General features: G+C 69.4%; 45 protein-coding genes and 2 pseudogenes (2 of these 47 cut by a window edge). 23 read left to right on the top strand and 24 right to left on the bottom strand.

The features are described 5' to 3' along the window. Positions 1-181 carry the 3' end of a siderophore-interacting protein gene (locus AC5592_RS19085; protein WP_063065002.1) on the top strand. It extends 590 nt beyond the left edge of the window, so 181 of the gene's 771 nt are visible here — the last part of the coding sequence; its start codon lies off the left edge, out of view; it ends in the stop codon at positions 179-181. A gap of 54 nt (positions 182-235) precedes the next feature. Here the strand turns inward: AC5592_RS19085 and AC5592_RS19080 are convergent. Beyond that, positions 236-712: pseudogene (locus tag AC5592_RS19080) on the bottom strand (M23 family metallopeptidase); the annotation flags it as partial. A 459-nt stretch (positions 713-1171) separates the two neighbouring features. Here AC5592_RS19080 and AC5592_RS19075 point away from each other — a divergent pair. The 4 genes and pseudogenes from AC5592_RS19075 to tsf form a co-directional block, all read left to right on the top strand. Next, positions 1172-1510: pseudogene (locus AC5592_RS19075) on the top strand (YidH family protein); the annotation flags it as partial. Continuing rightward, a complete protein-coding gene (locus tag AC5592_RS19070; RefSeq protein WP_036503642.1) occupies positions 1507-1872 on the top strand; it encodes a DUF202 domain-containing protein in 366 nt (121 codons plus the stop codon). The pseudogene AC5592_RS19075 and the gene AC5592_RS19070, both read left to right, overlap by 4 nt. Positions 1873-2139: 267 nt before the next feature. Then, positions 2140-3018, top strand: a complete 879-nt coding sequence (gene rpsB / locus AC5592_RS19065; protein ID WP_036503641.1) for a 30S ribosomal protein S2 — start codon at positions 2140-2142, stop codon at positions 3016-3018. 123 nt (positions 3019-3141) lie between these two features. Next, complete coding sequence (gene tsf, locus AC5592_RS19060; RefSeq protein WP_036503639.1) at positions 3142-3966, top strand: translation elongation factor Ts; 825 nt, start codon at positions 3142-3144, stop codon at positions 3964-3966. A gap of 61 nt (positions 3967-4027) precedes the next feature. Here tsf and AC5592_RS19055 read toward each other — a convergent pair whose 3' ends face one another. Beyond that, complete coding sequence (locus AC5592_RS19055) at positions 4028-4345, bottom strand: hypothetical protein (protein ID WP_063065001.1); 318 nt, start codon at positions 4343-4345, stop codon at positions 4028-4030. Between the two features lie 197 nt (positions 4346-4542). Between AC5592_RS19055 and pyrH the strand changes: the two genes are divergently transcribed. From pyrH to AC5592_RS19040, 3 genes are all read left to right on the top strand, one after another. Beyond that, positions 4543-5277: a UMP kinase gene (pyrH, locus tag AC5592_RS19050; RefSeq protein ID WP_036503626.1), complete on the top strand. Its 735-nt coding sequence runs from the start codon at positions 4543-4545 to the stop codon at positions 5275-5277. Between the two features lie 63 nt (positions 5278-5340). Then, entirely contained in the window at positions 5341-5898 is a 558-nt protein-coding gene (gene frr, locus AC5592_RS19045; protein WP_036503637.1) for a ribosome recycling factor, read from the top strand. A gap of 103 nt (positions 5899-6001) precedes the next feature. Then, on the top strand, positions 6002-6889 hold the full coding sequence (locus AC5592_RS19040; RefSeq protein ID WP_051024795.1) for a phosphatidate cytidylyltransferase: 888 nt from the start codon (positions 6002-6004) through the stop codon (positions 6887-6889). A 3-nt stretch (positions 6890-6892) separates the two neighbouring features. Here AC5592_RS19040 and AC5592_RS19035 read toward each other — a convergent pair whose 3' ends face one another. After that, positions 6893-7105: a LapA family protein gene (locus tag AC5592_RS19035; RefSeq protein ID WP_232329433.1), complete on the bottom strand. Its 213-nt coding sequence runs from the start codon at positions 7103-7105 to the stop codon at positions 6893-6895. A gap of 270 nt (positions 7106-7375) precedes the next feature. Here AC5592_RS19035 and rlmN point away from each other — a divergent pair, with 270 nt between their 5' ends. Next, positions 7376-8485, top strand: a complete 1110-nt coding sequence (rlmN, locus tag AC5592_RS19030) for a dual-specificity RNA methyltransferase RlmN (protein WP_063065000.1) — start codon at positions 7376-7378, stop codon at positions 8483-8485. Positions 8486-8549: 64 nt separating this feature from the next. Here rlmN and AC5592_RS19025 read toward each other — a convergent pair whose 3' ends face one another. The 5 genes from AC5592_RS19025 to aroF form a co-directional block, all read right to left on the bottom strand. Then, positions 8550-9248, bottom strand: coding sequence for a DUF8020 domain-containing protein (locus tag AC5592_RS19025; protein ID WP_036503618.1), 699 nt, complete (start codon positions 9246-9248; stop codon positions 8550-8552). Between the two features lie 80 nt (positions 9249-9328). After that, a complete protein-coding gene (gene asnB / locus AC5592_RS19020; RefSeq protein WP_063064999.1) occupies positions 9329-11152 on the bottom strand; it encodes an asparagine synthase (glutamine-hydrolyzing) in 1824 nt (607 codons plus the stop codon). A gap of 14 nt (positions 11153-11166) precedes the next feature. After that, a complete protein-coding gene (locus AC5592_RS19015; RefSeq protein WP_036503614.1) occupies positions 11167-12606 on the bottom strand; it encodes a phenylacetate--CoA ligase family protein in 1440 nt (479 codons plus the stop codon). A gap of 11 nt (positions 12607-12617) precedes the next feature. Further along, positions 12618-14246 (bottom strand): HAL/PAL/TAL family ammonia-lyase, encoded by a 1629-nt coding sequence (locus tag AC5592_RS19010; RefSeq protein WP_063064998.1) that lies wholly within the window; start codon positions 14244-14246, stop codon positions 12618-12620. Further along, positions 14243-15298, bottom strand: coding sequence for a 3-deoxy-7-phosphoheptulonate synthase (gene aroF / locus AC5592_RS19005; RefSeq protein ID WP_051024793.1), 1056 nt, complete (start codon positions 15296-15298; stop codon positions 14243-14245). Before aroF ends, AC5592_RS19010 begins: the two co-directional genes overlap by 4 nt. 438 nt (positions 15299-15736) lie before the next feature. Here aroF and AC5592_RS19000 point away from each other — a divergent pair, with 438 nt between their 5' ends. From AC5592_RS19000 to AC5592_RS18965, 8 genes are all read left to right on the top strand, one after another. Next, entirely contained in the window at positions 15737-17344 is a 1608-nt protein-coding gene (locus tag AC5592_RS19000; protein ID WP_063064997.1) for an ABC transporter substrate-binding protein, read from the top strand. Then, complete coding sequence (locus AC5592_RS18995) at positions 17341-18369, top strand: ABC transporter permease (RefSeq protein WP_063920345.1); 1029 nt, start codon at positions 17341-17343, stop codon at positions 18367-18369. The genes AC5592_RS19000 and AC5592_RS18995 overlap by 4 nt, the downstream gene beginning before the upstream one ends. Further along, complete coding sequence (locus AC5592_RS18990; RefSeq protein ID WP_036503610.1) at positions 18366-19223, top strand: ABC transporter permease; 858 nt, start codon at positions 18366-18368, stop codon at positions 19221-19223. Before AC5592_RS18995 ends, AC5592_RS18990 begins: the two co-directional genes overlap by 4 nt. Beyond that, entirely contained in the window at positions 19220-20800 is a 1581-nt protein-coding gene (locus tag AC5592_RS18985) for an ATP-binding cassette domain-containing protein (RefSeq protein ID WP_063064996.1), read from the top strand. Before AC5592_RS18990 ends, AC5592_RS18985 begins: the two co-directional genes overlap by 4 nt. Positions 20801-20933: 133 nt before the next feature. After that, entirely contained in the window at positions 20934-21806 is an 873-nt protein-coding gene (locus AC5592_RS18980; RefSeq protein ID WP_051024791.1) for a cyclase family protein, read from the top strand. Between the two features lie 54 nt (positions 21807-21860). Continuing rightward, the gene (locus AC5592_RS18975; protein ID WP_051024790.1) at positions 21861-22871 is read left to right on the top strand and encodes an SGNH/GDSL hydrolase family protein; all 1011 of its coding nucleotides are present in this window, start codon (positions 21861-21863) and stop codon (positions 22869-22871) included. A 115-nt stretch (positions 22872-22986) separates the two neighbouring features. Further along, positions 22987-24360 carry an acyltransferase family protein gene (locus AC5592_RS18970; protein WP_063920344.1) on the top strand — a complete coding sequence of 458 codons (1374 nt, stop codon included), beginning with the start codon at positions 22987-22989 and terminating at the stop codon, positions 24358-24360. After that, positions 24357-24875 carry a hypothetical protein gene (locus AC5592_RS18965; RefSeq protein ID WP_036508301.1) on the top strand — a complete coding sequence of 173 codons (519 nt, stop codon included), beginning with the start codon at positions 24357-24359 and terminating at the stop codon, positions 24873-24875. Before AC5592_RS18970 ends, AC5592_RS18965 begins: the two co-directional genes overlap by 4 nt. Here the strand turns inward: AC5592_RS18965 and AC5592_RS18960 are convergent. The 4 genes from AC5592_RS18960 to AC5592_RS18945 all read right to left on the bottom strand — a co-directional run bounded on the left by AC5592_RS18960 (position 24862) and on the right by AC5592_RS18945 (position 27608). Further along, complete coding sequence (locus AC5592_RS18960; RefSeq protein ID WP_036508304.1) at positions 24862-25182, bottom strand: ArsR/SmtB family transcription factor; 321 nt, start codon at positions 25180-25182, stop codon at positions 24862-24864. The two genes, AC5592_RS18965 and AC5592_RS18960, sit on opposite strands and share 14 nt — an antisense overlap. Before the next feature lie 39 nt (positions 25183-25221). Beyond that, complete coding sequence (locus tag AC5592_RS18955; RefSeq protein WP_036508307.1) at positions 25222-25872, bottom strand: nitroreductase family protein; 651 nt, start codon at positions 25870-25872, stop codon at positions 25222-25224. Next, positions 25872-27104 (bottom strand): MFS transporter, encoded by a 1233-nt coding sequence (locus AC5592_RS18950; protein ID WP_063064995.1) that lies wholly within the window; start codon positions 27102-27104, stop codon positions 25872-25874. Before AC5592_RS18950 ends, AC5592_RS18955 begins: the two co-directional genes overlap by 1 nt. Before the next feature lie 180 nt (positions 27105-27284). Next, complete coding sequence (locus AC5592_RS18945; RefSeq protein WP_232329432.1) at positions 27285-27608, bottom strand: ArsR/SmtB family transcription factor; 324 nt, start codon at positions 27606-27608, stop codon at positions 27285-27287. A gap of 298 nt (positions 27609-27906) precedes the next feature. Here AC5592_RS18945 and AC5592_RS18940 point away from each other — a divergent pair, with 298 nt between their 5' ends. Continuing rightward, complete coding sequence (locus AC5592_RS18940; protein ID WP_063064994.1) at positions 27907-36093, top strand: SDR family NAD(P)-dependent oxidoreductase; 8187 nt, start codon at positions 27907-27909, stop codon at positions 36091-36093. Positions 36094-36143: 50 nt separating this feature from the next. Here AC5592_RS18940 and AC5592_RS18935 read toward each other — a convergent pair whose 3' ends face one another. After that, positions 36144-37382, bottom strand: coding sequence for a serine hydrolase domain-containing protein (locus AC5592_RS18935; protein WP_036508313.1), 1239 nt, complete (start codon positions 37380-37382; stop codon positions 36144-36146). 194 nt (positions 37383-37576) lie between these two features. Here AC5592_RS18935 and AC5592_RS18930 point away from each other — a divergent pair, with 194 nt between their 5' ends. The 4 genes from AC5592_RS18930 (at position 37577) to AC5592_RS18915 (ending at position 42229) form a co-directional block, all read left to right on the top strand. Next, positions 37577-38563 carry an LLM class F420-dependent oxidoreductase gene (locus AC5592_RS18930; RefSeq protein WP_036508316.1) on the top strand — a complete coding sequence of 329 codons (987 nt, stop codon included), beginning with the start codon at positions 37577-37579 and terminating at the stop codon, positions 38561-38563. Positions 38564-38865: 302 nt separating this feature from the next. Beyond that, positions 38866-39603, top strand: a complete 738-nt coding sequence (locus tag AC5592_RS18925) for a response regulator transcription factor (RefSeq protein WP_063000206.1) — start codon at positions 38866-38868, stop codon at positions 39601-39603. A 158-nt stretch (positions 39604-39761) separates the two neighbouring features. Further along, positions 39762-40982, top strand: coding sequence for a cytochrome P450 (locus AC5592_RS18920; protein WP_036508319.1), 1221 nt, complete (start codon positions 39762-39764; stop codon positions 40980-40982). Between the two features lie 2 nt (positions 40983-40984). Further along, the gene (locus AC5592_RS18915) at positions 40985-42229 is read left to right on the top strand and encodes an MFS transporter (RefSeq protein WP_198163880.1); all 1245 of its coding nucleotides are present in this window, start codon (positions 40985-40987) and stop codon (positions 42227-42229) included. Positions 42230-42278: 49 nt separating this feature from the next. On the opposite strand, the gene efeB is transcribed toward AC5592_RS18915, so the two are convergent. The 11 genes from efeB to hpnC form a co-directional block, all read right to left on the bottom strand. Then, the gene (gene efeB / locus AC5592_RS18910) at positions 42279-43514 is read right to left on the bottom strand and encodes an iron uptake transporter deferrochelatase/peroxidase subunit (RefSeq protein ID WP_036507618.1); all 1236 of its coding nucleotides are present in this window, start codon (positions 43512-43514) and stop codon (positions 42279-42281) included. A gap of 37 nt (positions 43515-43551) precedes the next feature. After that, positions 43552-45678 (bottom strand): iron uptake transporter permease EfeU, encoded by a 2127-nt coding sequence (gene efeU, locus AC5592_RS18905; protein WP_084506864.1) that lies wholly within the window; start codon positions 45676-45678, stop codon positions 43552-43554. A gap of 100 nt (positions 45679-45778) precedes the next feature. Further along, entirely contained in the window at positions 45779-46906 is a 1128-nt protein-coding gene (gene ispG, locus AC5592_RS18900; protein ID WP_063064991.1) for a flavodoxin-dependent (E)-4-hydroxy-3-methylbut-2-enyl-diphosphate synthase, read from the bottom strand. Next, on the bottom strand, positions 46903-48696 hold the full coding sequence (locus tag AC5592_RS18895; RefSeq protein WP_051024785.1) for a 1-deoxy-D-xylulose-5-phosphate synthase: 1794 nt from the start codon (positions 48694-48696) through the stop codon (positions 46903-46905). Before AC5592_RS18895 ends, ispG begins: the two co-directional genes overlap by 4 nt. 48 nt (positions 48697-48744) lie before the next feature. Beyond that, entirely contained in the window at positions 48745-49746 is a 1002-nt protein-coding gene (hpnH, locus tag AC5592_RS18890) for an adenosyl-hopene transferase HpnH (protein WP_036503553.1), read from the bottom strand. Beyond that, complete coding sequence (gene ispH / locus AC5592_RS18885; protein WP_063064990.1) at positions 49747-51222, bottom strand: 4-hydroxy-3-methylbut-2-enyl diphosphate reductase; 1476 nt, start codon at positions 51220-51222, stop codon at positions 49747-49749. 4 nt (positions 51223-51226) lie between these two features. Beyond that, entirely contained in the window at positions 51227-53245 is a 2019-nt protein-coding gene (shc, locus tag AC5592_RS18880) for a squalene--hopene cyclase (RefSeq protein ID WP_084506862.1), read from the bottom strand. A gap of 2 nt (positions 53246-53247) precedes the next feature. Further along, positions 53248-54264, bottom strand: coding sequence for a polyprenyl synthetase family protein (locus tag AC5592_RS18875; RefSeq protein WP_063064989.1), 1017 nt, complete (start codon positions 54262-54264; stop codon positions 53248-53250). Further along, the gene (hpnE, locus tag AC5592_RS18870; protein ID WP_063065033.1) at positions 54261-55730 is read right to left on the bottom strand and encodes a hydroxysqualene dehydroxylase HpnE; all 1470 of its coding nucleotides are present in this window, start codon (positions 55728-55730) and stop codon (positions 54261-54263) included. The genes AC5592_RS18875 and hpnE overlap by 4 nt, the downstream gene beginning before the upstream one ends. After that, entirely contained in the window at positions 55727-56626 is a 900-nt protein-coding gene (gene hpnD / locus AC5592_RS18865; protein ID WP_063065032.1) for a presqualene diphosphate synthase HpnD, read from the bottom strand. The genes hpnE and hpnD overlap by 4 nt, the downstream gene beginning before the upstream one ends. 5 nt (positions 56627-56631) lie before the next feature. Beyond that, positions 56632-57486, bottom strand: a complete 855-nt coding sequence (hpnC, locus tag AC5592_RS18860; RefSeq protein WP_063064988.1) for a squalene synthase HpnC — start codon at positions 57484-57486, stop codon at positions 56632-56634. 104 nt (positions 57487-57590) lie between these two features. Here hpnC and AC5592_RS18855 point away from each other — a divergent pair, with 104 nt between their 5' ends. Beyond that, positions 57591-57671 carry the 5' portion of a helix-turn-helix domain-containing protein gene (locus AC5592_RS18855; RefSeq protein WP_063920343.1) on the top strand. 1137 nt of this gene lie beyond the right edge of the window, so the window shows 81 of its 1218 coding nt (coding positions 1-81); the start codon lies at positions 57591-57593; its stop codon lies off the right edge, out of view.

Below are 57671 nucleotides of genomic sequence, written 5' to 3'. Positions count from 1 at the left end.
TGGTGAGGCCGACAAGATCATGCACGATCTGCGGCGCTATATCCGCACCGAACGCGGGGTGCCCGCCGATTGGGCCTCGATCTCCGGCTACTGGCGGCGCGGGCGCACCGAGGAGGGCTTCCGGCAGTGGAAGCGCGAACTGTCCGACCAGGAATCCGGTGCCGCCGAGGCCGTTCGCTAGACCGGCGCGGGCCGCCGCCGGGCTCCGGCGAGCGTCCGAGGGCCCCGCAGGTCGCACCGGCAGCAGGCGCACCGGGGCGTGTCGCACGAGGACCAGCGGGTCGAGATAGTCGCGGCCGCGCCGCAGACCCCAATGCAGGCAGACGCCGGGGCAGCCCGCATGTCCGGGTTGCAGCGTCCCCAGCACCGACCCGCGCTCGACTCGGCGGCCGACCGGCACATCCGCTCGCACCGGCTCGTAGGTCGTGCGCAGTCCGCCCGGATGGTCGACCGAGACAACCGGTTTGCCGCCCACTTCACCAGCGAACACCACGATTCCGGCGCCGGCGGCGAGTACCGACTGTCCGGCGGCGCCCGCGAGATCGACTCCGCGATGGCCCGGGAGCCAATTCTGCGGCGGTTTGTCGAAACCGCGCACGACGGCGGGGCGCGGCTGCAGCGGCCAGCCGAATCCGGTCGCGGGCGTGGCGTTCGCCGTGGTGGCGCCGCAGGTCACGGCCACCGCCGCCGCCCCCAGGAGAAGTATCGACATCCAGCGCATGCGTCCACCCTCGCCGGAACCGAGGGACATGGAAAGATCGGTTTCGGCGTGTGTGGACAACTCGGAAGCATGTGAACAGGGCGCGTTCCCGGCGAGACGTTGTGCTGGTCCCCACGGTCCGCTGGGTCCGTCCCGAGGAAGGGGCAGGTCGATGGTCGAGTGTCGTGATGTCGCCGACCCGATCACGGCCGCATCGGTCGCCGCGACGATGCGCCCGGTGGAAAGGCAAGTGGCCGTTCGCGATTCGTCCGGCTCCCCGCGCCGGGCGCGCAGGGGGTCCGGTTCATGAGTGCCGAAACGCCCGAGCCCGCCGAGTCCGCGTCACCGGACTCGAGCGGCGGCGGAGCCGGCTCGTCCGTCGGCCGCGATGTCGAGTCCTCGCCGGGCCGCGCGACCCAGTCGTCGCCCACACCCGCGTCCTCGCCCGCTCCCGCGGCCGCGTCGTCGCCCACTCCCGGCGAGGGTCCCGAGCTCGACTACCGATTCACCCTCGCCGGTGAACGCACCTTCCTCGCCTGGATCCGCACCGCCCTCGGCCTGCTCGCGGGCGGGGTCGCGGTGCACGAGTTGGTGCAGCCGTTCGGGCATCACGACATCCGATCGGTGCTGGCGATCAGTTGCATCGTGCTGTCGGCCGTCATCGCGCTCGGCGCGTTCGGCCGCTGGCGGCTGGTGGGCGCGGCGATGCGGGCGGGCCGCCCGCTCCCGACCACGGTGATGGTGCCGATTCTGGCGATCGGGATCGCCGTCATCGCCATGCTGGCCGGAATCGGATTGCTGCTGTCATGACCGCGATCCCGCCGAATCGTCCGCCCGCCGCCCCGGCCGACCGCGGTTTGCAGGCCGAGCGGACGGCGTTGTCCTGGTGGCGGACCGCCGTGGGTGCCATGGCCAATGCGCTGCTGTTCCTGCACGTCGCCTTGACCAGCGGTGACCGCGCAGCCACCGTGCTCGCGCTCGTGGCGATCGGCGCGCTGGCGGTGATCACCATCGTCTGTGTGGTGCGCAGCCGGACCCTGCACACCCATGCGTGGGGGAGTTGGAGCGACGGGCGGGTCGCGATGGCGGCGACCAGTGCGGCGATCTGCGTCGTGGCGTCGGTGGCGCTCGTGGTGGCGTTGCTGGAGTCGACGCCCGGCTGGCATCTCTGAGCTGATCTGCGCATCGGCAGGTTGCCCGGCGTCCGCTGGGCGGGGGTGGGAATCCGGGCGCTGACCACCCCGTTTATGTTCTCACCTGCGCTGGTCGTAGACTGGCAACGCGGTTCGCTGTACGCGGATCGACTTCGCGCGTCCGATCACGGTGCCGTCGGCTGGTCCTCCCGAATTTTTCCGGAAGGTCCGGCGGCCACGGACGCCAGGGCAGAGATCGACCCTCGATTTCTGCGTCAACCGGCTCAGAAAGGCGGGTACGCAGCTATGGCTGTCGTAACCATGAAGCAGCTGCTCGACAGCGGCGCACACTTCGGTCACCAGACCCGGCGGTGGAACCCGAAGATGAAGCGGTTCATCTTCACCGACCGCAACGGCATCTACATCATCGACCTGCAGCAGACGCTGACCTACATCGACAAGGCCTACGAGTTCGTCAAGGAGACCGTCGCCCACGGTGGCACCGTTCTCTTCGTCGGCACCAAGAAGCAGGCTCAGGAGTCGATCGCGGCCGAGGCGACTCGCGTCGGGATGCCCTACGTCAACCAGCGCTGGCTGGGTGGCATGCTCACCAACTTCTCCACCGTGCACAAGCGGCTGCAGCGCCTGAAGGAACTCGAGGCGATGGAGCAGACCGGTGGTTTCGAGGGCCGCACCAAGAAGGAAATCTTGATGCTGACCCGCGAGAAGAACAAGCTGGAGCGCACCCTCGGCGGTATCCGCGATATGGCCAAGGTCCCCTCGGCCATCTGGGTCGTCGACACCAACAAGGAGCACATCGCCGTCGGTGAGGCTCGCAAGCTGAACATCCCGGTCATCGCGATCCTGGACACCAACTGCGACCCCGACCTGGTCGACTACCCGATCCCGGGTAACGACGACGCGATCCGCTCGGCCGCGCTGCTCACCAAGGTTGTCGCTTCCGCGGTCGCCGAGGGCGTGCAGGCCCGCGCCTCCCGCGCGTCGGGCGATGTGAAGCCCGAAGCCGGCGCCGGCGAGCCGCTTGCCGAGTGGGAGCAGGAGCTGCTGGCGCAGGCGACCCCGGCCGCCGAGGGCGGCGAGGCTGCCGCCGAAGCTCCGGCCGAGACCGCCGCCGAGGCGGAGCTGAAGGAAGAGCCGGCCACCAAGACCCCGGCCGACTTCTGATCCGGCGCGGTTCCCACCGCGATTGTCTGTTCACCCTGCCGGCCCTTCCTGTTCGGAAGCGGTCGGCATGGTGGTGCTAAGAGACCTGACAACTTTCGTAAATCTTCGAGGAGGCTCGCCACGATGGCGAACTACACCGCCCAGGATGTGAAGCGGCTCCGCGAGCTCACCGGCTCCGGAATGATGGACTGCAAGAAGGCCCTGGAGGAGACCGACGGCGACTTCGACAAGGCCGTCGAGGTACTCCGCATCAAGGGCGCCAAGGATGTCGGCAAGCGCGCCGAGCGCGCCACCGCCGAGGGCCTGGTCGCCGCGCAGAACGGCGTGATGATCGAGCTCAACTCCGAGACCGACTTCGTCGCCAAGAACGACGAGTTCCAGAACACCGCCGGCGACATCGTCGATGCCGCCGCCAAGGTGCGCCCGGCCGACCTGGAGGCGCTCAAGGCCGTCGACGTCAACGGCAAGACCGCCGACCAGGTGGTGCAGGAGCTGGCCGCCAAGATCGGCGAGAAGCTGGAGCTGCGTCGTGTCGTGTCCTTCGACGGCCCGGTCGCGACCTACCTGCACAAGCGTTCCTCGGACCTGCCGCCGGCCGTCGGCGTGCTGGTCGAGTACCAGGGCGAGGGCGACGCCGCGGCCGAGGTCGCGCGCGCTGCCGCGATGCAGATCGCCGCTCTGAAGGCCAAGTACCTGACCCGCGAGGATGTCCCGGCCGAGGTCGTCGCCAAGGAGCGCGAGATCGCCGAGGCGACCGCGAAGGAAGAGGGCAAGCCGGAGGCCGCGCTGCCGAAGATCGTCGAGGGTCGCGTGAACGGCTTCTACAAGGACGTCGTCCTGCTGGAGCAGTCCTCGGTCACCGACAGCAAGAAGACCGTCAAGCAGCTGCTGGACGATGCCGGTGTCACCATCACCCGCTTCGCCCGCTTCGAGGTCGGTCAGGCCTGATCTGCCGGAAAAGGCCCCCGGTGCGACGAATTCCGTTGCGCCGGGGGCCTTTCGGTATCGATCAGCCGCCGCAGCCGCCGGGATTGATGCATCCGCTGCTGCCCGTGATGGCCCAGTTCGCCAGATACGGGATCGCCGGCAGCAGGCTGATGATCGGCGTGCCGCTGTCGACGCTGCCGAACGCGGCATCGGTACTGCCGGTGGGGATCGGGCCGGTGAAACCGGCCGGCGCCGCGGAACCGGCATGGGCCGGTGCCGCGCCGGCCTGCGGTGTCAGGGGAACGACCGCCGCCGTGGCGGGAGAGGCGACGGCGAGGGGTGCGGCGCAGAGCAGTGCCGCGGCGCAGAGAATGTGAGCCGTCCGTCGAGTGTTCTTCATGCGCCCGCACCTTATTTGAAACGACAACGTTTCGCAGTGGGATAGGGAATTGTCGCGTATTCGAGGGTCGGCTCACCGCCGCGACCGCTGGTGGTGCAGGATGGACGCAGCGTGTTACCGTCCCGCGCGAACAATCGCGCCCGGGAGGGTAATTTCCCGTGCGTGCGCTCGCTCGACTGCCGAGGACTAGGAGACCGATGACGGACCCGGATACGGCGCCCGACCGCAAGGGCTATCGCCGAGTACTCCTCAAATTGGGTGGGGAGATGTTCGGCGGCGGCGAGGTCGGGCTCGACCCGGATGTGGTCCAGACCGTAGCCGAACAGATCGCCGAGGTCGTCTCGACCGGCGTGCAGGTGGCGGTGGTCATCGGTGGCGGCAACTTCTTCCGCGGCGCCGAACTCGAGGAGCGCGGCATGGAACGGGCCCGCTCCGATTACATGGGTATGCTCGGCACCGTGATGAACAGCCTTGCGCTGCAAGACTTTCTGCAGAAGCAGGGGGTCGACACCCGTGTGCAGACGGCCATCACCATGGGACAGGTCGCGGAGCCGTATCTGCCCCTGCGCGCGAAGCGGCATCTGGAGAAGGGCCGCGTGGTGATCTTCGGCGCCGGTATGGGCATGCCGTACTTCTCCACCGACACCACCGCCGCACAGCGCGCGCTCGAGATCGGCGCCGAGGTCGTGCTGATGGCCAAGGCCGTCGACGGCGTCTTCACCGCCGACCCCAAGGTCGAGGCGGAGGCGAGCATGTTCTCCGAGATCACTCACAAGGAAGTCCTCGAGCGCGGACTCAAGGTGGCCGATGCCACCGCGTTCAGTTTGTGTATGGACAACCAGATGCCGATGCTGGTGTTCAATTTGTTGATCAAGGGCAATATCGCCCGCGCGGTGGCCGGTGAGAAAATCGGCACACTGGTTCGGTCCTGAACCCTGCGGGGATCGGTCCTCGCGAATTCCGGGCCCCGAAACGATGCTGTGGAGGAAACGGTCGTGATTGATGAAGCGCTCTTCGACGCCGAGGAGAAGATGGAAAAGGCTGTCTCGGTGGCGAAGGACGACCTCGGAAGTATTCGGACCGGTCGCGCCAACCCGGGCATGTTCAACCGGGTCGTGGTCGAGTACTACGGCTCGCCGACGCCGATCACCCAGATGGCCAGCATCACCGTGCCCGAACCGCGCATGGTCGTCATCAAGCCCTACGAGCAGGGGCAGTTGCAGACGATCGAGACCGCGATCCGCAATTCGGATCTGGGCGTGAATCCGACCAACGACGGCACCATCATCCGCGTGGTGATCCCGCAGCTGACCGAGGAACGCCGCCGAGAACTGGTGAAGCAGGCGAAATCCAAGGGGGAGGACGCCAAGATCGCCATTCGTAATGTGCGGCGCAAGTCGATGGACGAGCTGAACCGCATCCAGAAGGACGGCGAGGCCGGCGAGGACGAGGTCGGTCGCGCCGAGAAGGAACTGGACAAGACCACCCAGAAGTACGTTGCCCAGATCGACGAGCTGGTCAAGCACAAGGAATCGGAACTGCTCGAGGTGTGAGACTCGGCCCGGCGCGACGATGCGGCACGGGCCCGGGGACGGAGTGGACGAATAAGTGAGCGACGGGACAATCGTGGCCGAAGAAGCCGCAGCCGGCGAGACGATGCCGGCGAGCGACCCGGCCGGTGCAACACCGGCTCCCGACACCCCCTCGGCGCAGCCGAGCGGTAAGCCCTCCCGCGCCGGTCGCAACTTACCGGCCGCGCTGGCGGTCGGTGTCGGCCTCGGCGCATCGCTGATCGCGATCCTGCTGTTCGTTCCGAAGGTTCTGATCGGAGTCATCGCGGTCGCGATGGCGATCGCCACCTGGGAGGTCGCCAAGCGGCTGCGCGAGGCCGATGTCCTGGTGCCGCGGGTGCCGCTCATCGTCGGCGGACAGGCGATGATCTGGCTGGCCTGGCCCTACGGCACCGAGGGCGTGGCGGGTGCCTTCGCGGCGACGGCGCTGGTGTGCATGGTGTGGCGGCTGTTCGACCACGGCTTGGCGGCCACGCCGCGAAACTTCCTGCGCGACACCGCGATCACGGTGTTCGTGGTGTCCTGGATCCCGCTGCTGGCCTCCTTCGCGGTGCTGATGTTGCAGCAGGACGACGGCAATCTCCGCGTGCTGACCTTCATGATCCTGGTGGTCTGCTCCGATGTCGGCGGTTACGTCGCCGGCGTGCTGTTCGGCCGTCATCCGATGGTGCCGGCCATCAGCCCGAAGAAATCGTGGGAGGGATTCGCCGGATCGCTGGTGTTCTGCATCATCGGCGGACTGCTCACGGTGACGCTGCTGCTGCAGGCCAACTCGATGATCGGCGTGCTGCTGGGCGTCGCGGTCGTGCTGGTGGCGACCTGCGGGGATCTGATCGAATCCCAGATCAAGCGCGAGCTGGGCATCAAGGACATGGGCACGTTGCTGCCCGGGCACGGCGGCATCATGGACCGCCTCGACTCGATGCTGCCCTCGGCGTTCGTCTCCTGGCTGGTGCTGACCGCCCTGCTCTGAGGCTCAGCGCCGCTTCGCCGCGCGCCGCAACTGCATGATCCGCCAGCCGCCGGCCAGCGCCATCACCAGTGCTCCGGCGATCACCGACAGCAGCAGCGTGACGCCGAGCGGCAGGTTGAACTGCCAGAAGAACAGGTGGATCCGGACCTGATCGAGGTTCTGCAGGATGAAGATCAACAGCAGCACCCCGATGACCGCCGCCGCGACCAGCGCCACCCAGGTGTAGCCCGCGCGGGTCTTGAGCGCTCGGTTTCGGCGGACGGGTGCGGTCGAGGGCGGGGCGTCGACGCGCGGGGGATCGGTGTGCGGGACCGGATCCGGTCCGTGGCTCGGTACTGCGTCGCTGGTAATATTTCGATCATTCCCGATCGCTATGGCGGATATGCGTATCTCCGGAATACCCGTTCCCTCGCGTCGTAACTGTGATCGGGTTATCCCTGCCCGCTGGCGGCGGGCGTGTACCGGCAATGCGACACTGGAAGGGTTATGACTACCTCCCTGCCGCTCGTTTTCGATGCTCCGCGCCGTGGAATGCCGCCGCGGCATCTCGCCGACCTCGATTCGGCCCAGCGGCGGCAGGCGGTGGAGGAACTGGGACTGCCGAAGTTCCGGGCCGATCAGATCGCCCGGCAGTACTACGGGCGGCTGCAGGCCGATCCGCGGCAGATGACCGATCTGCCCGAGCCGATGCGGGAGAAGATCGCCGACGCGTTGTTCCCGCCGCTGCTCAGCGAGGTGCGGCAGGTGGTGTGTGATGCGGGCACCACGCGCAAGACCCTGTGGCGCGCCGGTGACGGCACCCTGCTCGAGAGCGTGCTGATGCGCTACCCTGACCGCAACACGCTGTGCATATCCAGTCAGGCCGGCTGCGGTATGGCCTGCCCGTTCTGCGCGACCGGGCAGGGCGGACTGAACCGCAACCTCTCCACCGCCGAGATCGTCGACCAGGTGCGCGCGGCGGCCGCGGCGCTGCGCGACGGCGAGGTGGCCGGCGGTGCCGGTCGGCTGTCGAACATCGTGTTCATGGGTATGGGGGAGCCGCTCGCCAACTACAAGCGCGTGGTGGCCGCGGTCCGGCGAATCACCTCACCCGCGCCGGACGGTCTGGGTATCTCGCAGCGCAATGTGGTCGTGTCGACGGTCGGTCTGGCCCCCGCGATCCGCAAACTGGCCGACGAGGGCCTGTCGGTGACGCTGGCCGTGTCCCTGCACACGCCGGACGACGAATTGCGGGATACGTTGGTGCCGGTCAACAATCGCTGGTCGGTCGCCGAAGTCCTCGACGCCGCACGGTATTACGCCGACAAGACCGGTCGCCGGGTCTCGGTCGAATATGCCCTGATCCGCGACATCAACGACCAGCCGTGGCGTGCCGACATGCTGGGCCAGAAGCTGCACAAAGCGCTGGGCGCCCGTGTGCACGTGAACCTGATCCCGTTGAATCCGACCCCGGGTAGTAAGTGGGACGCCTCACCGAAACCTGTTGAGCGGGAATTCGTTCGGCGGGTGGAGGCACAGGGTGTGCCGTGCACGGTACGCGATACCCGCGGGCAGGAAATCGCCGCGGCCTGCGGCCAGTTGGCCGCGGAGGGTTAGACACCGCTCGGCGAAATGGCCGTCGGGGCAGACCTCCGGCGATCCGGAAGCCCGCCCGCACCGCCTATCCCGCCGGTTTGGTGAACGGCTGGTTGATGGTCGTGAAGTATTGCGCCGCGGCCAGAATCGCCACCGGCGCCGTCACCAGCAGCTGACCGATCAGGGTGCCGAGGGCGCCGATCGCCACGATGCCGCCCACGCAGCCCACCACCGCCGCCGGAACGAACGGGCCGAACAGGCCGACGATCGTCGCGGAGGCGACGGTGGCTCCGGCGATGCCGCCGAGCAGGCAGCCGATCGCGCCGCCGCTGAGCCCGCCGATCAGGGTTCCGATCGTGGCGCCCGCACCGATCGTGCTGGTCAGGCGGGACCAGGCGGCCTGTTCGCGGTCATAGGGGGTCTTCCACGGCGCCTGATCCTCGTACGGCAGCGCGACGGGGCGGTAGGTCGCGTGCGCGAGGTCCAGTCGCGGTGTCAGGGTCGCGGTGTGGCCGGAGATGTCCGCGGCGATCGGGAAGACGAAATCGTCCACCCGGAAGGACAATTCGGTGCCCGCGAGCACGGTGCCGTCGGCCGCCTCGATCCTGAAGACGCCGGCCTCGTCGGTCAGCGAACCGCTGTCGGTGCGGATGATCGTCGACGTCGGGGTCGTGGTGGCGGTGTAGTTCACCGCCCCGGCCTCGGCCGGATCGGCGTGGGCGAGCGCGGGCGCCACACTCAGTGTGGTGGCCAGCAGTGCGCTCGCCGCGATCATTTTCCTCATCTTTTCCTTTCCTCTCCCGAAACCCGGTCCGCACCATCGGTTGTCGACGGGGGCCGGTGGTGGGTACGTGCCGGATGCGGCTACAGCCGCACCTCGACGCGGTAGTCGCGCAGCCAGGTGTTGAGCTGCAGGGCGCGGGGCAGCCAGGGCGGCGGAGTGAAGGTGCCGCTGTGCCAGCGATCGCCCTCGGCGAGTTCGGCGAGCGCGCCGGTGTTCAGCAGCGCCAGCGCGGGGGCGCTCGGGTCGGCCAGCATGGCTCGGGTGGCCTCGCGCACCGCGGCGAGATATTGCGGGCTCTGGCCGAACGGGAAACCGCTCTTGGGCCGCTTGGCGACCTGCGCCGGGAGCCAGGGCTCGGCCGCCGCGCGCAGGATCCCCTTCTCCTGGCCGCCGTGGCGCTTGAGCTCCCACGGCACATTCCAGAGGTATTCGACGAGCCGGTGATCGCAGAACGGCAGCCGGACCAGCAGGCCGGTGCGCATGCTCATCCGATCCTTGCGGTCGAGCAGGAACGGCAGGAAGCGGGTGAGTTCGAGATGAAAGACCTCCCGGATGCGCCGGTCCGGGCCTTCTTCACCATCGAGCGGGGCCAGTTCGGCGATGGCCTCGCGATGGCGATCCACCACCGCCGCGTCCAGGTCGAGATGGGCGCGCAGTTCGGGCGACAGCATCGCGTTGCGATCGGTGTTGCCCGCGGCCCACGGGAAACTGCCGCTGGACGCGGCGGCCTCGGCGGCGAACCACGGATATCCGCCGAAGATGTCGTCGGCGCCTTCTCCGGACAGCACCACGTCCGCGTAGCGGCGCACCTCCCGGAACAGCAGGTAGAGCGAGACATCCAGATCACCGACGCCGGGAATGTCGCGCGCCCGCAGCGTTTCACCCATCTCGTCCAGCAGGGCGGGCGCGTCGAGGAGGACCTCGGTGTGGTCGGTGCCGACATGGTCCACCACCGCCCGTACGTACGGCGCGTCCCGGCTGACGTGCAGGGCATCGGGCGTGAAATCGGTGTCGCTGCCGGCGAAGTCGACCGAATAGGTGGCCAGTTTCGCGTCGCCGCGCGCCCGCGCCGCCAAGGCGGTGATGACGCTGGAATCCAGACCGCCGGAGAGCAGTCCTGCGGCCGTGCCGGTGCGGGTCTGCCGCTCGACGATACCGGTGAGCAGCTCGCGCAGCGTGGCGATCGTGGTGTCGACATCGTCGGTGTGCGGTGCGCTGACCGGCTGCCAGTACCGGTGGTGGTGCAGGCCGTTGTGATCGACGCGCAGGATCCAGCCCGGCCGCACCTCGCGCAGTCCGCGATAGACCGCGTCACCGGGACGCCGCATCGCCACCGTGAAGATGTCGATCAGTCCCTCGACATCCACCTGCGGCCGGAACAACTCGTTGGCCAGCAACGCTTTCGGCTCCGAGCCGAATAGCAGCCCGCCGGGGTGCTCGGCGTAGTAGAGCGGTTCGATGCCCAGCCGATCGCGGGCCAGCAGCAGTTCACCGCGACGCACGTCCCACACGGCGAAGGCGAACATGCCGTCGAGGCGGCGCACCGCGTCGGCGCCCCACTCCAGGTAGGCGTGCAGCACCACCTCGGCGTCCGGATCGGTCGCACCGGTGAAAGCGTGGCCCCGGGCGGTCAGTTCGTGGCGGAGTTCGGCGGTGTTGTAGATCTCGCCGGACAGCGTGAGTACCGCGATCGGCCGTCCGGCCTCGCCGGTGACCGCGGGCTGCCCGTTGTCGAGCAGATCGGCCACCGCGAGTACATTGCGGCCCAGCGCGATTCGCTGTTCCAGCCAGATGCCGCCGCCGTCCGGGCCGCGGTGGGCGAGTGCGTCGGACATGGCCCGGACCGTCGTGGTGTGCTCGCGCAGATCGCGGTCTCGGTCGAGCCAGCCGGTGATTGCGGACATGAGTCGTCGCCTCCTCAGGCACCGGGTGCGAGTTCGGCGATCGTCTGCCGCACCACGGCGTCGATCGGGGCGGGCAGCCGGTCCCAGTTCTTCTCGTCGTCGAGGTCGAGGACCCGCGAGAGCTTCCAGCCGAGGTACTGGCCGAGAGAGGCCAGCGGCGGCAGGACCGGCACCGGGCGAACGGTCACCTCCTCGCGGCCGAACAGCGCCCGCAACCGGCCGGCCAGCACGTCGGTCCACGGACCGGCGGGGTCGCCGTCGTAGGTGACCAGGAAGACGACCTGGCGGCCGCGTACGACGACCATGTAGTTGAAGACCGTCGCCGCGGGCAGCGGCTGTTCCCACACCGCCGCCTCAAGGTCGTTCTGCCGAATTCCGTTGCGGTCCAGGACCAGAAGATCCTGGGAACGTCCCTGGGTGAGCAGGACCGGGGTGCGGACCCCGCACGGGCACGGGGTCGCGTCGATCTCGACGAGATCGCCGGTGCGGTAGCGCAACAGCGGCCGGGCGGGCAGATCGAGCGTGGTCAGCACCAGTTCACCGCGATCGGAGCTGTTGCCGATGCGGCGAATCCCGTTGTCGTCGGCCAACTCCAGCAGGAAGCTCTGCGGTTGCAGGTGGAGCTGTCCCTGCTCACAGGTCACCGCGGGTGTTCCGGTCTCGGAGGAGCCGTAGGAGGACACGTACGATTGCGCGCCGGTCAGCCGTTCGAGGTGACGGCGGAAACTGGGGCCGGTCTGCTCGGCCATCAGCAGCAGCCGATCGAAGCGCGGGGCGGGCAGATCGTTGCGGTGGGCGAACTGCACCATTTCCAGCAGTCGCGACGGGGGGCCGACGAAGACGTTCGCGCCTAGCTGGTCGACCAGCCGCAGCACCCGGGTGTAGTCGCCGGTGATGTTGTCCACCCAGGGCCGCAGCGACATGACCTCGAGGTATTCCAGCGCCTTCTCGAACTGGTAGGCGGCCGGGGCGAACGGGGCGTTGATCAGAATCAGCGCGATATCCTTCGGCTGCAGCAGCCGGGCCCACATCTCGCCGATGTTGACGGTGTTTACCAGCAGATCGTCCAGCGCCTTCGGCGCGGCGGCGGGATCGCCGGTGGTGCCGGAGGATTCGTAGTAGTGCAGGAATTCGTTCAGCGGCCGGGTGAACGCCTCGGCCCCGAACCGGCCCAGTTCGCGCTTGCCGAGCAGCGGCAGCGACGGCAGGATCTCGGTGAGCACCCGCTCGTCGGAAATTGTTGTGCCCGCCTCGATCTCGGCGAGCAGATCGGCCGGCAGCCGGCCCTCGTACATGGGGGAGCCGGCGGCGGCCCGGACGGTTCGCAGCAGTTTCTCGGCGTGGACCCGGTCGAGGTCGGCGGTGCCGTCGAGAACCGAGCGAACCAGGCGGGTGTGGTCGTCGAGCAGGGCCTCGTTCTTCGCGCGCGTGCGCGCATCGCGTAACAGCAACATCGGTACGGCTCCTAACCGTGGGGAGTGAAAAGGGGATCGGCGACGCCGGCGGCGGCACGCACCGATCCGTCGGCGATCAGCCGGGCGACCCGCTCGATATCGCGGTCCATGCGGCGGTCGCGGTCGGTGAAAGGGACGTGCGCGCGGATCAGCTCGTGGACCCGGCGCACCGCGGGCGCGGCCTGCGCGGCGCCGCGGATATCGATCGCCTGCGCGAGCGCGATGAGGTGGATGGCGGTGACCTGCCGCGTCAACTCGATGATGGTCCGCGCGTCGCGGGCGGCGATCGTGCCCATGCTGACCTTGTCCTGGTTGTGCGATTCGGTCGAGCGCGACAGCACGGTCGCCGGACCGCTGAGGCCGAGCGCCTCGGCGGTGACCGCGGACGCGGCGATCTGCATGCCTTTGAACCCGTGGTGCAGACCGGACTGCCGGTCGGACTCGGGCAGCGGCGCGACGAGATTGGCGGTCAGGCCCGCGTTGAACTTCTCGTCCACCACCAGGGCGAGCTGGCGGTCCAGCAGATCGGCGAGACTGGCCACGGCGACCTTCAGGCTGTCCATCGCCTGCCCGACGTGGCCGGCGTAGAAGTTGCCGCCGTGATGCAATTCGCCTGTCTCCCAAGCGAAGAGCGGATTGTCGGTGGAGGAGTTGATCTCGATCTCCACCCACCTGCGGGTCCACTCGAGACTGTCGCGCAGCACGCCGTTGACGTGCGGTGCGCAGCGCACCGAGTACTTGTCCTGGATGCGGTGGTCCAGCAGCAGGAACCCGCGACCGTCCAGGGTGTCGCGGCGGACCAGGATCTCCTCGTAGCTGGTGGTGAGCTTGGAACCGTCGAGCAGTTCCCGGATCAGCGTGGCGCTGGCGCCCTGACCCGGATGGGGCTTGTTGGCGTGCACGAACGGATGGAAATGAGAAGCGTTGCCCAGCAGCGCTTCACAGGTCATCGCGGTGGCGACGTCGGCGGCGTAGGCCAATTCGGCCGCGTCGGTGAGCGCCAGCGCCGCGAAAGCCGCGGTGAACGAGGTGCCGTTGATCAGGGCCAGGCCCTCCTTCGGACCCAGCGCGACCGGTGCGATGCCCGCCTCGCGCAACGCGTCGAGCGCCGGACGGGTCTCGCCGCGGTAGCGCACCTCGCCCTCACCGATCAGTGCCGCCGCGACGTAGCACAGCGGTACCAGATCGCCACTGGCGCCGAGTGATCCGCGTTCGGGGATCAGCGGCAGGATGTCCTCGTCGAGGTGCCGCAGCAACGTCGCCACCACTTCGGGGCGGATCGCGGACGGCCCGCGGGTGAGGCAGTTCGCCCGGATCAGCATGGTGGCACGGGCGACCTCCGGGGTCGCGATCGGACCGACGCCGTTGAGGTGGTACAGGATCAGGTTGCGCTGCAGCGCAGCCGCTTTCGACGGTGCGATCTGCCGGTTGACGCTGTCGCCGAATCCGGTGGTGACGCCGTAGATCGGTATACCGGTTTCCAGCAGTTCGTTCTTCAGCAGCACCGACTCCGACATCCCGGCCTGGGCCACCGGTGCGATGCTGACCGAGATCGGCGCGTCGCGGCGCGCCACCGCCGCCACGTCGGTGAGCTGTAAGCCGTTGCCGTCCAGGACCAGTTCGGTACTCGTGGTGGTCATGACAGTTCGGCCAGCAGCTCGGGGGTGGAGACGAATTCACGGCCGAGGGCGCTCACGAGCCCGCGCAGATCCGCGCTGAACCGGTCGAACTGCGCCAGATCGAGCGACTGGGCCCCGTCGGAGAGCGCCTCGTGCGGCCGCGGATGCACCTCGACGATCAGTCCGTCGGCGCCGGCGGCGAGGGCGGCGGCCGACATCGGCGGCACATATCGCGTCGCGCCGGTGCCGTGGCTCGGGTCGACCAGAATCGGCAGGTGGGACAGTTCCTTGACCACCGGAACGGCGTTGAGGTCCAACGTGAACCGGGTCGAGCGCTCGAACGTGCGGATTCCGCGCTCACAGAGGATGACGTTGTCGTTGCCGTGCGCCAGCAGATATTCCGCCGCGTTGAGCCACTCGTGCACGCTCGCCGACATGCCGCGCTTGAGCAGTACCGGCCGCCCCGTCAGCGCCAATTCGGTGAGCAGGCTGAAGTTCTGCATATTGCGCGCGCCGACCTGCAGGACGTCGGCGGCATCGCCGACCAGCTCGATATCGCGGGCGTCGAGGATTTCGGTGACGATCGGAAGTCCGGTCTGCGCCCGCGCCTCGCGCAGCAGCGGCAGCCCGATGTGGCCGAGGCCGTGGAAGCTGTAGGGGGAGGTGCGCGGTTTGAAGATGCCGACGCGCAGCATGGCCGCGCCGGCGGCCTTGACCCGATGGGCCGTTTCCAGCAGTACTTCCGGGGTTTCGGCCGAGCACGGCCCGGCGATGATCACCGGTCGGCCGTCGCCGACCGGTACCGAGCCGACGTGCACCACCGACCCCTCCGGCCGATGTGCTCGCGCCGCGAGCGGAAACGACGTCCCTTCCGGCAGTACGCGGGTCACGTATTCGCTGCGGGTGAGTTCGGCCTCCAGGACGGGACCGGAGGCGCCCCACGCCACGATCAGGAAGCCGTCGCGGGTGCGCCGGGTGGTCGCGGCGGCGGGCAGTTGCCGGATCCGGGACAACAGGTCCTGCAACCGGTTTTCGTCGATATCGCCGCGGGTGTGCGCTACGTAGACGGTCATCGTGTCGGCCTCCTCGGGTCGCCGAACCCTGGGGCAGCAGCATTGGTGCGAGCCAGGCGGGAAGAAAACGATCGAATTGCGATCGCAAATCATTCTGTTTCGGCCGGGAATATCGGTCTTCCGGCCACGGCCCTATTGCGTTCGGGTCCAGTGGCGTGTTTTCCGGACATCGACCCGTACCGGAGACCGGGTTCGGTCCCCGGCTGTGGGCCGTCCCCGCATTTCTGTACTGGACTTTTGCCGGTCGAATTACCGCGCGCCCAGAGGTTAGCTTTTGTCAATGTTTGGAATCCGTCTTCGGCGAAAAGCTGTGTGCCGACCCGTCGTCGACTTCACTGAAATTCCCCGTAGCCCGTCCGATGCGCGCCCGGCGCGCCGACGAAAGAATGTGTGATGCAAAAAAAGAGTCGGTCGATTTCCGGATCGATCGCGGGAGTAATGGCGATAGTCGCGCTGGTCACAGCCTGTTCATCCGGCGGTTCCGGCGCGGATGACGAATCCGCCACGCCGGTTTCCGGCGGTACGCTGACCTACGCCTCCTATCGCGACGCGACCTGCATGGATCCGCATGTCAGTCCGGGCGACATCGTCGGAGAACTACAGCGCAACGTATTCGACTCGCTAGTCGCACAGAAATCCGACGGCACCTTCGCTCCGTGGCTGGCGAGCGCATGGAAGATTTCCGCCGACGGTAAAGAATATGTGTTCACACTGCGCCCGGATGTTAAATTCTTCGACGGCGCGCCGTTCGATGCCGCGGCGGTGAAGGCCAACTTCGAACACATTCTCGCGCCGGCCACGAAATCGCAGTATGCGGCGAGTCTGCTCGGGCCCTACGCCGGCACGGACATCGTCGACGACCACACCGTGCGAGTCCGCTTCACCCAGCCCTATTCGCCGTTCCTGCAGGCGGCCAGCACCGCCTACCTGGGGTTCTACTCACCGAAGGTGCTGGCCGAGCATCCGGACGAGCTGTGCGGAGGCGGCCGCTACGCGGTGGGGAGCGGGCCGTTCCGGGAGCTGAGCGTGACCCACGGCCAGGGCATCGAATTCGAGCGGAATCCGGACTACGCCTGGCCGCCGGCGACCGCGCGGCACACCGGGCCGGCGTATCTGGACAAATTGTCGGTCCGGTATCTCACCGAGGACGCGGTGCGCACGGGTGCGCTGCGAGGTGGGCAGGTCGATGTGATCGCGGGTACGCCGCCGGCGGATTATCAAGCGCTGCAGCAGGATCCGGCGTACCGAATCGTTCGCGGTGATGCGCCGGGGGCGCCGTACACGTTCTTCTTCAATCAGTCGAAGGAGCCCTTCTCCGATATCCGGGCGCGGCAGGCGGTGAGCGCGGCGATCGATATCGACGGCATCGTCGACAGCATCTATCTGGGGGTCTACCCGCGTGCGTACGGACCGCTGTCCGCCTCGACTCCCGGCTACGACGCCTCGGTGGAGAAGCGGCCGGGGTACGACGTGGCGAAGGCCAACCGCCTGCTCGACGAACTGGGCTACACCGGGCGCGACGCCCAGGGCTATCGCACCAAGGACGGTCACCGGTTCGGCCTGGTATTGCCCTACGCCTCGAATCTGGTGCGGGAGTCCCGGGATCTGGTCACCCAGGCGGTGCAGCAGGATCTGAAGAAGGTCGGCATCGAATTGCGGCTCACTCCCGTCGATTACGGGACCTACACCACGATCATCGCCGCCAACGGCTACGACCTGGTCGGCGCCAGCTGGGGCCGATCCGATGCCGACGTGCTCGCCACGCTGTACCAGTCGGACCGCTCGGTCGCCAAGGGGGGCGCCAACAACGGAAAGGTGGCCGACCCGCAACTGGACGCGCTGCTGCAGCAGGGCCGTGCCACCGCCGATCCCGCGCAGCGGGCCGCCGCCTACAAGCAGGCACAGCAGTTGATCCTCGACAAGGCGTACGCCCTGCCGATCTATGTCTTCACCGGCGTCTACACCGCGGCCGCCCGGGTGCACGGCTTCGGGCTGGATGCCAACGGCTGGAGCAACTTCTACGACACCTGGGTGGATCACTCGTGACCGGGCAGGTGGTTCGCATCCTCGTCCACCGGATCTGGACCGGTGCGCTGGTATTGCTGGGCGCGGTCACGCTGACCTTCTTCGCCCTGCGGCTGGCGCCGGGAAATCCGGTCGACACCCTGCTGGGCGCCCAGACCAGCGCGTCGCCGCGTGTCCGGGCGCAGATCGCCGCCGATCTGGGACTGGATCAGCCGGTGTGGCGGCAGTATCTGCACACCGTGCTGCGACCGCTCACCGGCGATCTCGGCCGTTCCTATCAGCTGCAGGAGGACGTGAAAAGCCTGCTGCTGAGCCAACTTCGGCCCACCGCGGAGCTGGCACTGTGCGCCCTGGTGCCCGCCGTCCTGGTGGCCGTGCTGGCGGCGACCTCGACGGCCGGCCGGGGACGGTTCGTGCGGGCGGCGGTGTCCGGCGCGGAACTGCTCGCGGTATCACTGCCGCCGTTCTGGCTGGGTCTGCTGCTGATCACCGCATTCGCCTTCCGTCTGCACATCTTCCCGGTCGCCGGTGACCACGGCGCGGCGAGTCTGGTGCTGCCGGCGCTGAGCCTGGCGGTACCGATGGCGGGCGAATTGGGGCAGGTGCTGCGCGGAAATCTGGACCGGACCCTGGAACAGCCGTTCGTCGCGACACTGCGGGCGCGCGGGCTGTCCGAGCCCGGCCTGCGCGTACGCCACGCGCTGCGCCACGGATCGCTGGCCACGGTCACCATGACCAGCTGGATGCTCGGCACGCTGTTCAGCGGGACCGTGCTGGTGGAGACGCTGTTCGCGCGGCCCGGCATCGGCCGGATCACCGTGAACGCGGTGACCACCAAGGACTTTCCGGTGGTGAGCGCGGTGGTGCTGCTGGCCGCGGTGCTGTTCGTGGTGATCAATCTGGTGGTGGATCTGCTGTATCTGGTCCTCGATCCGCGGCTGCGTGCGCCCCGGGCGCGTCCGGTGCGCGTGCCGGCGGTCGCGCCGGCGAGCGTCGCCGTTGCGGTCGTGGCCGATGCCGAACCCGTCGGAAAGGGGACGCCGTGAGCGGATGGTCCGAAGTCCTGCGAAAATATCCCGGGGCTCGACTGCGATCGGTGCCGTGGCCGGTGTGGATCGCCGCGGCCGTCTTCGTCTTCCTGGTCGTCGCCGCGCTGGCGCCGGATCTGGTGACCGGAGTGGATCCCACCGCGATGGCCCGCCGTCAGACCCTGCGGCCGCCCAGCGGAGAGCATCTGTTCGGCACCGACCAACTCGGTCGCGACGTCTTCGCCAGAACCGTGCACGCCACGCGGATTTCGCTGGGTATCGGGGTGGCGGCGACGGCGATCGGATTCGGCCTGGGTGCGGTGATCGGATTGCTCGCCTCGGGCCCGTCGCGGCTGCTGGATGCGGTGCTGATGCGGCTGACCGACACCATGCTGGCCTTTCCCGGGATGCTGCTGGCCCTCGTGGTGATCGCGGTATCCGGGCCGGGAGCGCGCAATTCGGCCATCGCCATCGGGCTGGCCACCATCCCGTACTACGCCCGGCTGGTTCGGTCGCAGGCGCTCGAGGTACGCCACAGCGGATATGTGGAGGCCGCGCGCACCCTGGGACAGAGTCGATCGCGGATCGCGCTGCGCCACGTCCTGCCCAATGCGCTGACGACGCTGGTGGTGCTGGCGACGCTCGGCGTGGGCACCGCGATCGTGGCGGGTGCGGGCCTGAGTTTTCTCGGCCTGGGCGTGATCCCGCCGACGCCCGAATGGGGCTCGATGCTGTCGGAGGGACGCAATCTCGTCGGCCGGGCCTGGTGGATCGGGGTGTTCCCCGGACTGTTCGTGGTCGCCTCGGTCGTCTCGATCACGGTGCTGAGCCGGTACTGGCAGCGCCTGGCGGAAGGAAGGACCGCGCGATGACAGCACTCGAATTCGAGGATCTCACCGTCTCTTTCGGCGAGACCGAAGTCGTCCACGGCATCTCGCTGCGGGTGCGGGCGGGTGAATGCGTGGCCGTGGTGGGTGAATCCGGTTCCGGCAAAAGCGTTTCCGCGCGCGCTCTGATCGGGCTCACTCAGCGCGACGGCCGCGTGCGAGCGGCACGGCTGCGCATCGGCGACCACGACGCGCGCGGGTGGTCGCAGCGGCGCTGGCGGACCGTGCGGGGCAGCACCGTCGGCTATGTCACCCAGAACGCACTGGCGTCGTTGGATCCGTTGCGGAGGGTCGGGCAGGAGCTGGGCGAGGCATTGCGGGTGCACCGCAGCGTCCCCGCCGCCTCGATTCCCGACCGTGCGCTGGAGCTGCTGCGACGGGTGGGAGTACCCGATCCGGCCAACCGGTTGCGGCAGTATCCGCACGAGCTTTCGGGGGGCCTGCGCCAGCGGGTACTGATCGCGAGTGCCCTTGCGGCGCAACCACGGTTCCTCATCGCCGACGAACCGACCACCGCCTTGGACGCGACCGTCCAGCGCCAGATCCTCACACTGCTGCGCGACATCCGCGACGCCGGCACCGGTGTGCTGCTGATCAGCCACGACCTGGCGGTGGTCGCGGAGGTGGCGGATCGGATCGTGTTGATGCGTGACGGCCGGATCGTCGAGGAGGGCACGACCGCCGAAATACTCGGCCGCCCCGAACACGAGTACACCAAACTGCTGCTGGCCGCGGTGCCCTCGGCACACACCCGGGGCGCGCGGCTCTCGCCGGTCGAATTCGATCTCGCCGCGCAGTTGCCCGCCCGGCCGGCGGTGACGACGACGGAACCGCTCGTGCGGCTGGCGGGCGCGCACCGCCGTTTCGGTAAGCCCGACGGCGGGGTCACCGTCGCGCTCGACGGGGTCGATTCGGTGGTCGCGCCCGGCCGGGTGGTCGGTGTGGTGGGTGAATCCGGTTCGGGCAAGAGCACTTTCGCGCGGGTGCTGCTGGGGCTGGAGCGGCTCGACGCCGGTTCCCTGACGGTCGCTCCCGGCACCAGTGTCCAGGCGGTCTTCCAGGATGCGCTCGGGTCGTTCGATCCGCGGTTCACGGTGCGCCGGGTACTGGCCGAGGCCCTGGAGGCGGGCCGGGTACCGCGCGCCGCCCGCGACAGCCACGCCCGCCGGCTCCTGGCCGCGGTGGGATTGTCCGAGACGGTGCTGGCTCGTCGTCCGCTGGAACTGTCCGGTGGTCAACAGCAGCGGGTCGCGATCGCACGGGCACTGGCCCCCGGCCCGGATGTGATCGTCTGCGACGAACCGGTGTCGGCGCTGGATGTGTCGGTGCAGGCCCAGATCCTGGATCTGTTGCTGCGGGTGCGCACCGAACTCGGTGTGGCACTGGTGTTCATCTCCCACGACCTCGGTGTCGTCCACCACGTCAGCGACGAGATCCTGGTCATGCGGTCGGGACGGGTGGTCGAATCCGGCCCGGCAGACGAACTGTTCGCCGACCCGCGTGACCCGTACACGCGCGAACTGCTCGCCGCGGTGCCGACGCTCCCGGTGGCGCGAGACTGAGCCGTGCCTCGAAAGCCGTGGCGGGACGCACGTTCCCGGGCCGCGGACCGGGGCTTGGTTCCGGACCACGGGCCGAAGACGCGGCCCCGGCGCGCCAGCACACTGGGGGCACCGTCGCGAAAGGAGATCGTCTGTGTGTGCTCCGGAACTGATCGACAGTGTGGCGTCGCCGTGCGGCCTGGTCGCCGCCCCGCCCCGGCCGGCTCGCCGGGGATTCATGAAGACGCTGGCCACAGGTCTGGTGGTCGGTGCGGCCGGGGCCGTCACGGCGGGTGCGTCGCCGGTGCAGGCGGCGGCCGGGCGCGGTCGCGGATTCGGCCGGGTCGTCGATCTGACCCATACCGTGACCCCGGACTTTCCGGTGTGGACACAGGTGAGCAAACCGCCGCAGTTGATTCCGGTGTCCCGGATGGCGCAGAACCGATACAACGGCGACGAGATCGTCACCTACGAACATGTCGGCACCCATGTCGACGCACCCCTGCATTTCAGCGACGGGGGTCTGTCGGTGGACCGGATTCCCGCCGATCAATTGGTGGCGCCGCTCGCGGTGCTGCGGATCGCCGATCGGGCGGCGCGGGATCCGTCCGCGGCGGTGACCGTGGCCGACATCCGGGCCTGGGAGGCCGCGCACGGCCCGCTGCCGGACGGCGCATTCGTGGCGATGGATTCGGGGTGGTCGCAGCGCATTTCGGTGCCCGGCGCCTATCTCAACTACGACGAGCGGCGCAATGTGTATCGCTGGCCGGGGTTCAGTGCCGAGGCCGCGGATTTCCTGATCCGGCAACGCCGGGTGGTCGGTATCGGTGTCGATTCCACCGGTCTGGACCGGGGTAGCGATCATGCGGTTCCGGTGCATCGCAGCTGGTTGCCGGCGGGGCGCTACGGCGTCGAATCGCTCGCCGACCTGGATCAGGTACCCGACGCGGGCGCGACGCTGATCGTGGGTGCGCCCAAGCACGGCGGCGGAACAGGCGGGCCCGCACGGGTTTTCGCGCTGTTCTGATCGGGCCCGCCCCGCTACTGGACATTTCTTCATGATTTCGACGACAATCGAAATGTGACCGATGATCTGGTGAACTGGGACGGCGTGGTCGCGGTGAGCGACGCGGGGCGGTGGCGGCAGCCGTGGCGTTTGCCTCCGGACCGTCTGGCGGCCGCGTTCTCTCCCGAACTGGCCGAACACGCGGCCGTGGCGACGGGGGTGCGGCTGGGACTGGTGACCGATGCGGCCGAGGTGACGCTGCCCGTGCACTCCACCCCGATCTGGCAGCCGCGGCCCCGATTCGTCGACGTCTTCGTCGACGGGCGGCTCACCCAGCGTGTGCCGGTGGGCTCGGGTGCCGAGGATGTGGTCGTCGCGTTGCCCGGCACGCGTTCCCGGGTGGAGCTGTGGTTGCCGCACCGCGGCGCCGTGACGCGGGTCGGAGCCCCGTCGGCGTCGGCCGGCGCGACCGTGGAACCGTGGGAATCCGACGGTCCGCGCTGGATCACCTACGGCAGCTCCCTCACCCAGTGCCTGATCACCGAGGCGCCCAGCGACACCTGGCCGGCCCGGATCGCGCGAACCCACGGCTGGCGCATGCTGAATCTGGGGTTCGCCGCCCAGGCCTATCTGGACCCGTTCGTCGCCCGCGCCATCGCCGCCCGGCCCGCGGACCTGATCTCGGTGGAACTGGGGCCGAACCTCTACATCCGCGGACCGTTCACCACCCGGTCCCTGGGCGGGCTCGCGGCCGGATTCCTGGAGACGATCCGCGCGGCGCATCCGGATGTTCCGGTGGTCGCGTTCTCGCCGCCGGTGTGGGTGCAGCGCGAGAACGAACCGAATCCGCACGGCCTCACGCTGCGCGACGTCCGGGCGCTGGTCGAGGACGTGGTCGCGGTCCTGCAGCGGCTGGGGGACGACAATCTGCATCTCGTCTCCGGCGCGGAACTGTTCGGGGCCGGCGATGCCGCGCTCACTGTCGACGGCCTGCATCCGGATGCCGCGGGCGACGCGCTGATCGCCGAGCGCTTCGGACCGCGGCTCGCCGCGGCGCTGGCGGCCGCGGCACCGGTCCGGTCCTGACGCGGACCGGCCCGAGGGCGGGCCGGCGAACCGGTCCGTTGCCCGAAGACGACCGGATCACCCTTTTCGACACTTGATGGGCCGTCGTTTCCTTCGCCCGTCAGGAGGGTGCTCCGTGACCGACACATCGCAACCGACCAAGGTTCCCCGCCTGCCGACACTGACCGGAATGCGTTTCGCCGCAGCGCTTCTCGTGTTCTGCACGCACGTATCCCTGGAGGGGTTCTTCGCCGATGCCGGCGCCGCCGACACCGCCTCGTTCCTGGTGAAACGGGCCGGGTGGGCCGGTGTCGGCTTCTTCTTCGTGCTCAGCGGTTTCGTGCTGGCGTGGTCGGCGCGTCCCGGCGACACCACGGTGGGCTTCTGGCGCCGCCGCGCGGTGAAGATCTACCCCAACCACGTGCTCACCTGGGCGATCGCGTTCGCGCTGCTGCTGTGGACGGGAAAGACGGTCACCGCGGGGGTGGCGATTCCCAATCTGCTGCTCGTGCACACCTGGCTGCCGATCGTGCAGAACTTCGCCAGTATGAACACCGTCGCGTGGTCGCTGTGCTGCGAGGCGTTCTTCTATCTGCTGTTTCCCTGGCTGCTGGCCGCGGTGAACCGGATCCGGGCCGAACGGCTCTGGGCGGGGACGATCGCGGTGGTCGCCGTCATCGTCGTGCTCCCGCTGATCGCGCGATTGCTGCCCGACCGGCCTCGGGTGCCGTTCGCGCCGGACGTACCGGTCTACCAGTTCTGGTTCGTCTACCTGTTCCCGCCCGTGCGCACCCTGGACTTCCTGCTCGGCATCCTGCTCGCGAAGCTGCTGCTGTCGGGCCGGCGCGCGCCGCTGTCCCTCGCTCCGGCGACCGGGCTGGCGGTGCTGGGATATGTGGGTCTGCTGTACGCGCCGTACCTGTTCGCGCTCGACGCGGTGACCATCGTGCCGATCGCGCTGCTGATCCTGGCGGGCGCACGGGCCGATGTGCGAGGCACCCCGTCGCCGTGGCGCGCGCGTTTCGTGGTGTGGCTGGGCGATATCTCGTTCGCGTTCTACATGATTCACGAATTGGTACTGCACTATCGGGTCCGGCTGTTCGGTATCCAGGCGGCCTGGTCCACCCCGGTCGCGCTCGCGGTCGTGCTGGGGCTGCTGGTGGTCGATGTCGTGCTCGCCTGGGGCCTGTACTCGGCGGTGGAATCGCCGATCGTGCGGCGGTGGAGTCGTCCGCGCCGGCGGGAGTCGTCGTTGCCGACCGTGCCGACCGCGACACTGGCCTCGCTCGCCGGGGTGGCGGCGGACACCGGAAGGTCGGCGGACGCATCCGGTGCCGGTGGTGGTGTGATCGATTCGCCTCCGGCGGTGATCGATTCGTCCGTCGCGGTGCTCGATTCGCCCGCGGGTGTGCCGGACTCACCCGCGGCGGTGCTCGACCCGCCTGCGGCTGTGCGGGATTCGCCTGCGGCTTTGCGGGATTCGCCTGCGGCGGACGGGGTGGAGCGATGAGGGCGCTGATCGTCTCTGCGGTGGTCCTCGGGTGGACGGTGGTGGTGCCCCTGTGCACCGCACCGTCCGCGCGCGCCGGCGACCTGGAAATCAGCTGCGCCGGAACCAGTACCGTCACCTACACGCCCGGTCTCACCTCCACCGCGCGGCCGACGACCATCGTCACCGACGCGACCCTGTCGTGTGCCTCGAGCGATCCGTCGATCACGGGCGGCACCACCCACGCCGGCGGCCGGGCGGAGATCGGCTGTGGCCCGGCGGCCGGAGTCGGCACCTCCCGCATCGATTGGAACAACGGAGGCCACAGCACGTTTCGCTTCCGTACGGTCTTCGCCGACCGACCGGCCGGGCAGACGGTGATCGTCGTGTCCGGCACGGTCGTCGACGGCGAATTCCTCGGTGATCAGGTGGACGGCGCCGGGGTCTACCTGACGCCCGATCTGGCCGGATGTGCCACCGCGACCGGTGTCACCAGCACGACCGGACCGCTGGTGCGGACGTTCAGGAAGCCGTGATGCTCTCGTGCACATTGCGCAGAATCGAGCTCAGCACTCCCGGGAAGCGAGTCTCGACCTCGTCGTAGCGCAGTTCGTTGCGGCGGTAGCTGCCCTCCTGGATGACGCGCAGCAGACCCGCCATCCGCAGCACCTTCAGATGATGCGACAGGGTGGACATGCTCACCGGGACATCGAATCCGCCGCAGGTGATCGCCTCGCGCTGCATCAATTTGCAGACGATGTCCAGGCGCACCGGATCGGCGAGGGCCTGCAGCAGAGTGGGCAGGGCGACCGAGTCGACGGAGGGATGTTCGAGCGCGCGCACTGTGCGAGTCTACCGGCGTCGCGGACGGCACGGCCGCGCTCACCAGGTGTCCCAGTGTGCGATGTTGTCCAGATCGGTGCGCGCCGCCGGGCGGAACGATGTGCCGATGGTGTACGCCACCGGAATCAGCGCGGTCTGCAGCACCGATTCGTACGGAATGCCCAGCAATTCGGCCGCCTCCCGCTCGTACTGCAGATGCGGCGTGGTCCACACGGTGCCCAGGCCGCGTTCCCGGGCGGCCAGCATGAAACTCCAGGTGGCCGGCAGGATCGAGCCGAAACTGTTGGCCTGGTCGACGGCCCCGGGACGGGTGCGCCGCACGATGTGCACGCACGGCACCAGCAGAACCGGCACCTGGTGCAGATACCGGAACAGATGATGCCCGCTGTCGTGGCCGCGCTGGATCTGGGCAGGGTCGTCGCGCCAGTCGATGCCGTCCTCGGGGACCACCTCGGTCGGCGCCATCAGTCCCTTGCGGTACAGATTCGCCAGTGCCGCACGCTTTTCCGGGTCGGTGACCACGACGAACGCCCAGCGTTGCCGATTGCGCCCGGTGGGTGCCTGGGTGGCCAGGTGCAGGCACTCCTCGAGCACCTCGCGTTCGACCGGCCGGGTCAGGTCGAGTCGTTTGCGTACCGCCCGGGTGGTGGTGAGCAGTTCGTCGGTCGTGAGATTCAGCCTGGTCACCATTACGCCGCCACCGCCTCGGCCACCGCGCGCTCACGCACGAGCAACACCACGATCGGGAAGACCAGCAGGCACGAGATGGCGCAGACGACGCCGAGCCAGACGAAGCTGTGCGTGCCCGACAAGACCGCGACCGATGCCGAGGTGCCGATCGTCGAACCGGCGTACAGCGCGGAGGAATTCAAGCCCAGCGCGGTTCCGCGGGCGCTGGGACTGAGTTCGCTCACCAGCGTGGTGATCGAGGACGCTCCGATATTGAACGCCAGTACCCACAGCGCGGCGATGACGACCGGCGGAGCGAGGGCGCCGCTGAGACTCGAGAACGCGACCAGCGCGACCGCGACCGATACACCGGCCGCGGCGATCACCGCACGCTTGCCGTATCGGTCGGTGAGCCGCCCGCCGAGGAAGTTGCCCAGCACCCCGACCGCGCTGATGACCAGCAGTACCAGCCCGATCGCGGTCGTGGACAGATCGAAGGCGGTATGGAAGTAGACCCCGATATTCGCCCACATGCCCTGGTTGCCCGCCGTCCAGAAGAATGTCGACAGCAGCACGAAGATGACCGTCGGATTGCTGAACGCGGCCCGGAACTTGCCCACATAGGCGCGCAGCGGACTCACGTCGGCGTCGGCGGCCGCCGGCGGCAGCGGCGGCAGCGACAGCGGGACGGCCACCAGTGCGACCACCGCCAGGGCGGCGATCACCCAGAACGTGACCCGCCAGCTCAGGGCATCGGCGGCGAAGGACCCCAGCGGGACGCCGATCAGCGAGGAGCCGGTGAGTGCGCCCATGATGATGCCGATCGCGCGGCCGCGGCGTTCCGGCGCGACGACGTCGGCGACGGCGGCGAAGATGCTCGGCACCATCATGGCGGCGCCGAGCCCGGCGACACCGCGAAAGACCAGCAGCACAGCGAAATTGGAGAACACACCGGTCAGGGCCGTGCCCAGGCTGAAGGCGACCAGGCCGGTGAGGATCACGTTGCGCCGGCCCCAGCGGTCGGAGACCGGGCCGAACAGGGGACCGGTCACCGCGTAGACCAGGGCGTAGGTGGTCACCAGCAGTCCGGCGGAGTCGATCGACGCGCCGGTGGAGCGGGTGATGGTGGGGGCGAGGGGCGCGACCACGAGTGCGTCGAGGCCGACGAGCGCCGCGCAGACGGAACCGACGATCAGCAGCCGGCGCGTGGCGCGATCCGGATCCTCGGTGACGGGTGGGGTCGGTGAAACCATGCGTGTACACCTACTTCGGGGGTTTGTAAGAGACTTCGAAAACAATCGAAATGTGATTCACATCGTGACACAGGCCCGTAGGAGCGTCAACGGTTACGAGAACGCGCGCCGGGACGACGACGGCAGATCCGGCGTCTCCGGACGGGTTGTCTTCCGCTGCCGCGGAACGGTTTTCGCCCTCTAGGCGCGAACAGGGCGCGGGGCGACCGCGACGACGGTCCGCAGCAGACCCGGGAACCGGGCGTCCAGATCGTCCGCGCGCAGCGAGACCATCCGCCGCGTACCGTCGACGCGGGTTACCGTGAGGCCCGCCTCACGCAGCACCTTCAGGTGGTGGGACAGGGTCGATTTCGACATCTCGACCGTCAACTCGCTGCACGACATCTCGTCGGTGCGGTCGGCCAGATCGCAGACGATGCGCAACCGTGCCGGATCGCTGAGCGCATGGAAGACCGCGGTCAATTCGATGTCCTCGCGCGCCGGCTGATTAACGACTCGAGCCACCACGACCGCCTTCCGCTCACCTCTGCTATTTCGATGATAGTCGAACGAGGTGGCGCCCCGGTCCGCGGCCCCGGAGGCCGGGCCGGACCCCGGACCGGTTCCGCGGCCGGCGATCCGTGCCTGCGGCCGAAGACGTGGACATCCCTGCTCGGACAGACTGAGCCGAGCCGCCCGAGGGTGCACAGACCGGCGCTGTCCAGTCGCCGGACTCCCGGGCCTCACCCGCGGCCCTGGCGACGATGCCGGCCGACGCTCGCACAGACCTCGCGGTCGTTCGCACAGCAACGGAAGTGGCCGAATGAGCATGGTTCCCCTACCCCCGTCCCGGACCGCCATCGCCGTGGTCGGACTGTCGTGCCGCCTACCGCAGGCGCCCGACCCCCAGGCCTTCTGGCAGTTGCTGCGCAGCGGCACCGACGCGATCACCGACACCCCGCCCGGGCGGTGGCGCTCCGCCGACGAATCGCTGCGGCGAGGTGGATTCCTCGACACCGTCACGGATTTCGATGCCGCGTTCTTCGGCATCTCCGCGCGCGAGGCGATCGAGACGGACCCGCAGCAGCGGTTGATGCTGGAATTGGCCTGGCAGGCATTCGAGGACGTCCTCGGCCGCCGGCCCGGTCGGACCGGAGTGTTCGTGGGCGCGATGGCCGACGACTACCGCATCGTGCAGCAGCGCCGCGGTGGTGCGGCGATCGCACACCACACCGGTGCGGGCGCCAGTCGCGGCGTGATCGCGAATCGGATCTCCTACCTGCTCGGTCTGCGCGGTCCCAGCCTGACCGTCGACACCGGACAGTCCTCGTCGCTGGTCGCGGTTCATCTGGCGATGGAGAGCCTGCGTCGTGGCGAATCGACCACCGCGCTGGCGGGCGGGGTGCAGCTGAATCTGGTCGAGGACAGTGCGTTGCGGATGTCGCGGTTCGGCGGGCTGTCGCCGGACGGTCGCTGCTACACCTTCGACGCGCGGGCCAACGGTTTCGTCCGCGGCGAGGGCGGCGGCTTCGTGGTCCTCAAGACGGTGCCCCAGGCGCTCGCCGACGGGGATCGGATCTACGCGGTGCTGCGTGGCAGTGCGCTCGGAAACGACGGCGCGGGAAAAGATCTCACCACACCTACGGTCGACGGGCAGCGTGCCGTACTGCGCGAGGCGTACCGTGCGTCCGGAGTCGACCCGGGCGCGGTGGCCTACGTGGAACTGCACGGAACCGGGACGCGAGTGGGTGATCCGGTGGAGGCCGAGGCGCTGGGCGCCGAACTGGGTGCGCCGCGCCGCACCCCGCTGCTGGTCGGATCGGCGAAGACCAACATCGGGCATCTCGAAGGTGCGGCCGGAATCGCCGGCCTGCTGAAGGTGGTGCTGGCCGTACATCACGGTGAACTACCGCCGAGTTTGAACTTCCGGACCCCGAATCCCGCTGTGCGATGGAAGGATTGGCGACTCGAGGTGGTGACCGACCGACGCGCGTGGCCGGAAGGCGAACGCGTGGCGGGGGTTTCGGCCTTCGGTATGGGCGGCACGAATTGCCACGTGGTCGTCGCGGCCCCGGAGCAGGCCGAGGCGGATCGACCGGCGGGCGGCGGCACGCCCTCCGGTCCGGCTGTCGCCGCGGGGCCGGTGCCCTGGGTCTTCTCGGCCGTCTCGGACGCGGGCGTGCGGGCGCTGGCCGCGGATCTGCGGGCGGGCATACCCGATTCGGATGCCGCGCTGCGGGATATCGCGCGTACGCTCGCCGCCCGCTCCGGCCTGGCCGAACGCGCGGTCGTCTTCGCGCAGGGCGCCGACGAGCTTTCGTCTGGGCTGCAACAGATTTCGCAGAGCGAAACCCGGGTGGTCCTCGCGCGGGACGCATGGTCCGACGATCGCGACCTTCCTGTTCCGGCAGGGCCTTCGGTGACCTTCCGGGAGCTGACGGAGCTGTGGGCCTTCCCCACGGCCGCGGCCGAATCCGTCGCCTTCGTCTTCCCGGGGCAGGGCGGTCAATGGGCCGGTATGGGAGCGCGCCTGTGGGAGACCTCCGCGGTGTTCCGCGCCTGGGTGAGCGTGACGGACGAGGTGATCGCGGCCGAGGCCGGATGGTCGGTGCGGGAGGTGCTGCTCGACGTGGACGGCGCACCGTCGCTGAACCGGGTCGACGTGGTACAGCCCGCCCTGTTCGTGACGATGGTCGGGATCGCGCTGGTATGGGCGTCCTGGGGGATCGCACCGGACGCGGTGGTGGGCCATTCCCAGGGCGAGGTGGCGGCGGCCTTCGTGGCGGGCGCGCTGACCCTCGGCGACGCCGTGCGCGTGGTCGCCGGCCGCTCGGCGCTGGTCGCGCGGCGGCTGAGCGGGGCCGGACGCATGGCCGTGGTGTGGGCGCCCGCGGATTCGGTGCGGGCCCGTCTGGTCGACCCGGTGTCGGTGGCCGCGATCAACGGCCCGGCCACGACGGTGCTGACCGGTGAGCCGGAGGCGTTGGCGGCGTTGGTGTCTCGTTACGACGACGACGGCGTGCGGGTGCGCTGGGTGGACGTCGACTATGCGTCGCACTCGCCCCAGGTCGAGCCCGTGCACGCGGAGCTGGTGGCCGAGCTGGCCGCGGTGCGGCCCCGCCGCGCGCAGGTGCCGTTCTATTCCTCGGTCACCGGTGCGCACCTGGACGCGGCCGGATTGGACGCCGAATACTGGTTCCGCAATCTGCGGGAGCCGGTGAATTTCGCCGGCGCTGTCGACGCCTTGGTCGCCGGTGGATTCCGGACCTTCGTCGAATGCTCACCGCATCCGAGTCTGGCCGGGGCGGTGGAGGATTCGGCGGGCCCGCAGGCGGTGGTGCTGAGTTCGCTGCGCCGCGACGACGGTGAGACGAACCGCCTGCTGGAGTCGCTGGCCCAGGCGTGGGTGGCCGGCGTCGGCGTCGACTGGACCTCGGTCGTCGGACCGGGGCCGCGGCGGCGCGCACCGGGATACTCGTTCCGCCGCACCACCTTCTGGCCCGGTGTGGCGACCGCCGCGGAGCCCGACCGCCCGGCCCCCGCCGCGCGGTGGAATGCGCTGCCGCCGGCCCGTCGCCGCCGGGAACTGCTCGGCCTCATTCGTGCCGATGCGGCGGCGGTCGGTGCCGCGGACATCTCCGACACCGCGGTGAGTTTCACCGGCAGTGGATTCGATTCGGTGATGGCGATCGAACTGCGAAACCGGCTGTCGCTCGCGACCGGTTTGCCGCTGCCCGCGTCGGTCCTGTTCGACCACCCCAGTCCCGACCGGCTCGCCGACCATCTCGCGAATCTTCTGAACAGCTCTCCCGCCCAGGAGCTTTCGTCCCCTCATGCCGGCGACGGCGTCCAGGACAACGGCAGTGACGTGCCGGACGATCCGGAGGCGATCGCGATCGTGTCGATGGCCTGCCGTTATCCCGGCGGCGCGGACACCCCCGAGAAGCTCTGGGACCTGGTGGTCTCCGGGCGGGATGCGATCGGCCCGTTCCCGGCCGATCGGGGCTGGGATCTGGCCGGGCTGTTCGACGACGAGCCGGGCCGGGCCGGCAAATCGTCGGCGCGTGCGGGCGGATTCCTCTACGACGCACCGCAATTCGATGCCGAACTGTTCGGAATCTCACCGCGCGAGGCGGCCGCGATGGACCCGCAGCAGCGCCTGCTGCTCGAGACCTCGTGGGAGCTGTTCGAACGCGCCGGGCTGAATGTGCACGCGCTGCGCGGCAGCGATACCGGCGTGTTCGTCGGCGCGATGGCGCCCGACTACGGGCCGCGCATGAGCGAGGCCGGCGAACGGGCGGCCGGATACGTCCTGACCGGCACCACCGGAGGCGTGGCCTCGGGCCGGATCTCCTACGTCCACGGCTTCACCGGGCCGACGCTGACGGTGGACACCGCGTGCTCGAGTTCGCTGGTCGCCCTGCATCTCGCGGCGGCCGCCCTGCGTCGTGGCGAATGCTCGCTCGCGGTGGCCGGTGGTGCGACGGTCATGTCCACACCGGGCATCTTCGTCGAATTCTCCCAGCAGCGCGGACTCTCACCGGACGGCCGCTGCCGTGCTTTCGGTGCGGGCGCCGACGGCACCGGTTGGGCCGAAGGCGTGGGAGTCCTGCTGCTGGAACGTTTGTCGGATGCTCGGCGCCACGGCCACCGCGTGCTGGCCGTGCTGCGCGGCAGTGCGGTCAACTCCGACGGGGCGTCCAACGGGTTGACCGCGCCGAACGGGCCCTCTCAGGAGCGAGTGATCCGCCGGGCCCTGGCCGATGCCGGGCTGACCACCGCGGATATCGACGTGGTGGAGGGACACGGCACCGGAACCGCGCTCGGTGATCCGATCGAGGCCCATGCGCTGCTGGCGACCTACGGCAGCGATCGGGCGGGCGGGTATCCGCTGCGGCTGGGCTCGCTGAAATCCAATATCGGGCACAGTCAGGCGGCCGCGGGCGTCGGCGGCGTGATCAAGATGGTGCAGGCGCTGCGGCACGGCGTGCTGCCGCGCACCCTGCACGCCGACCGGCCGTCACCGCTGATCGATTGGGCCGCGGGGCAGGTGGAACTGCTGACCGGCAACGAGCCCTGGCCGGAGACCGGCCGGCCGCGGCGCGCGGCGGTGTCCTCGTTCGGCATCGGCGGAACCAACGCGCACGTGGTGCTGGAACAGGCGCCGGTGGTCGCGGACTCCGCACCTGCGGCGCGCGGCGGGCCGGTGCCGTGGATTCTGTCGGCGGCCTCGTCCGACGGTTTGCGCGAACACGCCGCCGCGCTGGCTGATTTCGCCCGGCGGCCGGACGCGCCGGATCCGCGCGGGGTCGCCGCCGCGCTCGCCACCCGCGCCACCCTGGCCGAACGCGCCGTGGTGATCGGGCGTAGCCCGGAGGACTTCGCCGAAGCGCTGCACCGGATCGCCGATGCACCGACGCGGGTGGTCGCGGCTGCGCCGACACCGGCCGCGCACGAGCACGATCCGGTCCCGCTCGGCAATGCCGCGCTGACCTTCCCGGAATTGCTGGCGGCGTTCGGGTTTCGCTTCGAGCCGGTCGAGGGCGTCGCCGTGTTGTTCCCCGGCCAGGGCGGCCAGTGGGCGGGGATGGGAGCCGGGCTGTGGGAATCGTCGCCGGTCTTCCGCGCCTGGGTGTCGACCCTGGACGTGGTGGTGCGGGAGGCGGCCGGCTGGTCCGTCCGCGACGTGCTGCTCGACCGGGCCGGAGCCGAACCGCTCGACCGCGTCGACGTGGTGCAGGTCGCGCTGTTCGCGATGAGTGTCGGGGTGGCGCTGGTGTGGGCGTCGTGGGGGATCGGCGCGGAGGCGGTGGCCGGCCATTCCCAGGGTGAGGTCGCGGCGGCGTTCGTCGCGGGCGGTCTGTCCCTCGCAGACGCCGTGCACGTCGTCGTGACGCGGTCGCGGCTGATCGCACGGAAACTGAGCGGCTCCGGCGGCATGGCCGTGGTGTGGGCCGCGCCGGAGCGGATCCGGCCGCGGCTCGTGGACGGCGTGGTCGTCGCCGCCGTCAACGGGCCCGAAGTCGTTGTGCTGTCGGGAGATTCGCAGCCCTTACGTCGGGTCGCCGACGATTTCGAGGCGGAGGGCGTTCGGGTGCGCTGGGTGGATGTCGACTACGCCTCCCATTCGCCCGCGGTGGAGGCGGTCCACGACGAACTGGTGGAGCGGCTCGTATCGTTGCGGCCGCGCGGTTCGGCGGTCGCGTTCTACTCGTCGGTGCGCGGTGGCCTGCTCGACACCGCCGAATTGGACGCGGCCTACTGGTTCCGGAATCTGCGTGAACCCGTCGACTTCACCGGAGCGGTGGCGGCGCTGGCGGCCGACGGATTTCGCTTCTTCGTCGAATCCTCCCCACACCCCGGCCTGGTCGGTGCGGTGGAGGAGACGGTGGTCGCCGGCGGCGTCGTCGTCGGATCACTGCGGCGCGGAGAGGGCGGGCTGGACCGGCTACTTGCCGCGGCCGGCGACGGCTGGGTGCGCGGGTTGCCGGTCGACTGGCCGCGCGTCATCGGCGCCGCACCGGACGCCGATGCGCCGACGTACACCTTCCGGCGCCAACGCTATTGGCTGTCCGCCGAACCGCCTCGCGCGCGCACGGCCGACGACTGGCGTTACCGCATCGACTGGCGTGCGCTGCCGCCGGCCACGGCGCGCCCGGCCGGACGCTGGCTGCTCGTCGGCGCGCCGGCCCAGGTGCGGGACGCACTGTCGCGATCGAGACTCGAGGTCACCGACGACCGTGACTCCGGGCCGTTGCGCGGTGCGCTGTCGTTCCTCAGCGATATCGGCGAAACCCTGGAACTGCTGCGTGAGCTCCCCGAAGCCGTTCCGCTGTATGTGATCACGCGCGGGGCGGTCGGCGTGGCGGGGGAGCCGCTCGTCGAGCCGGCGCAGAGCGTGCTGTGGGGTCTCGGCTACAGCCTCGCGCTGGCGCGTCCGGACCGCTGGGGCGGGCTGATCGACCTGCCCGCGACACCGCTGGACGCGGACCTCCTCGCCACGCTCGAGAGTGCCCTGAGCACCGCGACCGAGAACCAGATGGCGGTGCGCCCGTCGGGTCTGTTCGCGCGGCGGTTGGTGCGCGCCCACGCGCGGACCGACCGCGCTCCGTGGCGTTCCCGGGGGTCGGCACTGGTCACCGGAGGCACCGGCGCGATCGGCGCCCGGGTCGCCCGGTGGCTGCTGCGAACCGGCACCGACCACGTGGTCCTGCTCAGCCGCAGCGGTCCCGCCGCGCCGGACGCGGCCGCACTGCGCGCGGAATTCGGATCGGCGGTCACCATCGTGGCCTGCGACATCACCGACCGCGCGGCGCTGGGCCGGGTGATCGGCGACATCGCCGATCTCCGCACGGTCGTTCATGCCGCGGGCGTCGTGGACGGCACGGCCGTGACCGAGGTGACGGCCGCCGACATCGCACACGTCATGGGGCCGAAAGCCGTTGCCGCACAGTATCTCCACGAACTGACCGGGGAGCTGGACGCCTTCGTCCTGTTCTCCTCGGGCGCGGCCGTCTGGGGGAGTGCGGATCAGGGCGTCTACGGCGCGGCCAATGCCTATCTCGACGCGCTCGCGGCACACCGGCGCGGACTCGGCCTGCCCGCCACCTCGATCGCCTGGGGTGCATGGGACGGTGGCGGCATGGCCGCCGAGCCGGGCGTGGCGCAGCGGTGGCGGCGGCAGGGAGTCCTGCCGATGGACCCCGACGCGGCACTCGACCATCTCGAACGCGCGCTGCGCGCGGAGGAGAGCGGGCTGCTCGTGGCCGATATCGACTGGGCGCGTTTGGCGCCGGTACTCACCGCCGCGCGACCGCTCCCGCTGCTGGCGGAGCTGCCTGAGGCACAACCGGCAGCCGAGCCCGCGGACGTCACGCCGGGCCGAAGTTTCGCCGAACGCCTGGCCGCCCTGCCCGAGGACGAGGCCGACCGCGCTCTGCTCGAACTGGTTCGCGCCGAGATCGCCGCGGTGCTCGGTTACGGCGCCCCGCGCGCCGACGACGACGATCGCAATCTGCTCGAGCTGGGTTTCGACTCCCTGACCACGGTCGAATTGCGCAATCGGCTCAATGCCGCGACGGGACTGTCGATCGCGGTGACCTTCCTGTTCGACCACGCCACCGCCAGCGAGCTGGCCAAGGCGCTCGGATCCGAACTCGCCCTCGCCGACGAGCCGCCGGTCGCCCCGGCCGACCCGGTCAGCATGCTGTTCCACCAGGCGTTCGAATCGGGCAAATTCGCGGAGGGTATGGCGCTGCTGCGCGATGCGGCGCGGCTGCGGCCGATGTTCGACAGCGCGGCGACGGTGCCGCACCCGGATCCGGTGACTCTCGCCGACGGCGACGGCGGCCCTCGGATGATCTGCTTCTCCGCGCTGGTGGCGATGACCGGGGCGCAGGTGTACACCCGTTTCGCCGACGAATTCCGTGGGCAGCGAAGGGTTTCGGCGCTACCCGCTCCCGGCTTCGTCAGCGGTGACAGCCTGCCCGCGACGATCGAGGCGGTCATCGATCTGCAGACGGAGATCGTCCGGCCGATCGCCGCCCGGGCGGAGGTGGTGCTGACCGGAACGTCGTCCGGCGGCTGGCTGGCGCACGCGGTGGCCGCGCGGCTCGAACGCGACGGGCTTCGCGTCGCCGGGGTGGTCCTGCTGGACACCTACCTGCCGGATGCGGATCTGTTGCGGCGTGCCCAGCATCGGGTGATCGGTGGCGTGCTGGATCGGCAGGCCGGATTCGGGCTGGCCGACGGTGTGCGGTTGTCGGCGATGGGTTGGTATATACCACTTTTCGCGCACTGGCGGCCGGAGCCGATCACGGCGCCGACGCTACTGGTGCGGGCGTCCGAGCCGCTGCGCGACCACACCGGCGCGGCGCTCGAGGATCTGGACTGGCGGTCGGCGTGGACGCTGCCGCATACGGTCGTGGATGTACCGGGCGACCATTTCACCATCCTCGAGGAGCATGCGGCCTCGACCGCGCGCGCGGTGCGCGAATGGCTGGACCGCTGACGCGCGAAGGGCGCCGGCCACGGCCGGCGCCCTTCGTGTCACCACGCCGATCACTCGATGACGGCGGCGTGCACCAGCTGGCGCAGCCGGGAGAACAGCGGCAGCGCCTTGGAGGGGAACAGCTGTGGAAAGGCCAGTGCCGTGATCCGGGTGACCGGATCGACGAAGAAGTAGGTGCTGGTCGCCGAATACCAGGAGAACTCACCGGGATTCGCGATCACCTTGCTCGCGGCCGGGTCGAGCACGGTCATGAAGCCGAACCCGAATCCGAGGCCGGCCATCGTGGTCAGCGCGGGCAGCACCGGCCGGCCGAAGCTTCCGAGGTCGGCGCCGCCGGGCAGCTGATTGGTGGTCATGTACCGCACCGTGGCCGGCGAGAGCACCCGGGCGCCGTTCCAGGTTCCGCCCGCCAGCAGCATCTGCAGGAAGGTGTGGAAGTCCGCGGCGGTGGTGAGCAAGCCGGCACTGCCGGACAGCCAGGTCGGGCGCTGGGTCGGGTCGCCGCCCATCGCGTCGTTGCGGACCGCCAGACCGGTCGCCGGATCGGCCATGTAGATCGCGGCCAGCCGCTGGGTCTCCTCCGGCTCGATCCAGAATTTGGTGTCGTGCAGTCCGAGCGGCTGCGTGATGCGTTCGGCGACAACGGTATCGAGCGACTTGCCCGAGACCACCTCGATCAGCCGGCCGAGCACGTCGGTGCTCACGCCGTAGTTCCACGCGGTACCCGGTTCGAACAGCAGCGGCAGCGAAGCCCAGGTGTCCACGGCGGTCGCCAGGTCGATTCCGGGCGGCGCACTCCACTCGAAGCCGCGTTGGACGTAGAGCTCGTCCACGGGATGGGAATGATGGAAGCCGTAGGTGAATCCGGCGGTGTGGGTGAGCAGATGCCAGATCCGGATGGGTTCGCGCGCGGGCCGCGACTCCAGGTTCGCGCCGCCGCCGCGGGTGTACACGCGCACATCGCGCAGCGACGGAATGTAGTCGGCGACCGGATCATTGAGCCCGAAGGCCCCGTCCTCGTACAGTGCCAGCGCCGCGACGGAGGTGAACGGTTTGGTCAGCGACCAGGAGCGGAACAAGGAGTCGGCTTCCATCGCGAGGCCGGCCTCGCGGTCGCGGTGCCCGCCGGTGCCGATATGGGCGATCTTGCCGTCGCGGGCGATGATGCCGACCCAGCCGGGCATCCGGCCCGCTTCCACCAGGCCGTCGAGGTAGTCGTCGAACCGCCGCAGCCGGTCCGGGTCCAATCCGGCCTCGGCCGCGTCGATTTCGATCTTTATCTCACTCATGATGTGGCCCCTGCCTGTTTCCGGAGTGCGGAGAAGAGAATTTTCGGCGAGATTCTTGCCAGCCGACACCGTGAATAGTAGCTTTAGTTCGATAGATGTACAACTATCGAACTATGTTGTGCCGGTGGTGAATTCGCGCCGGTGAATCCCCCGCCCGAGCCGTCGTCGACGCAGATGAAGTGGAGTTGGTTGTCATGTCCCGCTACGGGATCACCCTGCCCTTGCCGTTCGTCCCACTCCCACGCCATCGCGAAATACTGGGCGAGCTGGCCGATCTCGGTTACACCGACGCGTGGACCGGAGAGTACGCCGGGGTGGATGCCTTCACGCCGCTGGTGCTCGCCGCGGCCTGGGGCTCGCCGTCGCTGCGGCTGGGCACCGCCGTCGTGCCGGTGTACACCCGCGGGCCCGCGGTGATCGCCCAGACCGGCGCCGCGCTGGCCGAACTCGCCCCCGGCAGGGTCGTGCTGGGTATCGGATCCTCCGGGGCGCAGCTGGTCACGGGGATGAACGGGATCGCGATGGACGAGCCCTATCGACGCGTGCGCGATACGCTGCGGTTCCTGCGCCACGCCTACGAACACGGCCGGGTGGCGGGGCGATTCGACACCTTCACCATCGAGGATTTCGAACTCGGGCGACCGGCGCAGATTCCGCCGCAGCTCATGGTCGGCGCGCTGCGGACCGGCATGTTGCGGCTCGGATTCCGGGAGGGCGCCGGCGCCATCACCAATTTCCTCACCGCCGAGGATATTTCGACGGTGATTCGCGGCCTCGGGGCCGATCGTGACCGCGGGGAGCTGGTCGCCCGCATTTTCGTCTGCCCGACCGAGGATCTCGACTATGCGCGCGAGTCGGGCCGGCGAATGCTGACCCATCTGTTCACCCGGCCGACCTACGGCGCCTTCCACGAGTGGCTGGGGCGCGGCGATCAGGTCGAGCAGGTCCGCAAACATGTTGCGGCGGGCGATCTTCGGCGCGCGGGGGAGGCGATCTCCGACGACGTGGTGGACGGTGTCCTGGTGCACGGCAGCCCGGAACACTGCCGGGAGCAGATTCACCGCTACGTCGAGGCCGGGGTCGACACTCCGGTGCTGATGATCCAGTCGACGCCGGAGTTGTTCGCCGGCGGGCCGGAGGCGGTTCTGCAGGTCGTGCGCGACCTGGCGCCGCGGCAGTGAGTGGCGTGCCGTCGGGTACTTCCACAAGTGACGAACAATTGATTCTACGTGCGGTTTCCCGCCGCTGCGGATTTGTCAAGTATTTCGCCGGTTACTGTTCGAATCCGGTTTTTCCGGTTCGCGAATTGTTTGCGCCCGAATTTCACTCCGCGTGAATCCAGCTCGCATTGCCGCAATGGTCTCCAGGTGTTAGCGTTATTTGTCGGGTTTGTTCCCGAGTTGTGATAGGAGCATCCCGATACCTCTCGTCACCTGCCGGGCCTGCAACTGTATTCATGGCCCATGAAAATTTGGGGGCCTCGATGACCGTGACCGAACTACCGAATACGGCCAGAGAATTCGGCGACGCCCATGGGCGCGATTCGGGTCGTGCCCGGGTTCTCGTGGTGTGCGGCGAGCAGATCATGCGCAGCGGACTGATCTCCGTACTGCGCGGAATGCCGGATGTCGGCTGGGTCGGACCGGCGGTCAACAGCGAAGCGGCACTGAAGATGGTCGCCGCCGACAAGGCGGATGTGGTGGTGCTCGATCACTGCCCCTCGCCGCGCTGGGACGGACCCGGCCTGACACAGCGCCTGACCGCGGTGCGCCCCGGCGGCGAGGTCGGGGTCGTCGTGGTGTCCGAGGGCACCGACAGCGAACTGCTGCTGCGGTATCTGCAGGCGGGTGCGCGGGGGCTGGTTTCGCGGCGCTCGAGTGCGGTCGACCTGGTCAGCGCGGTGGATGCGGTGGTGCGCGGCCAGGCCATGTTGTCGCCGTCGATCACCCGCCTGGTCCTCGACGCCACCGCTCCCTACCTCCCCGCGGTAGCGCACAAACCGGTTACCGCCCTCGACAGCCTGACCCAGCGCGAGCACGAGATCCTGATCCTGGTCGCCGACGGGCTGTCCAACAGCGAGATCGCCCAGGTGCTGCACGTCAGCTACAAGACGGTGAAGTTCCACGTCTCCAACATCCTGCGCAAACTGTCCGTGCGCACCCGGGCGCAGGCGATCGTGTACCTGCGGCCGACGGTGACCATCGCCTCGCGCGCCGGCTGAGTCTCCCGGCGGGGCCGATCTCTTGTGCTCGTCGAAGATCGGCTGTTATCTTGGTATTCGAAAGTTTGCCAAGTGTCGAACTTGAATCTCTTCATTCATCATTCGAGGCAGCTTCCCATTCGTCGTCGCATTTTCCGATCCAGGAGGGGGAATCCCCAATGTCGAATTCCATCGACGAGACGCTCGACTACTATCCGTTTCCGTTGGGACCGCTCGGCGAACCACCGGAGCGATTCTCGGAACTGCGCGCCCAGTGCCCGGTCACCAAGGTGCGGTTACCCAGCGGCGACACCGCGTGGGCGGTTACCGGTTACGACGAGGTGGTCGCCGCGATGTCCGATTCCCGGCTGTCGCGCGCCGCCCTGCGGGAACCGGGCGCGCCGCGGGTGATCAACGGTCCCGACTTCGCCGACAACCCCTTCAATCTGCTCAGTCAGGACGGTGCCGACCACCGGCGCCTGCGGCGGCTGATCTCGCCCGCGTTCACGCCCAAACGCGCCGAGCAGATCCGCCCGCGCATCCAGGAGATCGCCGACGAACTGGTCGACGCGCTCGAGGCGGGGCCGCGCCCGGCCGACCTGCACCACGACTTCGCCGCCCTGCTGCCCATCTGGGTGATCACCGATCTGCTGGGCGCCTCGCGGGAACGGCGCGCCGACATCCAGCGCTGGACCGACCATCTGGTCAGCATCACCGCGCACACCGCCGACGAAAGACTTACCGCCCGTGAGGAATCCGCCGCCTACGTCGTCTCCCTGCTCGCGCAGCGGCGAGAGGCGCTCGGTGAGGACCTGCTCTCGGATCTGATCACCGCCCGCGACGACGGCGACCGCCTCTCCGAACAGGAACTGGTCTGGCTGACGATCAATCTGCTCGTCGCCGGGCACGACACCACGGTCAGTGCGCTCAGCCGCGCCGCGTTCATGGTGTTGCGGCACCCGGACCAGTGGCGACTGCTGGTCGATCAGGTCGGCGACCGCCAGGTCGTGCGGCACGCCGTGGAGGAACTGCTGCGCTACGCCCCGCCGTCGGAAATCGGTTTCATCCGGGTCGCCACCGAGGAACTCGAAATCGGTGACGTGGTCGTGCGCCAGGGCGAAGGTGTCATCCCGATCATGCACGCCGCCGGTCGCGACACCCGCCACGTCGCCGATCCCGACCGCCTCGACCTCACCCGCGAGGACGTCAAACACGTCGCCTTCGGCCACGGCAGTCACTTCTGCCCCGGCGCCGGGCTCGCACGGCTGGAACTCGAGATCGGGCTGGCGACACTCGCGCGGCGGCTGCCGAATCTGCACCTGGCGGTCGACCCGGAGAACATCGACTGGTCCAGTGGCCTGCTCACGCTGCGGCCCAACACCTTTCCAGTGGAGTGGTGAGCGTGACCGAACCTCGTTCCTCCGCCGTGTCCGAGCGGCGCTGGCTCACCGTGCTGGCGATCTGCGGATGTTTCGTCGGCCTGGACGCGCTGGTCGTCTCGCCGCTGGCGCCGCAGATCACCCACTCCGTCCACGTCTCGCCCCGGCTCGGCGGTCTGCTCGTCACCGCCTACGCGCTGGCCTACATGATCGCCGCGCCGATCTTCGGTCCGCTCTCGGACCGCTGGGGACGCAAGCGACTGATGACCGCGGGACTCACCGTCTTCGCCGTCGGCACGGTACTGACCGGATTCTCCTCCGGCTTCGCGGCGATCATCGTGTTCCGCGCGATCTCCGGACTCGGCGCCGCGATCCTGGTGCCGGCCATCCTCGCCTTCGTCTCCGGTGCGGTGGCGGCCGAACGCCGGGGCGCCGCGATCGGGGTGATCGTGGGCGCGATGATGGGCGCCTCGGTGCTCGGGGTGCCCGCGGGTGCCTTCCTGGCCGGAATCGTGTCCTGGGAGTGGACATTCTGGGGCATCGGCGTCGCCGCGGCGCTGTTGCTCGTGCCGCTGACCAGATTCGTCCCCCACACCGCGGCGGCCGCCGCCGCACCCGCGGGGCCGTTGGCCATCTTCGCGCGGCAGTTCCGTGCCGCACTCGGCAATCCGGCGGTGCTGTTCACGTTGCTGTGCACCTTCCTGTGGACCGCCGGACTGCAGGGCATGTTCGCCAACGGCGGACTGTTCTACTCGAGCAACTTCGGGCTCACGACCGGATGGGTCGGGCTGGCGCTGGCCGGTGGCGGGGCGATGAGCGTCGTGGGCAACATCTACGGTGGCCGCCTTGCCGATGCCGTCGGCCGGCGCCGGGTCATCGCGGTGGCGGCGCTGGTGGCCGCGGCGTCGGTGCTGGCCTTCTCGCTCTCGACCGGCTCGCTGGCGCTGGCGATCGTGGTGCAGGTCGTCTGGGGTGGCGCGGTCGGTTTCGGCCAGTCCGCACTGACCACCCTCGCCAGTGAACTCAGCCCGGATGCGCGCGGAACCGTTCTGGCACTGAACTATTCGGTGCAGTACGGCGGGATGATGGCGGGCACCGCGGCGGCCGCCGCACTGCTCGACGGCGGTTCCGCGTTCTGGTCGGTCGGGCTGCTGTGCGGGGTGTGCAGTCTGCTGGTCTTCCCGGTGGTGACGCTGCTGCTCGGCCGCGGGAGCGCGGTGGCGGCGCCGGAGTCATCCGGGGCGCAGCCGACACCGGCAGGCTCCTAGGGTGTCCCGGGCCGGGAGTGCCGCGCGGCGCTCCCGGCCGGAGGTCCGCTCAGCTGAGCAAAGCCCTTGCGTACCAATCTTTCTCGTCACGCACTCCCGGCAGCGCGAAGAAGTAGCCGCCGCCGAAGGGCTGGACGTAGTCGGTGAGGGGTTCGTTGATCAGCCGGGTCTGGATGGCCTCGAACTGGCGGGCGACGTCCTGCTGGAAGCAGGTGAAGATGTGCCCCGAGGCCATGTTGCCGTTGCGCTCCACGCCGAGGTCGTAGTTGTAGGAGCGGCGGACCAGTTGCTGGCGCGCGGTTTCGGGGGTGCGCGGATTGGCCAGCCGGATATGGGAATCCAGCGGAATGACCGAGCCCTCCGGGTCGGCGGCGTAGTCGGGGGTGTCGAATTCCTGATTGCCGTCGAGCGGGGCGCCGGAGTCGCGGCGGCGCCCGAACATGTTCTCCTGCTCGTTGATCGAGACCCGGTCCCAGAATTCGACGAGCATGCGGATCAGCCGGACCACCTGGTAGGTGCCGCCGCGGGTCCATTCCGGTTCGCCGCCGCCGTCGGTCCAGATGAGCGATTCGGCGTCGGCGCCGGTCGGGTTGGCCGTTCCGTCCTTGAAGCCCAGCAGGTTCCGGCCGGTGCCGGAGGGACGCGGCGGAGAGTTGTAGCCGTCGATCTTCCAGCGCAGTTGCAGTGCGCCGCGGGTCTGGCGGGTGATGTCGCGCAGCGCGTGATGGACCGTGTCGGGGTGGTGGGCGCACAGCTGGATCAGCAGATCGCCGTGCATCCAGGCCGGATCCGGGGTGTCGTTGGGGAAGGTTCGCATCGGCGTGAGTTTGGCGGGTTTGGCCGCGGCCAGCCCGAAGCGGCCGTCGAACAGGCTCGCGCCCACTCCGGTGGTGACGGTGAGCCCGTCGGCGATCACCTCCGGCCCGAGCACCGCACTGTCGGACGGCGGCTGACCGAGGCCGAGGTCGGTGGGGGCGCCGCCGGCGGTGAGGAAGCGGGCACGCGCGGTGAGGGTCTTCATCGCCTCCACCAATTCCGCGCGGTGGGTGGTGGTGACGTCGAAGGCGGCGAAGCAGGCGGCGTTCTGTTTCGCCGACGGGCCCGGCGTGAGGATGCCGGCCTGATGTTCGCCGTGGAAGGGATAACTCGCCTCGGCCTTCGGGGTGCCCACCGTGGCGGCGTCGGCATCCTGGCGGGCACCCTCGGCGAGAATGCCCGCGGTCAGCGCGGTTCCGGCGGCACCGGCGGCGGCGCCGGAGAGGAAGCGGCGGCGGCTGACGTTCATCGTGAAGCCTTACTGGTCGGTCGGTGGTTCGGCATGGTCAGTGGGAGATCGGCACTTCGAGCAACCGCGGCACCTTGGCGAGTTCCTCGAGAGCGGCGCCGAGGCGTGCGTTGACGGCTTGCCGCGCGCCCGGCGGGGTCCGATCCGGCGACTGCCACTGTCCGTGGTTCTGGGTGGCGAGCAGGGCCGCCTGCAACTCGTCGAGGCGGGTGCGCAGGGTGGCGCGCAGTTGCGGCGCCCGCGGATCGATCAGCGGGCCGAGCTGATCGAGGACCGCGCGAGTCACGTCGATGTCGGCGAGCGTCATCGGATACGCCGCGCCCGCGCCCTGGTCGTCGATGCCCGAAATATGGTCGCGCAGAGCGTCTTCCAGGATTTCGTGGGCGCGCAGCGGCAGATTCTTCGGATCGCCGGCGAGGTCGTCGCTGCCGAGATTCTTCCGGATGTTCGCGATATCGCCGCCGAGCCGATCGACCACCGGCAGCAGCTGATCGGGCCGCTGTCCGTGCCACAGGCCGTATTCCAGCCGGTGCAGACCGGTGAATCCGGGATCGTTCGCACCACCGGGCAGGCCGTCGGGCAGACCCGAGACCGCGGTGCCGGCGTCGCCGAAACTGTTGTAGGAGGCGCCGACGCGCTCCCATTCCAGCTGGGCACTGAGCCAATCCGCTTGTGCGGCAGCGATATTGCCGCCACGCAGATCGTTGCCGATCGCGGTGACGGCGCCGGAGAGCCGGGTCAGCACACCGGCGGCGTAGGCCTGATAGGCGTCGTTGGGGCCGCGCAGATCGTCCTCGGTGACGCGTTTGACGGCCGGCGGGGTGTCGCCCGCCTCGCCACTGACCTGCACCGCCGCCGACGAGGTCACCGGCTTACCGGACATCAGGCATTGCATGGTGTAGGTGCCGCTGCTCAAGGTCGCGGTCAGGTTGGCGGTGGTGGCCGGGCCGATCGTCTCGATCTCGCCGACGACCGCACCGCCGGAGTTCACCAGGTTGATCTCCCCGGCCTTGGACGTCTTGTTCTGCACCTCGAACGTCTGCGTCCCGGCCCGCCCGGACTTCCATTCCGAGGCACACGAGCTGTCGGTGACCGACACCGCCTGCGCCTTACCGGAGCCGCTCGACGGCAGCAGCGCGATCGCCGCCCCGGCGGCCACGGCGGGAACGGCCACCAGCACCGCACCGACCAGCAACGGCCGCGGCCCGGCGATTCGCTCCCACCAGTCGGGCGTCTGCTCGGAGCCGTCGTGCGCCGCGGTCGGCACCGCCAGGGGGGCCGCCGCGGCTGCGGTGCCTGCCGTCGTGGCGGGCGCCGCCTTCGCCGGGGCCTTCGCGGGCGCCTGGCGTCCCGCGCGGATGAACAGCGGGATCACCACGGCCAGGTAGACCACCCAGGCGACAACCTGCAGCACCGTCATGCGCGGCGTGAGCTCGGTGATGCCGGTGATGATCGAGACCCACCACGAATTCGGGTCGATATGGGCCGACAGGTCGAAGGCCACCCAGTGTCGTCCGGGCAGGATGTTCGCGTCCTGCAGATCACCGAGACCGTAGGACAGCACACCGGCGGCGATCACGATCAGCGCGAGCGCGGTGCGGTTGAAGAACACGCCGAGGTTGAGTTTCACCGACTGCCGGTACAGCAACCAGCACAGCACCACCGCGGCGGCGAAACCGAGCGCGGCGCCGACCAGCGGTGCGACCGTGGTGCCGGATGCCTTCACGGCGGTCCAGACGAACAGCGTCGATTCCAGGCCCTCGCGCCCGACGGCCATGAAGGCCGTGATAGCCAGCGCACCCGCCCCGATCGCGGTGGCGCGGGCGACCTCACCGCGAAGCTGACCGGACAGCGACGCGGCGGTGCGCCGCATCCAGAACACCATCGCCGTCACCAGTCCGACCGCGATCACGCTCAGGGTGCCGCCGACGATTTCCTGGCCGGAATTCGAGAGCACGCTCGTGGAGTAGGTGAGCACGGCCGCGAAGCTGGCCGCCACCGATACCGCGCCGAGCAGGCCGAGCCAGACGGGAGTCGCGGAGACCGGGCGCTGCGGGGTCGACGTCTTGCGCACGGCAGCCAGCAGGATCGTCACCACGAGTCCCGCCTCGAGGCCCTCCCGCAGGCAGATCAGTAGATTCGGTACAGCCTCGGCCCAGCTCACCGTCCAAAGGTAAGGCATACCTATACCACAGGTCCAATCCTGCACGCCTGTAGCGAGTACTCATTGCCGCAGATGGGGTGGTATGCGAGGTATGTCCGTATTAGCTGGACCGGTTCTCCGGCGCGTCGTAGATCAGCGTCACCGCTTCCTCGAGCAACGCCTCCACGATCATCGATTCCGGCACCGTCCGCACCACCTCGCCCCGGACGAAGATCTGACCCTTGTGATTGCCCGCCGAGACCCCGATATCGGCCTCCCGTGACTCACCCGGGCCGTTGACGATGCAGCCCATCACCGCGACGCGCAGCGGCGCCGGAAAATCCCGGAAGGCCGCCTCGACCTTCTTCGTGAGCTCGAAGACGTCGACCTGGCAGCGACCGCAGGTCGGACAGGACACTATGTCGAGGGTGCGGGGGCGCAGCCCGAGTCCCGCCAGGATGTGGTGCCCGACCTTGACCTCCTCGACCGGCGGCGCCGACAGCGAGACCCGGATCGTGTCGCCGATTCCCTCGGACAGCAGGATCCCGAACGCGGTGGCCGATTTCGCGGTGCCCTGCAGCGGCGGACCCGCCTCGGTGACCCCCAGGTGTAGCGGATAGTCGCAGCGCTGGGCGAGCAACCGGTAGGCCTGGATCATCGTCAGCGGATCGTTGTGTTTCACCGAGATCTTCAGTGCGGTGAATCCGTGCTCCTCGAACAGCCCGGCCTCCCACAACGCCGATTCGACCAGGGCGGAGGCCGTGGCGCGACCGCCGTGCCGGTCCAGGATGCGCCGATCGAGGGAACCGGCGTTGACCCCGATGCGGATCGGCACCCCCGCCGCACCGGCCGCCGCGGCGATCTCGCGAACCTTGTCGTCGAAGGTGCGGATGTTGCCCGGATTGACCCGCACCCCGGCGCAGCCGGCGTCGATGGCGGCGAAGACGTAGCGCGGATTGAAATGGATGTCGGCGATCACGGGGATGGCCGAGCGGCGGGCGATCGTCGGCAGTGCCGCGCAGTCGTCCTGGGTGGGCACGGCGACGCGGACGATATCGCAACCGGCAGCGGTCAATTCGGCGATCTGGCGCAGCGTCGCCTCGACGTCGGCGGTGACGGTGGTGGTCATCGACTGGACCGAGATGGGTGCGCCGCCGCCGACGGGCACCGAACCGACGTCGATGCGCCGGCTCTCCCGGCGTGGTCGCAGGGGCGGAGCCGAGGGCTCGGACAGGAATACGGCCGTCATCGGATCCTCTCGGTCGCGGGTAACCACTGTGTGCAGGCGGCGGCGATGCCTTCGCCGGTGAGGCCGTACTCGGTCAGGATGCTGTCGCGGGAGGCGTGGGCGATGAATTCGGTGGGCAGGCCGAGGGCGCGGACCGGGGTGGCGCCCGTGTCGCGGGCGACCGCGTGCATCAGGTGGGTGCCGATCCCGCCGGCGGCGATACCGTCCTCCACGCAGACGGTGAGCCGATGTCGTGCCGCGATCGCCGGCAGTCCCGGATTGATCGGCCACACCCAGCGCGGATCGACGACGGTGGCGCCGAAACCGCGGTCGGCCAGCAGTTCCGCCGCGCGCAGACACGGCCCGGCCATCGGGCCGACCGCCACCAGCAGGATGTCGAGCGGACTGCGCGGCCCGCGGTACAGGATATCCATCCCGTCCATTCGCGCCAGCGGCGAAATATCCGCTCCGGCAGTAGCTTTCGGATAGCGCACCGTGGTGGGGCCGGCTGTGGTGACGGCTTCGCGCAGTAGTTCGCGGATCCGGCCGGGATCGCGCGGACAGGCGATCCGCATCCCCGGCACGCAGGTGAGCAGCGCCAGATCCCACATCCCGTGATGGCTGGGCCCGTCCGGGCCGGTCACGCCGGCGCGGTCCAGCGCGAGGGTGACGGGCAGTTCGTGCAGGGCGATATCGAGCAGTACCTGGTCGATGGCACGGTTGAGGAAGGTCGAGTACACCGCAGCCACGGGATGCATACCGGCCGCGGCCAATCCCGCCGCGGACGCCAGCAGGTGCTGTTCGGCGATCCCGGAATCGAAAACCCGCTCCGGTGCGCTCCGGGAGAATTCGCCGAGTCCGGTGGGCAGCCGCATCGCCGCGGTCAGGGCGATCACCTCCGGATGGTCGCGGGCGATATCGGCCAGTTCGGATTCGACGATATCGGTCCAGGTGGGGGCGGGTTGTTTACGCGGCGCACCGGTGACCGGATCGATCACCCCGCACGCGTGCATGCGGTCGGCCTCGTCCGCCTCGGCCGGGCCGAAGCCGCGGCCTTTGACCGTCACCGCATGCACCACAACGGGTTTGGCCAGTGCGACCGCCTTGTGCAGGGCCGTGCACAAGGCGCCGATATCGTGGCCGTCCACCGGGCCCAGATAGCTGAAACCCAAGGCGTCGAACAGATTTCCGGAGACGATGTCACCCTCGCGCAGCCCGGTGAGATGGCCGGCCAGCGCACCGACGGTCGGATCGTAGGAGCGCCCGTTGTCGTTGAGCACCACCACGACCGGCCGCCCGCCCGCACCCAGATTGTTCAGACCTTCCCACGCCACACCGCCGGTCAGCGCCCCGTCGCCGATCACCGCCACCACCCGGCGATCGTGTTCGCCGCGCAGGTGGAAGGCCTTGGCGATGCCGTCGGCCCAGGCGAGACTGACCGAGGCGTGCGAGTTCTCCACCCAGTCGTGCGCGGATTCGGTGCGGTTCGGATAGCCCGCGACCCCGCCGGCCTGCCGCAGTGTGTCGAAGGTGGATGCCCGCCCCGTGAGCAACTTGTGCGCATAACTCTGATGTCCGGTGTCGAAGACGAGAACATCGGTGGGCGAACGGAATACGCGATGCAGCGCGATGGTCAGTTCCACCGTCCCCAGGCTGGCGCCGAGATGGCCGCCGGTTCCGGTGACGGTCTCGACGAGGCGATCGCGTAACCGCTGCGCCAGCGCGGGCAGTTCGTCGTCGGACAACGCGGCCAGCGCGTCGGGTCCGGTGAGGGCGGCGAGCGGGTCCGGCCCGCGCGGCGAGGGGTTCATGCGTGGCTCACCTTCCGGTGGGGGAATTCGACCCGGTGTCGATTCGACTCAGCTGACGGCGGCGCGGATCGTCTCCTTCAACGAACCCAGGGTCGCGACCACCGCGGTCGGCTCGTATCCGCAGTGCGCCATGCAATTGGAGCAGCGCGGATCGTTGCCGCGGCCGAAGGCGTTCCAGTCGGTGTCGTCGATCAATTCCCGATAGGTGGCCACATAACCGTCGTCCAGCAGATAACACGGCCGCTGCCACCCCTTGAGCGAATACGACGGAATCGCCCAGGCGGTGCAGTCGAAGTCGACCTTGCCCTCCAGGAAATCCAGATACAGCGGGGAGTGGTTGAGCCGCCACTTCTTGCGGCGCCCGTCGGCGAAGGCCTTGGCGAACAGCTGATGGGTCTCCTTCACGCCGAGCCAATGCTCCTGATCGGGCGCCTTCTCGTAGGCGTAGCCCGGCGCGATCTGCATATGGTCGATCTCGAGCTCGTCGTTGAGATAATCCAGGACGTCGATCACGTCCTGCGGCGAATCCACGTCGAAGAACGTGGTATTCGTCATCACCCGGAATCCCGCGGCCTTGGCCTCGCGGATCGCGGCCACGGCCTGATCGAAGACACCGTCCTTGCACACCGAGGCGTCGTGGCGTTCGCGCAATCCGTCCAGGTGCACCATCCACGCGAAATTGCGGTGCGGTGCGAACTTGTGCAGATGTTTGGGCAGCAGCACCGCGTTCGTGCACAGGAAGACGATCTTGTTGCGGTCGAGCAGCTGCCGCACGATCTCGTCGATCTGCGGATGCATCAGCGGTTCGCCACCGGCGATCGACACCATCGGAGCGCCGCATTCCTCGATCGCGCCGACGGCCTGTTCGACCGGCATCCGCTGTTTGAGCAGCGTATGCGGATGCTGAATCTTGCCGCAGCCCGCGCATTTCAGATTGCAGGCGAACAGCGGCTCCAATTCGACCAGGATGGGGAACTTCTCGCGCCGCAGCAGCTTCTGCTTGGCGAGATACGCTCCCAGACGTACGGATTGACGGAATGGCATGGCCATTCAGCTCACCTCCCGAGGCAGGTTGAATCGAACACTCTCTTCGGTCACGGTGGTGTGGCGGACCCGGAGGGCGCCGAGCCCGGACAGGGCCTCGACCAGGTCGTCCACCAGATACGGCGGTGCCGACGCGCCGGCGGTGACGCCGATGCGGCGGGTGCCGGCCAGCCAGTTCAATTCGACCTCACCGGCGTCCTCCACCAGATGCGCCGCCACACCCTCGGCCGCGGCGACCTCGGCCAGCCGCAGCGAATTGGAGGAGTTGCGCGAACCCAGCACCAGCACCAGGTCCGATTCGCGGGCCACCGCGCGCACCGCCTGCTGGCGATTGGTGGTGGCGTAACAGATGTCGTCCTTGCGCGGCCCGCTCAATGCCGGAAACCGTTGCCGCAGTACGGCGGCCGTGGCCTCGGCTTCCGCGACGGCCAGGGTGGTCTGCGTGACGTAGGCGACCCGATCCGGGTCCGGTGGCGACACCCGGGCGGCCGCTTCCGGATCGGCGACCACGACGACGTTCTCGGGCGCCTCGCCGCGGGTGCCCACCACCTCCTCGTGCTCGGCGTGACCGATCAGGAAGACCGTCTTGTCCGCGGCGGCGAAGGCGCGCACCTCCGCATGCACCTTCGACACCAGCGGGCAGGTGCCGTCGATCACGCGCAGGCGGCGGCGTTCGGCCTGGCGGCGGACCTCCGGGGCCACCCCGTGCGCGGCGAGCACGACCACCGCGCCTTCGGGCACATGATCGAGCTCCTCGACGAAAACCGCTCCCCGCCCGGCCAGTTCGCGCACCACCTGGCTGTTGTGCACGATCTGACGCCGCACGTACACCGGTGCGCCGAAGCGGTCCAGGGCCTGCTCGACGATCTCGATCGCCCGCTCGACCCCGGCGCAGAACGAACGCGGACCGGCGAGCAGGATCTCGCGATCACCGGTCGCCGCCGACCACCGGTCCAGCGCCGGCGCCGCCGCGCGCAGTGAACGCAGTGCCCGCACCCCACGCCATATCGTGCCCGGGCGGAGCAGCGGCGCGGCCGGGGTGTCGACGATCGCCCGGATCGCGACGGCCTGTCCGTCGGGGGCGTCGGCGGCGAGGAACGCCGTTTCGGTATCGACGGCGAGCGCGCCGGACTCCGCCAGCGCGGCTCGCGCCCGGCCGGTGACGACGCGTTCGGCGGAATACACCGGCCCGAGCCGTGCCGGCAGCCCGAGTCGCAGCAATTCTCTGTGCAGCAGAATCGCTGCGGGACTGGGTAATTCGGTACCGTTGCGCCGAATCTCGCTGGCCACCACGAGATCGCCGGGACGCAGCTCTGTGGTCAGCGCACCCGCGACTCCCGCCACCGCGACCGGGCCCGCCGCGGCGGCGTCGTAGAGCCGCCGCGGACCCCGCCCGGTGTGTACCACGGGCGCCGTGGCGGCGCCCCGCAGTGCTGCCCACTCCGATAGGAGCGGGGCGCAGACGGTTCCGGGCCGGGTCATACGGTCAGCTCCCGTCCCGACCGGCAGTGCCGGTTCCGTTCGAGCGCGCGGTGCCGGCGCTGAGGTCCTCGCCGCCCGATGCGGTCTGTCGCCGCACATACCGCCCCAGTGCCCAGATCGGGAACACCAGCCGGTACAGGTGGTAGTTGATGTAGAAATCGCCGGGGAATCCGGTGCCGGTGAACAGGTCCTCGTCCCAGCCGCCGTCGGGTCGCTGTGTGCGCACCAGCCAGTCGATGCCGCGGCGTACGGCGGGAGAGTCGTGTTCCTCGGCGGCCAGCAGGGCCAGCAGCGCCCACGCGGTCTGCGAGGCGGTGGATTCGCCGCGGCCGACCCATTCCGGCTCCCGATAGGAGCGCAGATCCTCACCCCATCCGCCGTCGGCGTTCTGATGGGCTTCCAGCCAGCGCACCGCCGCGCGGATCGTCGTCGACCGCGGGCTCGTGCCCGCCGCGACCAGCGCCGGTACCGCCGCGCCCGTGCCGTAGACGTGGTTGGCGCCCCAGCGCCCGAACCAGGAGCCGTCGGACTCCTGATGATCGAGCAGCCAGCGCACGCCGCGCCGGCATGCGCGATCACCGCTGCGGCCGAGTACCGCCAGCATCTCCACCACGTGCGCGGTCACATCGGCCGAGGGCGGATCGGTGACGGCGCCGAAATCGCAGAACGGCAGTTTCGTCGGCAGGATCGAGGTGTTGTCGGCGTCGAAGGCGCCCCACCCGCCGTCGGCGGACTGCATGCCGACCGTCCAGCGCACCGCGCGTTCGATCGCGGTATCCAGTACACGGCGGTCCGGATGCGAAACCTGATGCAGCGCAATGACGATCTCGGCGGTGTCGTCGGTGTCGGGGTAGACGTCGTTGGCGAATTCGAACGCCCAGCCGCCGGGTTCCAGATGCGGCCGGCGCACCTGCCAGTCGCCGCCGGCGGTGATCTGCTCACCCAGCAGCCAGTCGGTGGCCCGCAGCACCGCCGGATCGTCCGGCGCCACTCCGCCGTCCAGCAGCGCGGCCGTCGCCAACGCGGTATCCCACACCGGTGACTGGCAGGCTTCGAGTCGCCGTACCTCGCCCTCCGGTGTCTGTTCGCGGACGACGAAGCCGTCCAGGCCCGCGATGCCCGCCCGCATCGCCGGATGATCGAGCGGATAGCCCAGAAGGTGCAGGGCCAGTAGCGAATACACCCACGGCGGCTGGATTCCGCCCCAGCCGCCGTCGGCCTCCTGGCGGGCCAGAATCCACTCCGCGGCGTGCCGCATCGCCACATCGCGCAGCGGATTCAGCGGCAGTCGCGCGTAGGTGTGCAGTACCGTGTCGACACGCTGGAACACTCCGGCCAGGGAGGTGAGCGGCGCGCGGCGGGCCCGGGGCGCGCCGGTCCGCAATTCGTCGATGCCGAACGGCAGCGGGCGGCACGGCCGCAGTGTGGCCACCACGGTCAACGGCACCACGGTCTGGCGGGCCCAGCATCCCCAGTCGTAGATGTTGAGCGGAAACCAGGACGGGAACAGCACCAGCTCCGGTGGCAGATTCGGCAGATCGTCCCAGGACCACAACCCGAACAGCGCCAACCAGATTCGGGTGAAGACCCGCGAGGCCTCGATCCCGCCTTCGGCGCGCACGAAGTCGGCGGCGGCGCGCATATGCGGTGCGGCGGGGTCGTCACCGGCCAGCCGCAGGGCCACCCACGCCTCGGCGGTGGTCGACAGGTCGCCGGGTCCGCCGTGGAAGGTCGCCCACGTCCCGTCGGCGCGCTGCTGTGATCGGATCCAGCGCGCCGCCGGCTCGGTCACGTCCGGGGTGGAGATGCCGAGGAACTCCCGCAGCAGCAGATCTTCGGCGTCCATCGTCACATTGGTCGCCAATTCGCCCTTCCACCAGCCCTGTTCGTGCTGGGAAGAGCGCAGCAGCCGCACCGCCGCGTCGGTGGCGGCGCGGACCGCGCTCAGTTCGCCGGCGCCAGGCGCCGGATCGAACGCGGTCCGCCGGTTCGCTGCCGAATTGCCGGTGTGGGTGACTGTCATTCCTATGCACTCCGTTCCACGATGAAATCCGCCAGGTCACAGAGCTCCCGGCGGTATTCGGGGGTGAGGGTGGCCGTGGTGAGGGCCTGCTGGGCGGTGCGCACCCGCCGCCGGGCCTCGGCCCGTGCCCAGCGCCGGCCACCGGCGGTCTCGACCATGTCGGCGGCGGCCCGCAGATCGTGCTCGCTCGGTTCGCCCGATTGCGCCAGCCACTGCGCCAGCGCTTGCCCGGCCGGGCGGCCGGATTCCAGGCACCAGGTGACCGGCAGCGACTTCTTGCGCGAGCGCAGATCCGAGAACACCGGTTTGCCGGTCACCGCCGGATCGCCCCAGATGCCGAGCAGATCGTCGACGAGCTGGAAGGCGAGGCCGATGTTGTCGCCGTAGGCCTGCAGCGCCGCGACCGTCGCCGGTGGCGCCCCGGCCAGGACGCCGCCGACCGCGGCACTCGCCGAGAGCAGCGCCGCGGTCTTGCCCATGGCCATGCGGATACATTCGGCCAGGCCCACGTCGTTGCGATGTTCGAAGTCGACGTCGGCGGCCTGGCCGATGATCAGCTCCTGAGTCGCCTTCCCGACCAGCCGGGCCGCCGCCATCGCATGCGGGGAGCCGGAATCGAGCAGCACCTCGTGCGACAGCGAGAGCATCGCGTCACCGGCCAGCACCGCGACCGGATCTCCCCACACCGCCCACACCGTCGGGCGATGCCGGCGGGTGGCGTCGCGATCCATCAGGTCGTCGTGCACGAGCGAGAAGTTGTGCACGAGTTCGACCGCCACCGCACCGGGGACTCCGCAGAGTCCGTCGCCGCCGGCGGCGTGGGCGGCGAGCATGGTCAGCCGCGACCGCACCGATTTGCCGCTGTCGGCGACGACCGGGCGGCCGTGTTCGTCGCAGAAGCCGAGGTGATAGGCGACCATCGGGCGGATCGCGTCGTCGAGCCGTCCGACGGCGTCGGACAGCGCCGACCGGACGGCATGACCGTCGGCATCGACCGTGGACAGGGTTGTCACCGTCATCTGATCACCTCCGATATCCGCGTGCGGGGTTCGGGCGTACCGGTGCGCTCGGCGGCACCGGCGCGGGGACGGAACCCCGCCAGATACGAAATGACCTCCGCCGCGGCGGCTTCCCCGCTGCGCACGGCGCCCTCCATGGTCGCGGGCCAGCCGGTGTCGGTCCACGCCCCGGCCAGCGCCAGACCGGGCGATGCGGTGGCCGCGGGCGGACGCAGCCGCGCGCTGCCCGGCGCGGGCCGGAACGTCGCATGGCGTTCGCGAGTGACGAAGAAGTCGGCCACCTGTGCTGTACGGGCCTCGGGCAGTAGCTGTTCGAGGGCGGGCAGGAATTCCCGGCGCAGCTCGGCGACCGGGCGATCGATGAATGCGTCGGCGGCGGAGACGGAGACGGCCAGATACTGCGCGCCGGCGGGAAGCGGGCCCGCTGCTCCCGCCGCGCCGGGGCCGTCGGTCGCAGACGCGCCGCGGGGGCCTGCCTCGGTGCGCGCCCCGGATGCATCGGTCCGGTCGAACACCCACTGCACGACCGTGCCGACGCCGGCTCGCAGCGGTTCGTCCATCACCTGCCGGTCGTAGAGCACATGAATGTTGACGATCGGCGAACTGCCCAGGGCCGCAGCCCAATTCGCGGGCAGGTCCACCGCGTCGGCGGGCAGCAGCGCCTGCGCCGCCGTCGGGGGCACCGCCGAGACGACCGCGTCGGCGGCATATTCGCTGTCGCCGGTGTGCACCGACCAGCCGGCCTCGGCCCGCCGGACGGCTGTGACCTTCTCGTGGATCACCGTCGCACCCGCCGCGGTGAGTGCCGCCTGTCCGGCGTCGCCGTGCACATGGCGCAACGGGATACGCGACCAGCCGATATCCGCCGCGTCCGAGTCGGTGAGCAAGCCGACCTGGAATACGGTGGCGGCCAATGCCAGCGATACGTCGTCGGCCCGGGCGTTGAGGGTGGCGATGCCGACCAGATCCCACAGGCTGTCGACGGCATCGCGATCCTGACCGTGCGCACGCAACCAGTCACCGAAACTCGTTGCGTCCGTGCGTGGATCGGTGGTGTCGACCGCCCGCAGTGCCAGCGCGGCCCGGACGAAGCGTAGCCGCGCGCCCGGCGACAACCAGGGATAGCGCAGCAGCGCCCAACTCAGATGCAGCGGCGCCGGCAGCGGCAACCGCCGCAACCGGCCCACCCGTCCGCCGCCGGATACCGGGATGTCGAGGCGCGGTTGCAGCCGGACCGCATCGCGCATGCCGAGCCGATCCAGCAGCGCGAGATAGCGGTCGCAGCAGCGCAGGAATACGTGCTGGCCGTTGTCGATCCACAGCTCACCACGGGGGAACGAATGCGTCAGCCCGCCCAGCCAGGGCCGGGATTCGAACAGACGCACCGCATATCCGGCGTCCGCGCAGCGCAGGGCCGCGGTCATCCCCGCGAGCCCGCCGCCCACCACGGCCACCCGCGCCGTCATCGCGGGCTCCACCCGAATGTGGTCATCGAATACTGCAGTAGCGCGCCGGAGGCGACGCGTGTCTTCTCCCGTCCGCTCAACGACAGCCGCCGGTCGTAGACGGCCACCGGATTGGCGCGGATGCGCTCGTTGAGCCGCCGGTAGATACCCGCCATCGCCGCGCAGCAGGCGGCACTGCGGCCGTCCAGATGCGGAATCAGACGCAACCCCAGGCAGTACCAGTTCTCGGCGCGCTCGGCGCCGGTGCGGATCAGCGCGGCCAGTCCGCCGTTGGGATCGTCGAGCGCCCCACCTGCGTCGAGTTCCAGTTGGACGCCGAAGCGCCGCAGTTCGTCGCGGGGCAGATAGACGCGGCCGTTGCCGAGATCCTCGCGGATATCGCGCAGAATGTTGGTCTGCTGCAACGCGATCCCGAGCTGATCGGCGTACAGCGGCGCGCACGGATCACCGCCGGAGCCGAAGATCGACAGGCACAAGCGGCCCACCGCCCCGGCCACGCAGCGGCAGTAGTGGGTGAGCTCGCCGAAATCGGTGTAGGTGACGCCGTCGACATCGGCCTGCACCCCGTCGATCAGTTCGCCGAACGCGCCCAGTGGCACCGGATAGCGCCGAGCGGTGTCGGCGACGGCGAACAGCACCGGATCATCGGTTCCGGCGCCGCCGGTGACCTTGTCCAATTCCTTGCGCAACAGGGTCAGCGCCTCGGTTTTGGCGGCCGGTTCGCCCTGCTCGTCGCCGATATCGTCGATGCGCCGTGCCAGCGCGTAGAGAGCGCACAGCGCCGAGCGCTTCTCCGGGGGCAGCAGCCGGATGCCGTAGTAGAAGTTCTTGGCCTCGGTGCGGGTGATCCGTTCACAGGTGTCATAGGCCGCCGCCGTGGTCGGCCCGGTCGCGATACTGCTCACTGCGGCACCACCGTGGCCTTGCCGAGCAGCGTGACCATCGAGGCCACGGTGTCGACGTGCCGGGGCCGCACCGGTTGGCTCCACACATCGCCCTCGGCCACGCGCAGCGCCCGCGCGGTCGCGCAGCCGCCCGCGAGATATCCCGAGACCGCGAGCCGGGCCCATCCGGTGAGCCGGGCGACCAGCGGAGCGCCTTCGCCGAGCATCGATTCGCAGCGTTCGACCTGGGTGAGCACCACCGTCCGGCACGCCGGATCGCCCGGTCCGCCGGTGGCCAGCGCCGCTTCCGCGACCCCGGCCGCGGTCAGATCGTCCTGCGGCAGATAGATGCGCCCGGCCGCGTAGTCCTCGGCCACGTCCTGGCAGTGCTCGAGCACCTGCAGGGCCGAACACACCCGATCCGACAGCGCCACCGTGTCCGGGGTGGACTGGTCGAAGACCGCCAGCACCAAGCGGCCCACCGGATTCGCCGACAGCCGGCAGTAGCCGAGCAGATCCTCGAAGGTGGCGTAGCGGCCGACGCGCTGATCGAGCAGATTCGCCTCGATCAATTCCTGGAACGCCTCCTGCGGCAGATCGCACGCCGCCACGGTGGGGGCCAGCATCTGCAGCACCGGATCGTCGGGTGTGCGACCCTGGTAGAGACCGGCGAGGTCGGCGCGCAGCGTCAGCAGGTGCGACACACGATCGCCGGGGGCCGCGTCGCCGACCTGGTCGATTAACCTGGTGGCTGCGTAGACCGCGTGCAGGTGCCGGCGTGGTTCGCGCGGCAACCACCGCAGCGCGACGGGAAAGTTCTCTTCCTTTTCACGGGCCCGCAGCCAGCGGGCCGGGGCTGTCGCTGCGTCCATGATTCGATGGTGAACGCAACACAGGGCTCAAATCTTCAACCGTTGAAGTGATTCCGGTTGGCGTTTTTTGTATCCGGAAGATAATCGAGTCGGAGAGGACTCGAATGAGCGATTCCCATAATGAAATTCCGATAACACCGGAGGCATTGGAGCAGCTTTCGGAGGAACTCGACGCTAGGATGCCC

It is taken from the genome of Nocardia violaceofusca NBRC 14427 (genome assembly GCF_963869435.1).
Lineage (GTDB): Bacteria > Actinomycetota > Actinomycetes > Mycobacteriales > Mycobacteriaceae > Nocardia > Nocardia aobensis.
This window is presented reverse-complemented; position numbering and strand designations above follow the sequence as displayed.

Coding starts and splice junctions, on each gene's coding strand:
- AC5592_RS19070 (WP_036503642.1), top strand. CDS start 1,507: ATGACCGCGATCCCGCCGAATCGTCCGCCCGCCGCCCCGGCCGACCGC.
- AC5592_RS18875 (WP_063064989.1), bottom strand. CDS start 54,264: ATGACGGTGACAACCCTGTCCACGGTCGATGCCGACGGTCATGCCGTC.
- AC5592_RS18935 (WP_036508313.1), bottom strand. CDS start 37,382: ATGAGTGAGATAAAGATCGAAATCGACGCGGCCGAGGCCGGATTGGAC.
- AC5592_RS18940 (WP_063064994.1), top strand. CDS start 27,907: ATGAGCATGGTTCCCCTACCCCCGTCCCGGACCGCCATCGCCGTGGTC.
- efeB (WP_036507618.1), bottom strand. CDS start 43,514: ATGAACGTCAGCCGCCGCCGCTTCCTCTCCGGCGCCGCCGCCGGTGCC.
- AC5592_RS18955 (WP_036508307.1), bottom strand. CDS start 25,872: ATGGTGACCAGGCTGAATCTCACGACCGACGAACTGCTCACCACCACC.
- AC5592_RS18950 (WP_063064995.1), bottom strand. CDS start 27,104: ATGGTTTCACCGACCCCACCCGTCACCGAGGATCCGGATCGCGCCACG.
- AC5592_RS18920 (WP_036508319.1), top strand. CDS start 39,762: ATGTCGAATTCCATCGACGAGACGCTCGACTACTATCCGTTTCCGTTG.
- ispH (WP_063064990.1), bottom strand. CDS start 51,222: ATGACCCGGCCCGGAACCGTCTGCGCCCCGCTCCTATCGGAGTGGGCA.
- rlmN (WP_063065000.1), top strand. CDS start 7,376: ATGACTACCTCCCTGCCGCTCGTTTTCGATGCTCCGCGCCGTGGAATG.
- hpnC (WP_063064988.1), bottom strand. CDS start 57,486: ATGGACGCAGCGACAGCCCCGGCCCGCTGGCTGCGGGCCCGTGAAAAG.
- shc (WP_084506862.1), bottom strand. CDS start 53,245: ATGACAGTCACCCACACCGGCAATTCGGCAGCGAACCGGCGGACCGCG.
- tsf (WP_036503639.1), top strand. CDS start 3,142: ATGGCGAACTACACCGCCCAGGATGTGAAGCGGCTCCGCGAGCTCACC.
- AC5592_RS19025 (WP_036503618.1), bottom strand. CDS start 9,248: ATGAGGAAAATGATCGCGGCGAGCGCACTGCTGGCCACCACACTGAGT.
- AC5592_RS19015 (WP_036503614.1), bottom strand. CDS start 12,606: ATGTTGCTGTTACGCGATGCGCGCACGCGCGCGAAGAACGAGGCCCTG.
- AC5592_RS18925 (WP_063000206.1), top strand. CDS start 38,866: ATGACCGTGACCGAACTACCGAATACGGCCAGAGAATTCGGCGACGCC.
- asnB (WP_063064999.1), bottom strand. CDS start 11,152: ATGTCCGCAATCACCGGCTGGCTCGACCGAGACCGCGATCTGCGCGAG.
- aroF (WP_051024793.1), bottom strand. CDS start 15,298: ATGACCGTCTACGTAGCGCACACCCGCGGCGATATCGACGAAAACCGG.
- pyrH (WP_036503626.1), top strand. CDS start 4,543: ATGACGGACCCGGATACGGCGCCCGACCGCAAGGGCTATCGCCGAGTA.
- AC5592_RS19040 (WP_051024795.1), top strand. CDS start 6,002: ATGCCGGCGAGCGACCCGGCCGGTGCAACACCGGCTCCCGACACCCCC.
- AC5592_RS19010 (WP_063064998.1), bottom strand. CDS start 14,246: ATGACCACCACGAGTACCGAACTGGTCCTGGACGGCAACGGCTTACAG.
- AC5592_RS18985 (WP_063064996.1), top strand. CDS start 19,220: ATGACAGCACTCGAATTCGAGGATCTCACCGTCTCTTTCGGCGAGACC.
- rpsB (WP_036503641.1), top strand. CDS start 2,140: ATGGCTGTCGTAACCATGAAGCAGCTGCTCGACAGCGGCGCACACTTC.
- AC5592_RS18965 (WP_036508301.1), top strand. CDS start 24,357: ATGAGGGCGCTGATCGTCTCTGCGGTGGTCCTCGGGTGGACGGTGGTG.
- AC5592_RS18930 (WP_036508316.1), top strand. CDS start 37,577: ATGTCCCGCTACGGGATCACCCTGCCCTTGCCGTTCGTCCCACTCCCA.
- ispG (WP_063064991.1), bottom strand. CDS start 46,906: ATGACGGCCGTATTCCTGTCCGAGCCCTCGGCTCCGCCCCTGCGACCA.
- hpnE (WP_063065033.1), bottom strand. CDS start 55,730: ATGACGGCGCGGGTGGCCGTGGTGGGCGGCGGGCTCGCGGGGATGACC.
- hpnH (WP_036503553.1), bottom strand. CDS start 49,746: ATGGCCATGCCATTCCGTCAATCCGTACGTCTGGGAGCGTATCTCGCC.
- AC5592_RS19055 (WP_063065001.1), bottom strand. CDS start 4,345: ATGAAGAACACTCGACGGACGGCTCACATTCTCTGCGCCGCGGCACTG.
- AC5592_RS19000 (WP_063064997.1), top strand. CDS start 15,737: ATGGCGATAGTCGCGCTGGTCACAGCCTGTTCATCCGGCGGTTCCGGC.
- AC5592_RS18895 (WP_051024785.1), bottom strand. CDS start 48,696: ATGAACCCCTCGCCGCGCGGGCCGGACCCGCTCGCCGCCCTCACCGGA.